The organism is Providencia sp. PROV201 (assembly GCF_028479545.1).
Lineage (GTDB): Bacteria > Pseudomonadota > Gammaproteobacteria > Enterobacterales > Enterobacteriaceae > Providencia > Providencia huaxiensis.
On record NZ_JAMPNW010000010.1, the window covers coordinates 1 to 57,671 of the forward strand.

At 42.7% G+C, this 57,671-nt stretch carries 57 protein-coding genes and 2 tRNA genes (1 of these 59 running past the window's edge); 19 read left to right on the plus strand and 40 right to left on the minus strand.

Translation table 11 applies throughout. From position 1 onward, the window contains the following. Nucleotides 1-149 precede the first annotated feature (149 nt). Together PR809_RS09975 and btsR are read left to right on the plus strand one after the other, a co-directional pair. Nucleotides 150-1,835: a sensor histidine kinase gene (locus PR809_RS09975; protein ID WP_102138263.1), complete on the plus strand. Its 1,686-nt coding sequence runs from the start codon at nt 150-152 to the stop codon at nt 1,833-1,835. Between the two features lie 19 nt (nt 1,836-1,854). Then, nucleotides 1,855-2,571: a two-component system response regulator BtsR gene (gene btsR / locus PR809_RS09980; RefSeq protein ID WP_102138205.1), complete on the plus strand. Its 717-nt coding sequence runs from the start codon at nt 1,855-1,857 to the stop codon at nt 2,569-2,571. A 4-nt stretch (nt 2,572-2,575) separates the two neighbouring features. Here the strand turns inward: btsR and PR809_RS09985 are convergent, their stop codons facing one another. From PR809_RS09985 to rlmE, 18 genes are all read right to left on the minus strand, one after another. Then, complete coding sequence (locus PR809_RS09985; protein WP_102138206.1) at nt 2,576-2,905, minus strand: helix-turn-helix domain-containing protein; 330 nt, start codon at nt 2,903-2,905, stop codon at nt 2,576-2,578. Then, a complete protein-coding gene (locus PR809_RS09990) occupies nt 2,895-3,404 on the minus strand; it encodes a type II toxin-antitoxin system RelE/ParE family toxin (RefSeq protein WP_311136305.1) in 510 nt (169 codons plus the stop codon). The genes PR809_RS09985 and PR809_RS09990 overlap by 11 nt, the downstream gene beginning before the upstream one ends. Before the next feature lie 33 nt (nt 3,405-3,437). Continuing rightward, the gene (locus PR809_RS09995; RefSeq protein WP_102138207.1) at nt 3,438-5,378 is read right to left on the minus strand and encodes a DEAD/DEAH family ATP-dependent RNA helicase; all 1,941 of its coding nucleotides are present in this window, start codon (nt 5,376-5,378) and stop codon (nt 3,438-3,440) included. A gap of 170 nt (nt 5,379-5,548) precedes the next feature. Further along, nucleotides 5,549-6,466 (minus strand): lipoprotein NlpI, encoded by a 918-nt coding sequence (gene nlpI, locus PR809_RS10000; RefSeq protein WP_229597492.1) that lies wholly within the window; start codon nt 6,464-6,466, stop codon nt 5,549-5,551. 93 nt (nt 6,467-6,559) lie between these two features. Further along, a complete protein-coding gene (gene pnp, locus PR809_RS10005; protein ID WP_102138266.1) occupies nt 6,560-8,683 on the minus strand; it encodes a polyribonucleotide nucleotidyltransferase in 2,124 nt (707 codons plus the stop codon). Nucleotides 8,684-8,962: 279 nt separating this feature from the next. Further along, a complete protein-coding gene (gene rpsO / locus PR809_RS10010; protein ID WP_004905890.1) occupies nt 8,963-9,232 on the minus strand; it encodes a 30S ribosomal protein S15 in 270 nt (89 codons plus the stop codon). A 112-nt stretch (nt 9,233-9,344) separates the two neighbouring features. After that, a complete protein-coding gene (gene truB, locus PR809_RS10015) occupies nt 9,345-10,298 on the minus strand; it encodes a tRNA pseudouridine(55) synthase TruB (RefSeq protein WP_206276270.1) in 954 nt (317 codons plus the stop codon). Continuing rightward, nucleotides 10,298-10,708, minus strand: a complete 411-nt coding sequence (rbfA, locus tag PR809_RS10020) for a 30S ribosome-binding factor RbfA (RefSeq protein WP_004905894.1) — start codon at nt 10,706-10,708, stop codon at nt 10,298-10,300. Before rbfA ends, truB begins: the two co-directional genes overlap by 1 nt. An 86-nt stretch (nt 10,709-10,794) precedes the next feature. Continuing rightward, nucleotides 10,795-13,533 carry a translation initiation factor IF-2 gene (infB, locus tag PR809_RS10025; RefSeq protein WP_195697863.1) on the minus strand — a complete coding sequence of 913 codons (2,739 nt, stop codon included), beginning with the start codon at nt 13,531-13,533 and terminating at the stop codon, nt 10,795-10,797. Between the two features lie 23 nt (nt 13,534-13,556). Then, nucleotides 13,557-15,065, minus strand: a complete 1,509-nt coding sequence (gene nusA / locus PR809_RS10030) for a transcription termination factor NusA (RefSeq protein ID WP_004905898.1) — start codon at nt 15,063-15,065, stop codon at nt 13,557-13,559. Between the two features lie 23 nt (nt 15,066-15,088). Beyond that, nucleotides 15,089-15,541 (minus strand): ribosome maturation factor RimP, encoded by a 453-nt coding sequence (gene rimP / locus PR809_RS10035; RefSeq protein ID WP_036958775.1) that lies wholly within the window; start codon nt 15,539-15,541, stop codon nt 15,089-15,091. A 252-nt stretch (nt 15,542-15,793) separates the two neighbouring features. Beyond that, nucleotides 15,794-15,870 (minus strand) — tRNA-Met (locus PR809_RS10040). Between the two features lie 59 nt (nt 15,871-15,929). Further along, a tRNA-Leu gene (locus tag PR809_RS10045) sits at nt 15,930-16,019 on the minus strand. 115 nt (nt 16,020-16,134) lie between these two features. After that, nucleotides 16,135-16,479, minus strand: a complete 345-nt coding sequence (gene secG, locus PR809_RS10050) for a preprotein translocase subunit SecG (RefSeq protein WP_004905902.1) — start codon at nt 16,477-16,479, stop codon at nt 16,135-16,137. Nucleotides 16,480-16,699: 220 nt separating this feature from the next. Next, a complete protein-coding gene (gene glmM, locus PR809_RS10055) occupies nt 16,700-18,037 on the minus strand; it encodes a phosphoglucosamine mutase (protein WP_166264004.1) in 1,338 nt (445 codons plus the stop codon). 4 nt (nt 18,038-18,041) lie between these two features. Further along, nucleotides 18,042-18,878 carry a dihydropteroate synthase gene (folP, locus tag PR809_RS10060; RefSeq protein WP_102138211.1) on the minus strand — a complete coding sequence of 279 codons (837 nt, stop codon included), beginning with the start codon at nt 18,876-18,878 and terminating at the stop codon, nt 18,042-18,044. A gap of 66 nt (nt 18,879-18,944) precedes the next feature. Further along, nucleotides 18,945-20,951 (minus strand): ATP-dependent zinc metalloprotease FtsH, encoded by a 2,007-nt coding sequence (gene ftsH / locus PR809_RS10065; RefSeq protein WP_102138212.1) that lies wholly within the window; start codon nt 20,949-20,951, stop codon nt 18,945-18,947. Nucleotides 20,952-21,008: 57 nt separating this feature from the next. After that, complete coding sequence (gene rlmE / locus PR809_RS10070; protein WP_102138213.1) at nt 21,009-21,638, minus strand: 23S rRNA (uridine(2552)-2'-O)-methyltransferase RlmE; 630 nt, start codon at nt 21,636-21,638, stop codon at nt 21,009-21,011. 135 nt (nt 21,639-21,773) lie between these two features. Here rlmE and yhbY point away from each other — a divergent pair, with 135 nt between their 5' ends. Continuing rightward, the gene (yhbY, locus tag PR809_RS10075) at nt 21,774-22,067 is read left to right on the plus strand and encodes a ribosome assembly RNA-binding protein YhbY (RefSeq protein ID WP_004905914.1); all 294 of its coding nucleotides are present in this window, start codon (nt 21,774-21,776) and stop codon (nt 22,065-22,067) included. Nucleotides 22,068-22,185: 118 nt separating this feature from the next. Here the strand turns inward: yhbY and greA are convergent, their stop codons facing one another. Next, nucleotides 22,186-22,662: a transcription elongation factor GreA gene (gene greA, locus PR809_RS10080; protein WP_004905916.1), complete on the minus strand. Its 477-nt coding sequence runs from the start codon at nt 22,660-22,662 to the stop codon at nt 22,186-22,188. Nucleotides 22,663-22,906: 244 nt separating this feature from the next. On the opposite strand from greA, the gene dacB reads away from it, so the two are divergent. Continuing rightward, nucleotides 22,907-24,355: a serine-type D-Ala-D-Ala carboxypeptidase gene (dacB, locus tag PR809_RS10085; protein ID WP_102138214.1), complete on the plus strand. Its 1,449-nt coding sequence runs from the start codon at nt 22,907-22,909 to the stop codon at nt 24,353-24,355. Between the two features lie 76 nt (nt 24,356-24,431). Here the strand turns inward: dacB and cgtA are convergent, their stop codons facing one another. From cgtA to rplU, 3 genes are all read right to left on the minus strand, one after another. Beyond that, nucleotides 24,432-25,607, minus strand: coding sequence for an Obg family GTPase CgtA (cgtA, locus tag PR809_RS10090; protein ID WP_102138215.1), 1,176 nt, complete (start codon nt 25,605-25,607; stop codon nt 24,432-24,434). 165 nt (nt 25,608-25,772) lie between these two features. After that, nucleotides 25,773-26,030, minus strand: coding sequence for a 50S ribosomal protein L27 (rpmA, locus tag PR809_RS10095; RefSeq protein WP_004905922.1), 258 nt, complete (start codon nt 26,028-26,030; stop codon nt 25,773-25,775). A 19-nt stretch (nt 26,031-26,049) separates the two neighbouring features. Then, nucleotides 26,050-26,358 carry a 50S ribosomal protein L21 gene (gene rplU, locus PR809_RS10100; RefSeq protein ID WP_102138216.1) on the minus strand — a complete coding sequence of 103 codons (309 nt, stop codon included), beginning with the start codon at nt 26,356-26,358 and terminating at the stop codon, nt 26,050-26,052. Nucleotides 26,359-26,692: 334 nt separating this feature from the next. Here rplU and ispB point away from each other — a divergent pair, with 334 nt between their 5' ends. Further along, a complete protein-coding gene (ispB, locus tag PR809_RS10105) occupies nt 26,693-27,664 on the plus strand; it encodes an octaprenyl diphosphate synthase (RefSeq protein WP_102138217.1) in 972 nt (323 codons plus the stop codon). A gap of 40 nt (nt 27,665-27,704) precedes the next feature. On the opposite strand, the gene PR809_RS10110 is transcribed toward ispB, so the two are convergent. Next, complete coding sequence (locus tag PR809_RS10110; protein ID WP_102138218.1) at nt 27,705-28,067, minus strand: DNA-binding protein; 363 nt, start codon at nt 28,065-28,067, stop codon at nt 27,705-27,707. A gap of 133 nt (nt 28,068-28,200) precedes the next feature. Next, nucleotides 28,201-28,548, minus strand: coding sequence for a DNA-binding protein (locus tag PR809_RS10115; RefSeq protein ID WP_166263998.1), 348 nt, complete (start codon nt 28,546-28,548; stop codon nt 28,201-28,203). Nucleotides 28,549-29,064: 516 nt separating this feature from the next. Here PR809_RS10115 and PR809_RS10120 point away from each other — a divergent pair. Then, complete coding sequence (locus PR809_RS10120; RefSeq protein ID WP_102138220.1) at nt 29,065-29,337, plus strand: helix-turn-helix domain-containing protein; 273 nt, start codon at nt 29,065-29,067, stop codon at nt 29,335-29,337. Nucleotides 29,338-29,475: 138 nt separating this feature from the next. On the opposite strand, the gene mdh is transcribed toward PR809_RS10120, so the two are convergent. Next, complete coding sequence (gene mdh / locus PR809_RS10125; protein WP_004905937.1) at nt 29,476-30,414, minus strand: malate dehydrogenase; 939 nt, start codon at nt 30,412-30,414, stop codon at nt 29,476-29,478. Between the two features lie 493 nt (nt 30,415-30,907). On the opposite strand from mdh, the gene argR reads away from it, so the two are divergent. Both argR and PR809_RS10135 read left to right on the plus strand, forming a co-directional pair. Continuing rightward, a complete protein-coding gene (gene argR / locus PR809_RS10130) occupies nt 30,908-31,378 on the plus strand; it encodes a transcriptional regulator ArgR (protein ID WP_004907450.1) in 471 nt (156 codons plus the stop codon). An 86-nt stretch (nt 31,379-31,464) separates the two neighbouring features. Beyond that, nucleotides 31,465-31,887 carry a DUF6122 family protein gene (locus tag PR809_RS10135; RefSeq protein ID WP_102138221.1) on the plus strand — a complete coding sequence of 141 codons (423 nt, stop codon included), beginning with the start codon at nt 31,465-31,467 and terminating at the stop codon, nt 31,885-31,887. Nucleotides 31,888-31,924: 37 nt separating this feature from the next. Here PR809_RS10135 and mpl read toward each other — a convergent pair whose 3' ends face one another. After that, nucleotides 31,925-33,307 (minus strand): UDP-N-acetylmuramate:L-alanyl-gamma-D-glutamyl-meso-diaminopimelate ligase, encoded by a 1,383-nt coding sequence (mpl, locus tag PR809_RS10140; RefSeq protein WP_102138222.1) that lies wholly within the window; start codon nt 33,305-33,307, stop codon nt 31,925-31,927. Between the two features lie 163 nt (nt 33,308-33,470). Here mpl and fbp point away from each other — a divergent pair, with 163 nt between their 5' ends. Next, nucleotides 33,471-34,478, plus strand: a complete 1,008-nt coding sequence (fbp, locus tag PR809_RS10145) for a class 1 fructose-bisphosphatase (RefSeq protein ID WP_102138223.1) — start codon at nt 33,471-33,473, stop codon at nt 34,476-34,478. A gap of 187 nt (nt 34,479-34,665) precedes the next feature. Next, nucleotides 34,666-35,196, plus strand: a complete 531-nt coding sequence (ppa, locus tag PR809_RS10150) for an inorganic diphosphatase (protein WP_102138224.1) — start codon at nt 34,666-34,668, stop codon at nt 35,194-35,196. 147 nt (nt 35,197-35,343) lie between these two features. Here ppa and PR809_RS10155 read toward each other — a convergent pair whose 3' ends face one another. Genes PR809_RS10155 through tamA form a run of 3 tightly spaced genes read right to left on the minus strand, consistent with a single transcriptional unit; the run spans nt 35,344 to nt 41,210 of the window. Then, nucleotides 35,344-35,691 carry a gamma-glutamylcyclotransferase family protein gene (locus PR809_RS10155; RefSeq protein WP_102138225.1) on the minus strand — a complete coding sequence of 116 codons (348 nt, stop codon included), beginning with the start codon at nt 35,689-35,691 and terminating at the stop codon, nt 35,344-35,346. A gap of 3 nt (nt 35,692-35,694) precedes the next feature. Beyond that, nucleotides 35,695-39,471, minus strand: coding sequence for an autotransporter assembly complex protein TamB (tamB, locus tag PR809_RS10160; RefSeq protein ID WP_206276820.1), 3,777 nt, complete (start codon nt 39,469-39,471; stop codon nt 35,695-35,697). Continuing rightward, nucleotides 39,468-41,210, minus strand: coding sequence for an autotransporter assembly complex protein TamA (gene tamA, locus PR809_RS10165; protein WP_102138227.1), 1,743 nt, complete (start codon nt 41,208-41,210; stop codon nt 39,468-39,470). Before tamA ends, tamB begins: the two co-directional genes overlap by 4 nt. A 133-nt stretch (nt 41,211-41,343) precedes the next feature. Here tamA and msrA point away from each other — a divergent pair, with 133 nt between their 5' ends. Further along, entirely contained in the window at nt 41,344-41,985 is a 642-nt protein-coding gene (gene msrA / locus PR809_RS10170; RefSeq protein ID WP_195697868.1) for a peptide-methionine (S)-S-oxide reductase MsrA, read from the plus strand. A gap of 253 nt (nt 41,986-42,238) precedes the next feature. Then, the gene (locus tag PR809_RS10175; protein ID WP_272524521.1) at nt 42,239-43,606 is read left to right on the plus strand and encodes a hemolysin family protein; all 1,368 of its coding nucleotides are present in this window, start codon (nt 42,239-42,241) and stop codon (nt 43,604-43,606) included. 75 nt (nt 43,607-43,681) lie between these two features. Here the strand turns inward: PR809_RS10175 and PR809_RS10180 are convergent, their stop codons facing one another. Further along, on the minus strand, nt 43,682-43,888 hold the full coding sequence (locus PR809_RS10180; RefSeq protein WP_004905964.1) for a DUF1107 domain-containing protein: 207 nt from the start codon (nt 43,886-43,888) through the stop codon (nt 43,682-43,684). A 290-nt stretch (nt 43,889-44,178) separates the two neighbouring features. On the opposite strand from PR809_RS10180, the gene PR809_RS10185 reads away from it, so the two are divergent. Further along, a complete protein-coding gene (locus tag PR809_RS10185; RefSeq protein WP_166263986.1) occupies nt 44,179-44,736 on the plus strand; it encodes a YtfJ family protein in 558 nt (185 codons plus the stop codon). A 219-nt stretch (nt 44,737-44,955) separates the two neighbouring features. On the opposite strand, the gene qseC is transcribed toward PR809_RS10185, so the two are convergent. Continuing rightward, entirely contained in the window at nt 44,956-46,317 is a 1,362-nt protein-coding gene (qseC, locus tag PR809_RS10190; protein WP_206276821.1) for a quorum sensing histidine kinase QseC, read from the minus strand. Next, complete coding sequence (gene qseB / locus PR809_RS10195) at nt 46,317-46,979, minus strand: quorum sensing response regulator transcription factor QseB (RefSeq protein WP_206276819.1); 663 nt, start codon at nt 46,977-46,979, stop codon at nt 46,317-46,319. The genes qseC and qseB overlap by 1 nt, the downstream gene beginning before the upstream one ends. Nucleotides 46,980-47,156: 177 nt before the next feature. On the opposite strand from qseB, the gene PR809_RS10200 reads away from it, so the two are divergent. The 4 genes from PR809_RS10200 (at nt 47,157) to mqo (ending at nt 50,473) form a co-directional block, all read left to right on the plus strand. Then, nucleotides 47,157-47,561: a YgiW/YdeI family stress tolerance OB fold protein gene (locus tag PR809_RS10200; RefSeq protein ID WP_102138268.1), complete on the plus strand. Its 405-nt coding sequence runs from the start codon at nt 47,157-47,159 to the stop codon at nt 47,559-47,561. 115 nt (nt 47,562-47,676) lie between these two features. Continuing rightward, nucleotides 47,677-48,267, plus strand: a complete 591-nt coding sequence (nudK, locus tag PR809_RS10205; RefSeq protein WP_102138232.1) for a GDP-mannose pyrophosphatase NudK — start codon at nt 47,677-47,679, stop codon at nt 48,265-48,267. 314 nt (nt 48,268-48,581) lie between these two features. Continuing rightward, the gene (locus PR809_RS10210) at nt 48,582-48,971 is read left to right on the plus strand and encodes a cupin domain-containing protein (RefSeq protein ID WP_166263980.1); all 390 of its coding nucleotides are present in this window, start codon (nt 48,582-48,584) and stop codon (nt 48,969-48,971) included. 8 nt (nt 48,972-48,979) lie between these two features. Next, nucleotides 48,980-50,473, plus strand: a complete 1,494-nt coding sequence (gene mqo / locus PR809_RS10215; protein WP_102138234.1) for a malate dehydrogenase (quinone) — start codon at nt 48,980-48,982, stop codon at nt 50,471-50,473. 44 nt (nt 50,474-50,517) lie between these two features. On the opposite strand, the gene cysQ is transcribed toward mqo, so the two are convergent. Next, on the minus strand, nt 50,518-51,258 hold the full coding sequence (cysQ, locus tag PR809_RS10220; protein WP_102138235.1) for a 3'(2'),5'-bisphosphate nucleotidase CysQ: 741 nt from the start codon (nt 51,256-51,258) through the stop codon (nt 50,518-50,520). Between the two features lie 124 nt (nt 51,259-51,382). Continuing rightward, nucleotides 51,383-52,003: a peptidylprolyl isomerase gene (locus tag PR809_RS10225; RefSeq protein WP_004907421.1), complete on the minus strand. Its 621-nt coding sequence runs from the start codon at nt 52,001-52,003 to the stop codon at nt 51,383-51,385. A 218-nt stretch (nt 52,004-52,221) separates the two neighbouring features. Between PR809_RS10225 and PR809_RS10230 the strand changes: the two genes are divergently transcribed. Both PR809_RS10230 and PR809_RS10235 read left to right on the plus strand, forming a co-directional pair. Then, on the plus strand, nt 52,222-52,824 hold the full coding sequence (locus tag PR809_RS10230) for a LysM-like peptidoglycan-binding domain-containing protein (protein WP_166263978.1): 603 nt from the start codon (nt 52,222-52,224) through the stop codon (nt 52,822-52,824). A gap of 132 nt (nt 52,825-52,956) precedes the next feature. Beyond that, complete coding sequence (locus tag PR809_RS10235) at nt 52,957-53,706, plus strand: CDP-diacylglycerol diphosphatase (protein ID WP_206276166.1); 750 nt, start codon at nt 52,957-52,959, stop codon at nt 53,704-53,706. A gap of 90 nt (nt 53,707-53,796) precedes the next feature. Here PR809_RS10235 and rplI read toward each other — a convergent pair whose 3' ends face one another. The 6 genes from rplI to rnr all read right to left on the minus strand — a co-directional run. Next, complete coding sequence (rplI, locus tag PR809_RS10240; RefSeq protein WP_102138238.1) at nt 53,797-54,246, minus strand: 50S ribosomal protein L9; 450 nt, start codon at nt 54,244-54,246, stop codon at nt 53,797-53,799. 38 nt (nt 54,247-54,284) lie between these two features. Beyond that, nucleotides 54,285-54,512 (minus strand): 30S ribosomal protein S18, encoded by a 228-nt coding sequence (gene rpsR / locus PR809_RS10245; protein ID WP_000135199.1) that lies wholly within the window; start codon nt 54,510-54,512, stop codon nt 54,285-54,287. Between the two features lie 4 nt (nt 54,513-54,516). Then, the gene (gene priB, locus PR809_RS10250; protein ID WP_102138239.1) at nt 54,517-54,834 is read right to left on the minus strand and encodes a primosomal replication protein N; all 318 of its coding nucleotides are present in this window, start codon (nt 54,832-54,834) and stop codon (nt 54,517-54,519) included. 8 nt (nt 54,835-54,842) lie between these two features. Continuing rightward, nucleotides 54,843-55,238 (minus strand): 30S ribosomal protein S6, encoded by a 396-nt coding sequence (gene rpsF, locus PR809_RS10255; protein WP_004905988.1) that lies wholly within the window; start codon nt 55,236-55,238, stop codon nt 54,843-54,845. Between the two features lie 154 nt (nt 55,239-55,392). Then, a complete protein-coding gene (rlmB, locus tag PR809_RS10260; protein WP_102138240.1) occupies nt 55,393-56,142 on the minus strand; it encodes a 23S rRNA (guanosine(2251)-2'-O)-methyltransferase RlmB in 750 nt (249 codons plus the stop codon). A gap of 88 nt (nt 56,143-56,230) precedes the next feature. Continuing rightward, nucleotides 56,231-57,671, minus strand: partial view of a ribonuclease R gene (gene rnr, locus PR809_RS10265; RefSeq protein WP_102138241.1) — the 3' portion only. 1,022 nt of this gene lie beyond the right edge of the window; 1,441 of the gene's 2,463 nt are visible here — the last part of the coding sequence; the start codon falls outside the window, past its right edge; it ends in the stop codon at nt 56,231-56,233.

Genomic DNA, 57,671 nt, shown 5'->3' on the forward strand with positions numbered 1-57,671 from the left:
TCCCAGAATGTGAAATGTGACGAGCCATGCTCTAAATAGTTCGCATTGTGGGTAGGCGACAAGAGAAGATAGCTTGGGGAGCATACACAAGTATGTGACCCAAGGAGCTGAACGCAGTCAACACCCCCAGAATGTGAAATATGACGAGCATGTACGAATTTGACTTAATATTACTCCTCCTCCAGCAAATGTGCGTCTACTTAGTGATCGCATGGGTCCTCAGTCGCACCCCGCTGGTTATCCCCTTACTTAAAGTTACCATCCGCTTACCTCACAAGGTAATGTGCTACCTAATTTTTTCAGTATTTTGCATTATCGGTACTTATTTTGGTTTGCATATCAATGATTCTATTGCGAATACTCGCGCCATTGGTGCCGTACTTGGTGGCTTATTAGGTGGCCCTGCGGTAGGCTTTGCCGTCGGTTTTACTGGCGGATTACATCGTTACTCATTGGGTGGCATGAGCGCCTTTGCCTGTATGGTCTCAACGATTGTTGAAGGGTTGATTGGTGGGCTAGTTCATCGTCACTTTATGAAACGTGGCGAAATTAATAAAATTTTTAACCCTGTGATCGCCAGCTGTGTCACTTTTATTGCTGAAATCATACAGATGCTAATTATTTTGTTGTTAGCAAAACCTTTCGATGAAGCCCTCGAACTCGTTAAAAATATCGCGGCACCGATGGTTATCGCGAACACGATTGGCGCAGCCATGTTTATTCGTATTTTACTCGACCGCCGCGCTATTGTTGAAAAATACACCACTGCATTCTCTGCTCAGGCGCTAAAAATCGCCTTAACTACTGAAGGAATTCTGCGTAAAGGCTTCAATGCTGACAACAGTATGAAAGTCGCTAAGATTATTTATCAAGAATTAGAAATTGGTGCCGTTGCTATTACTGATCGTGAAAAAATACTCGCATTTATTGGTATTGGTGCTGATCACCATCGGCCCGGAACACCGATCTCATCCATTCAATCAAGACAAGCCATTGAAAATAATGAAGTTGTATATGCTGACGGTAATGAAACCCCGTATAAATGTTCATTAAGCCCTACCTGCAAGCTCGGTTCTGCATTAGTGATCCCATTACGTGGGGAAAACGAAAAGGTCATTGGCACAATAAAACTGTATGAAGCGAAAAATAGCCTGTTTAGTTCCATAAACCGGACCCTAGGTGAAGGGATCGCTAGCTTATTTTCTGCACAAATTTTAGCGGGCCAATATGAGCGCAATAAACAATCACTTTTACAGTCAGAAGTGAAGTTACTTCATGCGCAAGTGAACCCTCACTTTTTGTTCAATGTGCTCAACACGCTGCAAGCTGTGATCCGCAAAGATAGCCAGCAAGCAGGCCAGCTTGTGCAGTATATTTCGACATTTTTTCGCAATAATTTAAAACGGCCTGAACAAAATGCCACGCTTGGTGAAGAAATTGAACATATCAACGCCTATTTGCAGATAGAGAAAGCCCGTTTTCAAGAAAACTTACAGATCCATATCGAAATTCCTGAGGAAGTTAAACAGGTTGAACTTCCTGCATTTACCTTGCAACCCCTTGTTGAAAATGCAATTAAACACGGTACCTCACAGTTATTAGAGACTGGATATATTACAATACGCAGTTATATCGGTAGCAAGCACGTCTATATTGAAATAGAAGATAACGCGGGGCTCTACCAACCAGCGAAGCAAAGTGATGGCTTAGGGATGGGCTTAGTCGATAAACGCTTACGTTTAAAATATGGCGAACAATATGGTATCAGTGTAGAACATGAGCCGGAAAAATTCACTCGAATGAAAATTCGCCTGCCTTATTTGGCTACAACATAATAATGATAAAATTACCTCTATGAATGTATTGATTGTTGATGACGAACCTCTGGCACGTGAAAACGTGCGTTGCCTACTCGAAGAGCACGATGATATTGAAATTATTGGTGAATGCGCCAATGCGATTGAAGCAATTGGAATGATCCACAAAAAAAAGCCTGATGTGGTTTTTCTGGATATTCAAATGCCACGCTTAACAGGCCTTGAAATGGTGCGCATGTTAGACCCAGAAGACCGCCCCTATATTGTGTTTCTTACCGCTTTTAATGAATTTGCCATTCAGGCTTTTGAAGAACATGCATTTGATTACTTGTTAAAGCCGCTTGAAACGGAGCGACTGGAAAAAACCTTGAATCGCTTACGTCAAGGTAAGCAAAAGCAGAACCTTGAACTTCTAGCCAATAACGAACCGCTAAAATTTATTCCATGCACAGGTCACAGCCGCATTTACTTAATGAAGCTTGATGAGGTGCTATATGCCACTTCGCGTATGAGTGGTGTGTATGTGATGAGCACGCAAGGGCAAGAAGGCTTTACTGAGCTCACCTTGCGCACATTAGAAATGCGCACACCATTAGTGCGCTGCCATCGCCAATATTTGGTCAATATGACTCAGCTAAATGAAATTCTGTTTGGTGATAGTGGGCAAGCAGAGTTAGTACTTAGTTCCGGTGAACATATACCTGTCAGCCGTCGTTACCTCAAACCACTGAAAGAGGCACTGGGCTTGGTTTGAATTACTAAATAATTAAAATCTCAGGCCCTCGTTGCTCTATAAGATGTAACATGCGAAGAGCTGGGCCGCTGGGTTTTTTTTCTTCTCTTTCCCACTTAGAAACGCTTTCCTTAGACATACCTAAAACTAAAGCTAATGTTGCTTGCGACATTCCATATTGAGCACGGAGTTGCTTTATTTGTGCACCACTCATCATAGGTATAACTTTTATTTTTTTATTTATATTTCGAGCTCTAACTTTCCTTTCTAAATCATTAACTAAACTTTCTGGTGCCGCATCAACATTATGTAATTCTTTAGCTAGCTCAAGCATGTTTTCTAATTTATTGCTCATCAGTAAGTTCCTCCAAAATATTACACAAAACTAAATCAGCAATTTTATCATCCGTATAGCTAAGAAAAAGTCGAGATAGGCCCTTATATGCATCTAACTCATCTTCTGCAATTTCCTTTGCTCCTTTGGAACTTATATTACTTTTATCCCACCCATCAGCAAAAAAGAGATGGTGGCTTGCTTTAAAGAAGATAATAACTCTGATCCCACCACTTTTCCCTTTCCCATTAATCGCGATCCTTTTTTTAATTACACCGCTCCCTAAGTCTGCCTCATAAAACCCCTGTAAAACTTCATTTGCAGCCTTAAGTAACTGTTTATCTTTTATATTGATTTTTTTAGTGCTTCGCTTAAATGATGAAATTTTATAGAACGCCACAACTACTCTCCATGTAGTACTCATTACTATAGTAGCAAGTGCTATTTTTGAAGGCAATCTGTATCGTTCATTTTTAAGGCAACAAAAAAACCCGCATTTCCAAGAAATACGGGTTTTCATTTATTAGGAATTAAATTCCCTAAAACCTAGCAATTACGCGTTATGGCTGCTGCTACGACGACGAGGTGCCGCATTGGTGCCATCTTGGCGTGGAGCAGAGTTACCACGGTCACGGTTACCACCGCCACGGCGCTCACCACCGCCACGACGTTCGCCACCGCGCTCACCACCACGGTCATTACGACGACCTGCCCCGAAACCACCTTCGCTACCGCCTTCACGACGTGGACCACCACGACGCTCACCGCCACCGCGACGTTCGAACGGTTGTGCATCACCGATCAGCTGCATTTGAGTAGGTTTATTCAAAATACGTGCGCGACTTAAATGTGTTAACACGTCAGTTGGCATGCCTTTTGGTAATTCAATTGTCGAGTGAGTTCCGTACAATTTGATATTACCGATATAACGGCTGCTGATATCCGCTTCGTTAGCAATCGCCCCAACAATGTGACGAACTTCCACACCATCATCACGGCCAACTTCAATACGGTACATTTCCATGTCACCCACATCACGACGCTCACGACGACCGCCACGCTCACCGCGCTCAGCACGGTCAAAACCATTGCCGTTGCTGTTACGGTCACGACGATCACCACCACGACGGTCATCACGGTCATTAAATTCACGACGTGGACGACGTGGCGCATCAGGTGGCAGGATCAGTGCACGCTCACCTTGAGCCATTTTTAATAATGCCGCTGCCAATGTTTCCATGTCGACATCTTCTGATGGAGACATTTTCGCTAACAGTGAACGATATTGGTCTAAATCGCTGCTTTCTAATTGCTGTTGAATTTTCTCAGCAAATTTCGCCTGACGACGTTGGCTCAACAGATCTGCATCTGGTAATTCAACTTCAGGGATAGTCAGTTTCATCGTGCGTTCAACATTACGCAGCAGACGACGTTCACGGTTCTCAACGAACAGTAACGCACGACCTGCACGGCCTGCACGACCTGTACGACCAATACGGTGAACGTAAGACTCAGCATCCATTGGGATGTCATAGTTAACAACTAAACTAATACGCTCAACGTCCAGACCACGTGCTGCAACGTCAGTTGCGATCAAGATATCTAAACGACCATCTTTTAAGCGCTCTAAAGTTTGCTCACGCAGTGCTTGGTTCATGTCACCATTAAGTGCAGCACTGTTGTAGCCATTGCGTTCTAACGCTTCAGCCACTTCTAATGTCGCATTTTTGGTACGCACGAAAATAATCGCTGCATCGAAGTCTTCCGCTTCTAAGAAACGTACTAATGCTTCATTTTTACGCATGCCATACACTGTCCAATAGCTCTGAGCAATGTCTGGACGAGTGGTAATGCTAGCCTGAATACGAATTTCTTTCGGGTCTTTCATAAAACGACGTGTAATACGACGAATTGGCTCAGGCATTGTTGCAGAGAACAGCGCAGTTTGGTGCTCAGCTGGAATTTGGCTCATGATGTTTTCAACATCTTCAATGAAGCCCATACGCAGCATTTCATCAGCTTCGTCTAAGACTAAGCCTTTTAATTTAGAAAGATCTAACGTGCCACGTTTTAAGTGATCAAGAAGGCGACCCGGTGTACCCACAACAATTTGTGGTCCTTGGCGCAGTGCACGTAATTGTACGTCATAACGTTGACCACCATACAGGGCAACAACGTTAACGCGGTTCATATGTTTAGAGAAATCGCTCATTGCTTCCGCCACTTGAACAGCCAACTCACGAGTTGGAGCAAGTACTAAAATTTGCGGAGCTTTTAAATCTGGGTCGATGTTATGCAGTAATGGCAAACTAAATGCAGCCGTTTTGCCGCTACCCGTTTGTGCCATACCTAAAACATCATTGCCATCCATTAACAATGGAATACATTGTTGCTGGATTGGAGATGGTTTTTCATATCCCAGGTCATTCAGTGCTGTCAAAATAGATGCTGATAAACCTAACTCAGCAAAAGAAATATCGGTCTCAGTAGTCATGTAAAGGTGCCTCATACTTAATGGCAGCCAGTTTACATAACCATGGGAAAATCATTTCGGTCATTTTCATTTAAAATGTGAACTGGCTCAAATTGTGTTTATTAAACGAACAAATAGGCCGTCACCCCGAGGGATGATGACTTAAAAAAATATCGTGAAATGTTCGTCAGCTATTGCTGGCCCGATTCTAAAAGGTCGTCTTGTTCTTGGCCTAACAGCGCCAATTCCAACAATGCATAGCGGTGTTCAACAAAGCTGTGAGCGTTGTTAGCCACCGTCAGTTTGAATAACGCAACTGCGCTATTCTTATCCCCCAGACTTAGGTAATGTTTACCTAAATAGAAGTTAGTTTCACTGAGATGCTCAGCGAGCGAAGTGTTATCCGTAGATGTTTCTTTCAAACGCTCCATCAATGTCGTTTCATTGATGTTGCCAAGATAGAATTCTACGATATTCCAGCCCCATTGCCCTTTCTCCGCTTGGTTGTAGCGGGCGGCAAGATTATCTTGCGCCATACGCGGGTCTATGTCTTTCTCTACGAGATAAAGCCACAGAGTACGAAAAGGATCATTTGGATCTATCTGATAATACGCCAGCAGATCATCCTGCGCTAGTTTGTATCGTTCACCGTAATATAATGCGATGCCACGATTCATTCGCGCGAAATTGTAAGTTGGATCAAGCTCTAAAACAGAATCAAACGCTTCATAGGCAGCATCATAATTCCCTGCCTGCGTAAAATATATCCCTAAAAAATTAAAAACTTCAGGAATATCAGGACGAATGGCTAACGCAGTTGAAAAATCATTACGCGCCAGCGCCCTTAAACCGAGACTATCATACAACACACCGCGCTCATATAAAAGCTGTGCGTATTCATCATCGGTTAAAGACCGGCTCGCAAGGATTTGTTCCATACGAGCCAGTATCACTTCTTGTTGCAATGAAGGTTGAAGTGGAACGGCAAATACCTCGTTCTTTCGCCAATCTTTGCTACTACATCCAATAATAACAAAAAAGATAAGCGCCAAGAGCACACGCGGTAACGTGCGATAATCTCTCACCCGAAGACAGATACTGTTCAACATACTCCGCCCTTACATTACCACGCTTTACAAATTATGGTTTCAGCAAACTTAGGCTGATAGCGCCCTAACTTAATAGAGCGCTGTTAGGCCAGCTTACTCTGCTGAGTCCTGCGGTTGCGCTGCTTGTTCTTCAGTTGCTACCGCTTCTTTCATGCTAAGACGGATACGCCCTTGACGGTCGATTTCCAATACTTTAACAGGAACTTCTTGACCCATTTGCAGGTAATCAGTCACTTTCTCAACACGTTTGTCCGCGATTTGAGAAATATGAACCAGACCTTCTTTACCGCCACCGATAGCAACAAATGCACCAAAGTCGACGATGCGAGTTACTTTACCTGGGTAAATGCGGCCCACTTCAACTTCTGCAGTAATGTCTTCGATACGACGAATAGCTTCTTTCGCTTTTATGCCATCCGTTGCTGCAATCTTCACAGTACCGTCATCTTCGATTTCGATTGTTGTGCCTGTCTCTTCCGTTAACGCACGGATCACAGAACCACCTTTACCGATGACATCTTTGATTTTGTCTGGGTTGATGCGGATAGTGTAAATACGTGGAGCAAATTCAGAGATTTCTTCACGTGGACCATTGATTGCTTGTTCCATCGTACCAAGAATGTGCAAACGCGCACCTTTTGCTTGGTTTAATGCAACTTGCATGATCTCACTAGTGATACCTTCGATTTTGATGTCCATTTGCAGTGCGCTGATACCTTCACGGCTACCAGCTACTTTAAAGTCCATATCACCTAAGTGGTCTTCATCACCTAAGATATCGGACAGAACAACGAAGTCGTTGCCTTCTTTTACCAGACCCATGGCAATACCAGCAACCGCTGCTTTAATTGGTACACCAGCATCCATCAGAGCCAGAGACGCACCACAAACAGACGCCATTGAAGACGAGCCGTTAGATTCAGTAATCTCAGACACCACACGTACGGTGTATGGGAAATCTGCGTGGTCAGGCATAACAGCTAACACACCGCGTTTCGCTAAACGGCCATGGCCAATTTCACGACGTTTTGGTGAACCGACCATGCCGGTTTCACCGACAGAATATGGAGGGAAGTTGTAGTGGAACAAGAAACGGTCAGTGTACTCGCCCATTAATTGGTCGATAACCTGTGCATCACGCTCTGTACCTAATGTTGCAGTCACTAACGCCTGAGTTTCACCACGAGTGAACAACGCAGAACCGTGAGTACGTGGCAGAACACCAGTACGTACATCCAGTGCACGGACCATATCTTTTTCGCGGCCATCGATACGTGGCTCACCACGAATAACACGGCTACGAACCACTTGTTTTTCTAAGTTAGCTAAAATATCACCCACTTCAGAAACATCAACGTTTTCATCTTCTGCAACTAATACCGCAGTGACTTCTTCTTTGATTAAGTCAACTTGTGCGTAACGTTCTTGTTTCTCGGTAATGCGGTATGCATCACCCATGCGGCTTTCTGCTAATGCAGCAACACGGTCGTTCAGAGCTTGGTTAACTGGCTCTGGCTGCCAATCCCATTTCTCTTTACCGGCTTCTTTCACTAATTCATTGATATTCTGAATAACAACTTGTTGTTGATCGTGGCCGAATACCACCGCACCTAACATTTGTTCTTCACTTAATAAATCAGCTTCAGATTCAACCATTAATACCGCGTTATCAGTACCTGCAACCACTAAGTCTAAACGGCTATTTTTCAGCTCGTCCGCTGTTGGGTTCAGAACATATTGGTCGTTGATAAAACCAACACGAGCCGCACCGATTGGGCCATTGAATGGAACACCAGACAGCGCTAATACCGCAGATGCACCGATCATCGCAACGATATCTGGGTTAACTTGTGGGTTAACAGAGACAACGGTCGCAATGATTTGAATTTCGTTGTAAAAACCTTCTGGGAACAGAGGACGCAGAGGACGGTCAATCAAACGTGCGATTAACGTTTCGCCTTCACCAGGACGACCTTCACGACGGAAGAAACTTCCCGGGATACGGCCCGCTGCATATGTACGTTCTTGATAGTTAACCGTTAAAGGGAAGAAGTCTTGGCCTTCTTTCACTTTCTTCTGTGCAACTGCAGTTACAAATACTGCAGTGTCATCCATGTTAACCATAACAGCAGCAGATGCTTGGCGTGCAATCATACCTGTTTCAATCGAAACAGTATGTTGACCATATTGGAATTTACGAACAATAGGATTTAACACTATATTACCCTTTTTGTAAGGCACCTTGAGATTCTCAGGGTGCATTGGCTTACTCTTCCTACTACAGCCTCGCGACTAATGAGAATACTGATATTCCCGTGATCAATTCTCTCATTAGCCGCGCGAATCGGATGTAGCGAAGAGGCATTAATAAAACTGCTTACTACGACTTATAGCTTAGCATTTAAGTTAAGTATAATTCGAGTATTACTTCAACTTTCAAAATAACTTTTAGAAGAAAAGGGGCCATTTGGCCCCTTTCCCCTGAAACTGACAAGATTAACGACGCAGACCTAAACGCTCGATAAGAGCAGTGTAGCGCGCGATATCTTTACCTTTCAAGTAAGCTTGTAAGCGACGACGCTGAGCAACCATACGCAGCAGACCACGACGGCTGTGGTGATCTTTTTTGTGCTCTGCAAAGTGGCTTTGCAGGTGGTTGATTTGTGCAGTCAGCAGAGCGATTTGAACTTCGCTTGAACCAGTGTCATTTTCACCGCGGCCGAACTCAGCAACGATTTTAGCTTTCGCTTCATTACTTAGAGACATAATAAACTCCAAAATGATTAATGTAAGTGATGAGAGCCAATCTCTAATTTAGCATCTCAAGATTAAGCGCCGCTATTCTACGCTGCTTAAGGCAGCAAAGCAATAAGCGCCACTATGCGGACGGTTCATTTTCCACGACCAAACGCTTCGGTGCAAGTCGGCCATCTTCGCTGATAAGAGCAATACCGATAAACCGTTGCGCTTCACCGCAGGTGACACGTACCATACAACCCTCTTCAAGGGTTTGGACTGCGGCTCTCACAGGTTGACCCTGTTTGAAATAAGCCGCTGTTTCTTCTGTAATATTTACTGCTGGAAAATGAACAACTGCGGTATCCATTGGCAATAATAAAGAGTCAAGCAAGGACTCAAAAGAACCTTCACCCGCATCGACTTTTGCCCGTAAAGCGGCTAGTTGCTCCAATGTTACCATTCGCTCATAAGGATAGTTAGCCACTTGCACTCGACGCAGGTAAATGACATGCGCACCACAGCCTAACATCTCACCTAAATCATCGATAATTGTACGAATATAGGTGCCTTTAGAACAGTGTATTTCCAGTTCTAATTCGTTATTTTCTAAACGAATAAACTGTAATTCATACACTGTAATTGGACGAGCTTCACGTTCAACGGTAATACCTTTACGCGCATATTCATACAATGGACGACCTTGGTGTTTCAACGCTGAATACATTGAAGGAACTTGTAATGTATCACCACGGAAAAATTCTAAAGCATCATCCAGTTGCTGCTGTGTAAACTCTACGTTACGCTCACTAATAATTTCGCCATGTGAATCTGACGTATCAGTACGCAGCCCAAGACGAGCAATGACGCGATAACGTTTATCTGAATCGAGTAAAAACTGGGAAAATTTCGTCGCTTCGCCGAGACAAACAGGCAACATTCCTGTTGCTAGAGGGTCAAGTGCCCCCGTGTGCCCAGCTTTATTGGCATTAAAAAAGCGCCGCACTTTCTGCAGCGCATCATTTGAAGAAATATCCGTGGGTTTATCCAGCAGCACTACACCGTCAATATTACGGCCGCTACGACGACGCCCCATTATTTTTCCTCTTTATCACTAACATCCGCACGACGTTTTTCATCATCGCGGATCACATTTGACACTAAATTAGACATCCGCATACCGTCAACAAGTGAATTATCATATTCAAATGTTAACTCAGGAATAATACGCAAGCGCATTGCTTTCCCAATTAATGAACGTATAAAACCAGACGCTTCATTTAATGCTTTAATGCCATCTGCAACCATTTCTTCTTCGCTTTTATCATTAGCGATATTGAAGAAAGTCACAAAAACTTTACCGTATGCAAGGTCGCGAGATAACTCGACACCTGAAACAGTAGCCATACCAATACGCGGATCTTTGATCTCGCGCTGTAAAATGATCGCAATTTCTTTTTGCATCTCTTGTGCTACGCGTTGTGCACGACTGAATTCTTTTGCCATCGTTATATCTCCTGACAATAAAGGGGGCAAGCGCCCCCTCATTCATACTGGTTTGTCACCACGACATTTCGTGGGTACTCACAAAATTAACCGTCGATAGAACGTTTAACTTCAATGATTTCGAAGACTTCGATCATATCGCCGACACGGACATCATTGTAGTTCTTAACGCCGATACCACATTCCATGCCGTTACGAACTTCACTGACGTCATCTTTAAAGCGACGCAGTGATTCTAACTCGCCTTCATAGATAACGACGTTATCACGCAGGACACGGATTGGGTTGTTACGTTTAATGGTACCTTCAGTAACCATACAACCAGCAACAGCGCCGAATTTCGGTGATTTAAACACATCACGAACTTCTGCAAGACCAATAATTTGCTGCTTGTATTCAGGCGCTAACATACCGCTCATCGCTTGTTTGATTTCATCAATTAAGCTATAGATAACAGAGTAGTAGCGTAAGTCAACGCTTTCACTTTCAATCACACGACGCGCAGAAGCATCTGCACGTACGTTGAAGCCTAAAATGATAGCATTCGATGCCGCTGCTAATGTAGCGTCAGTTTCAGTGATACCACCAACACCAGAACCGATGATTTTAATTTTAACTTCATCAGTCGACAGCTTCATTAGAGAGTCAGTAATCGCTTCACAAGTACCTTGAACGTCGGTTTTCAGAACGATATTCAGCTCAGAAACTTTACCTTCTTCCATGTTAGCAAACATGTTTTCCAGTTTAGATTTCTGCTGACGAGCGAGTTTAACATCACGGAATTTACCTTGACGATACAGGGCAACTTCACGTGCTTTTTTCTCGTCACGTACAACTGTCGCTTCATCACCTGCAGAAGGTACGCTAGACAGACCTAAAATCTCGACTGGCATTGAAGGACCTGCAGACTGAACATCTTTACCTAATTCGTTACGCATCGCACGAATACGGCCATATTCGAAACCACACAGGACGATGTCGCCTTTGTTCAGTGTACCTTCTTGAACTAAGATTGTCGCAACTGGGCCACGACCTTTGTCCAGATAAGATTCAACGACCACACCACTCGCCATACCGGTATAAACAGCTTTAAGTTCTAATACTTCAGCTTGCAGCAACAGCGCATCAAGTAAATCGTCAATACCTGTACCCACTTTCGCAGATACACCGATAAATTGAGTGTCACCGCCCCACTCTTCAGAAATAACACCGTACTGAGACAGTTCATTTCTTACACGGTCAATGTCAGCTTCTGGCTTATCAATTTTGTTCACTGCAACTACGATTGGCACACCCGCCGCTTTTGCGTGCTGGATAGCTTCGATTGTTTGTGGCATTACACCATCGTCCGCAGCAACAACCAGTACAACGATATCTGTTGCCTGAGCACCACGAGCACGCATAGAAGTAAACGCGGCGTGACCTGGGGTATCTAAGAAGGTAATCATACCTTTGTCAGTTTGGACGTGGTATGCACCAATGTGCTGAGTAATACCACCCGCTTCGCCTGACGCCACTTTCGTTGAACGGATGTAGTCAAGTAAAGAAGTTTTACCGTGGTCAACGTGACCCATGATAGTAACAACTGGTGCACGTGGCTCTTGCATTGCAGAGCCTGTGTCACGGTCATTCATTACTGACTCTTCTAATTCGTTTTCACGACGCAGAATAACTTTGTGGCCCATTTCTTCTGCAACTAACTGTGCAGTTTCTTGGTCAATCACTTGGTTGATAGTCGCCATTGCGCCCATCTTCATCATCGTTTTGATGACTTGAGAACCTTTTACTGCCATTTTATTAGCAAGTTCACCAACAGTGATCGTTTCACCAATCACAACATCACGGTTAACCGCAGCTGCAGGCTTAGTAAAGCTTTGTTGTAAAGAACTACCTTTACGTTGTTTACCTTTACTGCGACCTGAACGGCCTGCGGCGCGTTCTTCTTCGCGATCTGCTTTTTCAGAAAGTTTATTACCTTTCTTTTGGCGAGGTGCTTTTGCAGTACGATTACGTGAACGACGGCCTTCTTCTTTCTCATCACTTTCATCTTCAGCCGCACGAGCGTGCGTCGAAGTTGTCGTGTGATAATCGCTGTCTTCTTCAGTTTTCGTTTCAGCAGTCCACTTTTCACCGTTTTCTTCTGCCATTTTGCGAGCTTCTTCAGCTACACGGCGTGCTTCTGCTTCAACTTTGCGCTGAGTTTCTTCTTCAGCTTTACGTTTTAGCTCCGCAGCTTCAGCTTCACGGCGTTGTTTGTCGGCATTACTTTCTACAGCTTTGCCTGTCTTTTGTTGATTTTCGCTTGGTTTCACTTTTTCTCTTTCCGCTGCTTCGCGCGTAGCTTTATCTGCTGCTTCACGTTTTGCTTTCTCTTGGGCTTCACGTTTTGCCTTTTCTTCCGCTTCACGTTTAGCGGTTTCTTCTGCTAATCGTTTTGCTTCTGCTTGACGTTGTGCCAGTTCTTCAGCTTCGCGCTGTGCCTGCTCTTCCGCTTCACGCTGCGCCTGCTCTTCCGCTTTTGCTTCTTCAGCATCACGGTTCACATAAGTGCGTTTTTTGCGGACTTCGACATTTACCGATTTGCTTTTGCCACCGGTGACGGGGACACTCAGCGTACTACGAGTTTTGCGCTGTAGTGTCATTTTGCTTGGCTGACCCGTTGCCCCGCCTTGTTCACGGTTTAAATGGCTCAGTAAAGCTTCTTTTTCTGACTGGCTAACAGAGTCATTCTCACCTTTTTTGATCCCTGCTTCAGCAAATTGCTGTACCAGGCGATCAACTGTGGTTTGAATTTCCGTTGCCAATGTTTTTACAGTTTCTGTCATGCCGTTCCTTCCTGCTACAGTGTTTACGCATCGTTACCGAACCAGCAAATATTACGTGCGGCCATGATGAGCGTACCTGCTTTCTCATCATCCAGACCTTCAATATCAATCAGGTCGTCGATGCCCTGCTCAGCAAGATCTTCCAGTGTACAGATTCCACGAGTAGCCAAATTATAGGCAAGAGTACGATCCATACCTTCAAGATTCAATAAATCTTCTGCTGGCTGATTATCACCTAGGCTCTCTTTTTGAGCCAATTCTATTGTGGTGAGGGCCGCTTTCGCTCTTTCACGTAGAACTTCAACAGTCTCTTCGTCAAGACCATCAATTTCCAGAAGTTCATTAATAGGCACGTAAGCCAGTTCTTCTAACGTCGAGAAGCCTTCTTCAACAAGTGCAGTGGCAAACTCTTCATCAATATCAAGATGCTTGGTGAATGTATCAATAGAAGCATGTGCTTCTGCCTGATGTTTTGCATTGAGCTCTTCTGCGGTCATGACATTTAATTCCCATTTGTCATCACCACGGTGTTTTTTCAGTAATTGAGCTGCCAGACGCACGTTTTGACCGTTACGCCCAATGGCTTGTGCCAAATTACTACTTTCTACGGCAACATCCATCGTACATTTGTCTTCATCGACGACAATAGATGCAACATCAGCCGGAGCCATAGCATTAATAACGAACTGAGCTGGGTTATCATCCCATAACACAATATCAATTCTTTCGCCGCCTAGTTCACTAGAAACGGCTTGAACACGTGCACCACGCATACCAACACAAGCACCAACTGGGTCGATACGCTTGTCATTAGTTTTAACTGCGATTTTTGCACGAGAACCTGGATCACGGGCAGCGGCTTTGATTTCAATAATTTCTTCGCCGATTTCTGGCACTTCAATGCGGAATAATTCAATCAACATTTCAGGGCGAGAACGCGTAACAAAAAGCTGTGCGCCGCGTGCTTCAGGACGAACATCATACAGGACTCCGCGGATACGGTCACCTGGACGGAAATTTTCACGTGGCAACATATCTTCACGCAGAATAACGGCTTCAGCGTTATTGCCTAAATCTAACGTGATATTTTCACGATTAACTTTTTTTACCTGAGCAGTGATGATTTCACCTTGTTGCTCACGGAATTGGTCAACAACCATCGCACGTTCTGCTTCACGAACTTTCTGTACGATAACTTGTTTAGCTGTTTGAGTGGTAATACGGTCAAATACAACAGACTCGATTTGGTCTTCGACGTACTCTCCAAGCTGTAGCGCTGGATCTTCGTATTGAGCCGCTTCCAACGTAATCTCACGTGTTGGCATTGTGACTTCTTCCACAATTAACCAACGACGGAACGTGTCGAAATCACCTGATTTACGGTCAATTTCCACACGGACATCAATTTCTTGCTCGTATTTCTTTTTAGTCGCCGTCGCTAATGCAGTTTCCAGAGCCTCGAAGATTTTTTCACGAGGGAGGGATTTTTCGTTAGAAACCGCTTCTACAACAGCCAGAATTTCTTTATTCATCCTAGTTGCCTCATTGAACTTTATTAAAAGTGGGGTACCAAGTTAGCTTTCTGGATGTTGCCGAGGGCGAACACCTCATCCTTACCATCTACAGTAACCGTAATCATTTCACCGTCTATGGCCTTAATAATTCCTTGCCACTTACGGCGGTTCTGCATTGCTATACGCAAAGTCAATGCCACCTCTTCCCCCATAAAACGCTCGTAATGCGCAATGGTGAATAATGGACGCTCAAGCCCTGGTGACGATATTTCCAGGTTATAAATGACAGAAATTGGATCTTCAACGTCCAATACTGCACTGACCTGATGGCTGACATCAGCACAATCATCAACAGTGATGCCTTCTTCACTATCAATGAAGACACGCAGTGTTGATGTACGGCCACGGACAAACTCTAAGCCTACAAATTCAAAGCCTAGCGCCTCCACAGGTGCTGAGATCATCTCTGTTAATTTCTGTTCTAATGTGGACAAGCCCACCCCCAGACATAAAAAAAGGGCTATAAAAGCCCAGTTAATTCGATTGTCAAATAACAAAAAACCCCGAAATTCGGGGCTTTATGCAACTGGACCCTGTAGTGCACGGGTTCACCATATTCTTATTATACCTGTAAAATCTAGAGAAATCGATGAGAAATTTTGAGAGCTGTTAGATAACTGCACTTGATTACTACACCGGATAACTACTATAGACTACGATACTGACAAGGTATGTTGAATAAGAAATGGTTGCGGGAGCCGGATTTGAACCGACGACCTTCGGGTTATGAGCCCGACGAGCTACCAAGCTGCTCCATCCCGCGTTCGAAAACGTGTTATATTCTACACGGATAACCTGTAAATCACAAGTTATCTAAAATAATGGTGCCGAGGACGGGACTTGAACCCGTACGCCCGTTTTGTAGGCACTACCACCTCAAGGTAGCGTGTATACCAATTTCACCACCTCGGCACTGAGGCGAGGTTATCAATACTTAATCAATAACCTCAAATTTTAACTTCTCACTCATCACTGAGTTTACTACTTAATGATGGCATTAGTTGCCTTCATTCGGAATCTTTCACACTTAACGAGGGATATCGCTCGTTGGTGTAGCTGGTGCTGCCGGAACGTCTGTTGGTTGCTCGACTTTAGTAGGTTCACTAATGTTTTCCCACTTACTACCACTACCAGTTCCGTACTTGTTGGCAGTCATATTGCCAAGTATTAAACTGATGATGAAAAACACAGCAGCCAAGATCCCAGTCATACGGGTCATGAAGTTACCTGAACCCGATGAACCAAACAGTGTTGCAGAAGCGCCCGCACCGAATGAAGCTCCCATGTCAGCACCTTTACCTTGCTGTAACATGATCAGACCAATAAGCCCGATAGCCGCTAGCAAGAATATAATTAAAAGAGCTACATACATTTGAGTTACCTATTCAGTTGCGGTGCATAGCGTAATGCTATGACCTTTATCACTGCACACCTACTCATTTCGACCGCGAAGAAACACTCTTACGGGATTGAGCAGGTGCGAATACTAACCAAAGCTGAGCAGACAAGCAAGTCTATTTTGACTCCATTTGATTATTTGCAGAAAAAAACAACAAATCATCAAAATATTGCTCAGCTTCACCAATAACAACTTAGCCAGCTGCTTTTACGGCATCAGCAATGCGGTTTGCCATTGCAGTCACATCAGCTTCGTTTTCACCTTCAACCATGACACGGATTAACGGTTCTGTTCCTGATTTTCTCAGTAACACACGGCCTTTTCCTGCCAATTGTTTTTCAACTTCTTCGTTCGCAGCAACTACCGCATCACTCTGTAGTGGATCGTGTTGGCCTTTGAAACGAACATTAACTAGCACTTGAGGCAATAATTTCATACCACTACATAAGTCGTGTAGGCTCATGTGGTTACGTACCATTGCACTTAATACTTGCAAGCCCGCTACAATCCCGTCACCGGTAGTCGTTTTATCTAATAAAATCACGTGACCTGAGTTTTCAGCCCCCATGCGCCAGCCTTTTTCCTGTAATTTTTCGAGCACATAGCGGTCGCCCACTTTTGCACGCTCAAAAGGGATCCCTAGCTGTTTTAGGGCGATTTCTAACCCCATGTTACTCATCAAGGTTCCGATAACGCCACCTTTAAGCTGACCTTGGCGTAGCGCTTCGCGAGCAATAATAAAGAGAATTTGGTCACCATCAACTTTTTCACCGAGGTGGTCGACCATAATAATACGGTCACCGTCACCATCAAATGCTAAACCGACGTGGGCTTTTTCTTCTAATACTTTTTGTTGTAGCTGACGAACATCCGTTGCACCACATTCTTCATTGATGTTGATCCCGTTCGGATCGCAACCAATAGTGATGACTTCAGCCCCTAATTCACGAAACACATTTGGTGCGATGTGATAAGTAGCCCCGTTAGCACAGTCAATGACGATTTTTAAGCTAGACAGGCTTTGTTCGCTTGGGAACGTTCCTTTACAGAACTCAATATAACGGCCTGCAGCATCGACTATGCGGTTTGCACGACCTAACTCTGCTGACTCAACGCAGGTAATCGGCTTTTCCATTTCAGCTTCAATGGCTTCTTCTACTTCATCAGGCAGCTTAGTTCCATCAATTGAGAAGAATTTGATCCCATTATCATAATAAGGGTTATGAGATGCGGAAATCACAATCCCCGCTTCTGCACGGAAAGTGCGTGTTAAATAAGCGACTGCAGGGGTTGGCATTGGGCCTGTGAAAGATGCAGATAGACCTGCAGCTGCTAAACCTGCTTCTAAAGAGGATTCCAACATATAGCCAGAAATGCGCGTATCTTTACCAATAATAATTTTACGTGAGCCATGACGTGCAAGGACTTTCCCTGCCGCCCAACCTAATTTTAAAACAAAATCAGGGGTAATTGGGCTATCGCCCACTTTGCCACGAATACCATCAGTACCAAAATATTTACGGTCGCTCATACGCTTATTTTTCCTTTTCTGACAGAGTCATCTGTACCACTTGCATCGCTTGCACGGTTTCTTTGACATCATGAACTCGAATGATGTGTGCCCCTTGCATCGCAGCAATCACTGCACAAGTTAGGCTGCCTGCGAGGCGTTCTTGTGGTGGAACATTCAATAATTGTCCAATCATAGATTTACGTGACATCCCTGCCAATAGCGGTAGTCCGAAATTATGAAATTGTTCTAAGTTTGCCAATAACTGGTAATTATGCGACAAGTTTTTGCCAAAGCCAAAGCCTGGATCAAGGATAATTTGCTGTCTATCAATCCCGGCCGTCACGCATCGGGTGATTTCAGCGTTAAGATAGTCTTTTACTTCACGCACCACGTTTTCATAATTCGGTGCTTCTTGCATCGTTCTTGGCTGACCTTGCATATGCATAATACACACGGGTAAACCTGTTTTCGCAGCGACTTCTAATGCATCCGGCTCATGAAGCGAGCGAATATCATTGATGATATGCATACCTGCATTTGCAGCTTCTGCCATAACTTGTGCTTTAGATGTATCGACTGAAACCCACACATCAAAACGTTGCGCTATCGCTTCAACCACAGGGATAACTCTATCAAGTTCCTCATTCACAGAGACTTCGGCAGCGCCAGGACGGGTTGATTCACCTCCGATATCAATGATAGCCGCACCGTGTTGAACCATTTTGGCCACATGTTCAAGCGCATCCTGATAACGATTATGAGTGCCACCATCTGAAAATGAATCAGGAGTAACATTCAAAATCCCCATCACCTTAGGTGTTGATAAGTCAAGGACACTGCCTCTCGCTTTGATCTGCATTGTTATTTTTCCTTAACGAAAAAAACCCCAGCGAACTGGGGTCTTCGTATTTTATTTCACGACCGCTTATTGTGGCTTGCTGTCGTTATTGTCTGATGGGTTTGATTCATCAGCATTATTACTATTATCTGTATGACTATTATCTGTCTTACTTGGTTCTTCAGTACTGTTTTTCGGTTCTTCAGATTGAGGTTTTTCAGCTGCGTTTGCTGCACCTTTACCAAATGTACCTGTCACATTACTGACTTTTTTGTCTTCATCCCAACCTGCAGGCTCACGAACTGGACGACGATTCATTAAATCATCAATCATTGGCATATCGATAGTTTCATATTTCAGCAATGCATCTTTCGTTGCATGCAGAATATCGATATTGTCTTCCAGTGTTTTGTAAGCCAGTTGGTAGCAATGGTCTAAAATTTTCTTAATTTCTTCATCAACAATACGTGCTGTTTCATCAGAAATTCCAGAACCATTACCTGAAGAACGACCTAAGAACGCAGGACCTTCTTCTTTCGAGTATTGCATTGGACCTAAACGGTCTGAGAAGCCCCATTGCGTTACCATGTTACGTGCAGTATTGGTTGCGAACTGAATATCGGAAGAAGCCCCTGTAGTGACTTTTTCACGACCATAAATCAACTCTTCCGCAATACGACCCGCATAAGCTGTCGCAATCATACCTTCGAGTTTCAAGCGGCTACGGCTAACTTCATCACCTTCAGGTAAGAAGAATGCCACCCCCAGCGCTTGGCCACGTGGAACAATTGTAACCTTGTGAACAGGGTCATGCTCTGGCATTAAATGACCGATAATCATATGACCACCTTCATGGTAAGCCGTTGATTCTTTTTGCTCTTCGGTCATCATCAGAGAACGACGCTCTGCACCCATCCAAATTTTGTCACGCGCTTTTTCGAATTCGACCATGGAAACGACACGCATATTTGCACGTGCTGCAAATAATGCGGCTTCGTTAACCAAGTTTGCCAATTCAGCACCCGAGAAACCCGGAGTTGCACGTGCAAGAATGAAAGTATCCACGCTTGGGTCGATAGGTACACGACGCATATGCACTTTCAGAATTTGTTCACGGCCACGAACGTCTGGTAAGCCAACGACTACCTGACGGTCAAAGCGACCTGGACGTAATAAGGCAGGGTCAAGTACGTCAGCACGGTTAGTTGCTGCGATAACAATAATACCCTCGTTACCTTCGAAACCGTCCATCTCAACCAGCATTTGGTTCAGTGTTTGCTCACGCTCATCGTGACCACCACCAAGACCTGCACCACGTTGACGACCTACCGCATCGATCTCATCAATAAAGATGATACAAGGCGCTGCTTTTTTCGCTTGTTCGAACATGTCACGAACACGAGAAGCACCCACCCCCACAAACATTTCCACAAAGTCAGAACCGGAAATGGTAAAGAATGGCACTTTTGCCTCACCAGCGATAGCTTTTGCCAGTAATGTTTTACCTGTTCCTGGAGGCCCTACCATCAGGACGCCTTTTGGAATTTTACCGCCAAGTTTTTGGAAACGAGCAGGTTCACGCAGAAACTCTACGATTTCGCCCACTTCTTCTTTGGCTTCATCACACCCAGCAACGTCTGCAAATGTTGTTTTGATCTGATCTTCTGTCAGCATGCGGGCTTTACTTTTGCCAAATGACATTGCCCCCTTGCCGCCACCGCCTTGCATCTGGCGCATGAAGAAAATCCAGACACCAATCAACAGAAGCATTGGGAACCAGGAAATAAAAATAGATGTCAGTAAGCTTGGTTCTTCTGGTGGTTCACCAACAACCGTCACATGCTTATTCAGCATAGTGTCTAACAGCTTCTCATCCTGCATAGGAAGATAAGTTGTATAGCGGCTATTATCAGCCTTTCTGACGTTCAGTTCACGACCGGTGATACGAACTTCACGTACCTGATCCTGGGCTAACTCATTGATAAACGTTGAATAATCAACTCTGCGACTATTCGAATCGCTTGGGCCAAAACTCTGGAACAAGGACATCAGAACAACTGCGATGACTAACCAGAGAATCAGGTTTTTCGCCATGTCACTCAAGGGATTAACCTCATATTACAACTGTGTTAACAAATAACGCTCAGGGTACTATAGTTTTAGCCCTGTCGCTACAATGTATACTTCACGCGATCGTGCCCGCGAAGATTCAGGTTTACGAACTTTTACTTTCGTAAACAGGGAGCGGATATCCCTAAGGTAATCGTCAAAGCCTTCTCCCTGAAACACTTTAACAATGAAACTTCCCCCAGGTGCCAATACAGAACGGCACATATCCAATGCTAATTCAACTAGATACATAGAGCGAGGAATATCAACCGCTGGTGTCCCACTCATATTTGGCGCCATGTCAGACATGACCACCTGTACTTTTTTGTCGCCAACGCGTTCTAACAAAGCGGCGAGAACGGCTTCGTCGCGAAAATCCCCTTGCAGGAAATCAACACCAACGATTGGGTCCATCGGCAATAAGTCACAAGCAATAACCCGCCCATTATGACCTATTTGGCTAACAACGTATTGCGACCAACCACCAGGGGCTGCTCCTAAATCAACAACGGTCATACCTGGTTTAAAAATTTTATCACCTTGCTGGATTTCCTCCAGCTTAAACCATGCACGTGAGCGCAGCCCTTTTTTTTGTGCTTGCTGAACATATTTATCACTAAAATGCTCTTGCAACCAGCGACTTGAGCTTGCCGAACGTTTTTTATTGGCCATTGTGCTTTCCAACTATACTAAAAGAACTTCACCTAACTTGCTGCTTCTTTACCATCAAAAAGATATAATTGATGGTGATAGATATCAGATGGCGGTAGAATAAGCCATTTTCAATACTAACCAAGCAAAAAATCAATGAATCTTAATAAAAAACAAATTCAGCACCTAAAAAGTCTCGCTCACCATTTAAACCCTGTTGTTATGATCGGCAACAATGGTTTAACCGAAGGTGTTTTAGCTGAGATTGAACTCTCATTAGCGCATCATGAGCTTATCAAAGTCAAGATCGCAGGCGAAGACCGTGATACTAAAAATTTGATCGCTGATGCGATTGTTCGCGAAACTGGTGCAGTAAATGTACAAATCATCGGTAAAATTCTTGTTATCTACCGTCCTTCGGCAGACCGCAAAATCATTTTACCTAAATAATCCCTCATCATTTATATAAAAATGCCATTGAAAGCATGTTTTATATGGTGAAAAAGGCCGCCTGCGGCCTTTTTCTTTAAATCAGGGAAATAATATAACCAATTCAGGCAAATAGGAATCAGATATACTCAACTTTAAGAATTTCGAACTCGACATCGCCACCTGGGGTTTTAATCGAGACCGCATCATCAACTTCTTTACCCACTAAGCCACGTGCTATCGGTGAGTTCACAGAAATCAGATTGATCTTAATATCGGCTTCGTCATCACCAACAATACGATACGTTAGCTCTTCGTCAGTATCAACATTCAATACTGTTACTGTTGCGCCAAAGATAACGCGACCGTTATTAACCATTTTAGTGACATCGATCACTTGAGCGTGAGAAAGTTTACCTTCAATTTCTTGAATACGGCCCTCACAGAAACCTTGTTGCTCACGTGCTGCATGATATTCTGCATTTTCTTTTAAGTCACCGTGCTCACGCGCTTCTGCAATAGATGCAATAATTTCTGGGCGACGGACAGATTTAAGGAATTCAAGCTCTTCTCTTAGCTTATCCGCACCAAGTACCGTCATCGGGATCTGTTTCATTAATAAATACCTCGGTTCAATCCTATCTAAAAACAAGTATCTTCCTGATTTTGTAACAACAGTACACCGAACACCTGCGTAAAACGAGGGTGTTCTAGTAAAAAAACGCAATCAGACTTATGTACTCATTTATCTTATCATAATGTACGCTATTTTAACTGAGACTTAATAACGGGTCACCGTTTACTTTCTTAGGCATTACACTTTAGTATGTATTATATGTCCACCCTAATGCGTGAAATATATGTCATTATTAACTTTAACCAGAAAATGGATAATCTCTTTAGGAATAACCTTAGCCAGTGCACAAGCTCTAGCTATTCCTATTGATGAGTACAAACAATATTTACCTGATGGCACTAACCTTGCTCTGGTCGCGCAAAAAGTGGGAAGTAGCACCCCATTAATTGATTATAATGCGCAGCAAATGGCATTACCTGCAAGTACGCAAAAGGTTGTGACCGCTCTTGCCGCCCTGTTACAACTGGGGCCAGACTACCGTTTTGTCACCAATTTTGAAACTGATGCAAAACTTAGCAACAACACATTGACTGGCGATTTAGTGATCCGTTTCAGTGGTGACCCAACACTAACCCGCCAACAAATTCGTAATATGGCTAATGCATTAAAGCAGCTTGGGATCCATAAAGTTGATGGCGATCTGGTTGTTGATATTTCTGCTTTTACTAGCCATGACAAAGCACCAGGTTGGGTTTGGAATGACATGACCCAATGTTTTAGTGCACCGCCTGCTGCTGCTATTATTGACCGTAACTGTTTTTCAGTTTCTCTTTACCCCGCTGAAAAAGCAGGAGATTATGCATTCATTAAGGCGGCTAGTTTTTACCCTGTCAATATGTTCAGCGAAGTCAAAACACTAGCTAAAGGCTCCCCAGAAGCACGCTATTGCGAGCTTGACGTCGTTCCTGGCGAACTGAACCGCTACACCCTAACAGGTTGCTTAACTCAACGCAGTGAGCCCTTGCCACTTGCCTTTGCGGTGCAAAATGGAGCGAGTTACTCAGGGGCGATTGTCAAAAATGAGTTAACCACCGCGGGTATTGAGCTTACTGGCCATGTGAAAAAACGCACATTTCCAGCACCTCAATCACAGGTGTTAGTCAAAACTGAATCTAAACCACTGCATGACTTGCTAAAAGTGATGCTAAAAAAATCCGATAATATGATAGCGGATACTGTTTTTCGTACTATCGGTCGGGAATATTATGGTGTTCCAGGAACTTGGCGTTCAGGATCCGATGCGGTAAGACAAGTGCTGAAGCAAAAAGCAGGGATCGACCTTGGCAATACCGTAATGGTTGATGGATCTGGTTTGTCCCGCCATAACTTGATCACCCCAGCAACGATGATGGAAGTTTTGCAGTTTATCGCAAAAAATGATCAACAACTCGATTTTATTTCTATGCTTCCACTTGCCGGCCATGATGGCACTTTGCGTTACCGTGGTGGTTTTGATGAGGCTGGTGTAAATGGTAAAGTTTCCGCCAAAACGGGAGCACTACAAGGGGTCTATAACCTCGCTGGTTTTATCACAACCGCCAGTGGCCAACGTGTGGCTTTTGTGCAATTTATCTCTGCTTATGCGGTACCACAAAACCAGCAGCGTACTCGTCGAGTACCATTAGTACGATTTGAAAGCCGTCTGTATAAAGATCTGTATCAGAAAAACTGATCATACGCGGTTTAGACATACGTGGGTTTAGAAATGTAAAAGGCGCTTTCGCGCCTTTTTACATTTTTAAGATAAACTATTTTTGATAAATGATTTCGACACCTTCGTCGTCATCTTCATCCCAATCGTCATCCCAGTCATCATCAAAATCTTCAGTACCTGAAAGTTGTTCTTTGTGGTAGTCATCCCACATGAATTCAACTTTCTCAGGTTGCTGTGTATCTTCAGTCGTTGCCATATCACGTGGTTGAGTATTCATAAATTCCATGATATCCCAACACAGTGCTTTCACACCTTCGTGGTTAACTGCGGAAATCATATAGAATTTATCTTCCCAGCCCATTGCTTTGGCAATTTCTGCTGCGCGCTGTGCTGATCCCTCTTCACCTAAGATATCAATCTTATTGAAGACTAGCCAACGTGGTTTTGCTGCCAGTTTTTCACTGTATTTTTCTAACTCACCAATGATGATCTTCGCATTTTCGACAGGATCAGACTCATCAATAGGGCAAATATCAACCAAGTGAAGCAAGACACGACAGCGCTCTAAGTGTTTCAGGAATTGGATCCCAAGACCTGCGCCTTCAGCCGCACCTTCGATCAACCCGGGTATATCCGCAACCACAAAGCTTTGTTCGTTATCCATACGCACCACACCCAAGCTTGGGACTAAAGTGGTAAAGGGATAATCTGCAACTTTTGGTTTGGCGGCTGATACTGAACGAATAAATGTTGATTTACCCGCATTTGGCATACCAAGCATGCCCACATCAGCTAACAGCATCAACTCTAACAGTATTTCGCGAGTTTCCCCTTTTGTCCCCATTGTACGTTGACGTGGAGCACGATTTACTGAAGATTTAAAACGGGTATTTCCAAGCCCATGGAAACCGCCTTTAGCGACCATATGACGTTGTTCGTGGCGCGTCATATCACAAAGTACTTCGTTAGTCCCTAAATCGCGTACACGCGTTCCTACGGGCACTTTAACTGTGATATCTTGACCACGTTTACCTGTACATTCGCGGCTTTGGCCATTCTGGCCGCGCTCTGCACGAAAGGATTTTTCAAAACGGTAATCGATTAACGTGTTGAGGTTTTCGTCTGCTTGTAAGTAAACGTCCCCACCATCGCCACCGTCACCACCGTCCGGTCCCCCTTTAGGGATGTATTTTTCACGGCGGAAGCTGACACAACCATTGCCACCATCTCCTGCCACGACCAATATTTTGGCTTCATCTACAAATTTCATAATTCTCTCTCCGCTTCTGAGCCGCATAACGCTGGATGGCTGTTCTACTCAGAGATGGTGTATCTTTAATTCGTGTGTAGTTCATTAAAGATCAAATATCTGAATATAAAAAGCCCCGCAAAAGGTTTTTGCAGGGCTTTAATTCTGAATTAAAGGTCAGAAAACTTATTCAGCTTCGATGCTGATAAATTTACGATTGTTTGGACCTTTAACTTCAAATTTAACTTTACCGTCCGCTAATGCGAACAGAGTGTGGTCACGGCCACAACCTACGTTGTTACCTGCGTGGAACTTAGTACCACGTTGACGAACGATGATGCTACCTGCTAATACAGCTTCACCACCAAAACGTTTAACACCTAAACGTTTTGCTTCTGAGTCACGACCGTTACGAGTCGAACCACCAGCCTTTTTGTGTGCCATTAATCTGCTCTCCTAAATCTTAAGCGATGACAGTGATCTTAACATCAGTGAACCACTGACGATGACCCTGTTGTTTACGGCTATGTTTACGACGACGGAACTTGACGATTTTAACTTTTTCGCCACGACCGTGTGCAACCACTTCCGCTTTCACTTTAACGCCTTCAACGATAGGAGCACCGATTTGGATCTCATCGCCATTAGCAACCATCAGAACTTGATCAAATTCAACAGTTTCACCTGTTGCGATGTCCAGCTTTTCTAGGCGGACAGTTTGACCTTCGCTAACTCGGTGTTGTTTACCACCACTTTGGAAAACCGCGTACATATTAACTCCGCTTTCCGCGCACCCGTTAAATATTTCAATTCCAGAGTACGCTATAAAATATTCACAATAGGGCGCGAATTCTACGCAAAAAAGCATCAGAACACAAGCCAATAATGCGGTTAGATGACAAAAAATACGACTTTTTTCTCAATAACCGTTTTTGAGCATTGATTTAGCGCCTATTCACTCAATTGTTACTTATTTAAACATTTTTTGCATCACACCTGATAATCTTATAATTAATAATGTTATGCTAGAAAGATAACTGTTCTATCGGTCTCCCATTTTTTTATTTCGGGAATGAACCAAAAACTAATAATATGAATAAATTACAATGAATTTAGAATCTATTATTGAACTGACAACTGAGGATATGTCAGCGGTAAACGAAGCCATCCTCAGTCAATTGAATTCAGATGTTGCACTAATTAACCAGCTTGGTTATTACATCGTCAGTGGTGGCGGTAAAAGGATCCGGCCGATGATCGCAGTGCTTGCAGGTCGATCTTTAGGCTACTCGGGTCATAAACATACCCAAGTTGCTGCGTTGATCGAGTTCATTCATACCGCAACGCTGCTACATGATGACGTCGTTGATGAGTCCGATATGCGTCGTGGAAAACAAACTGCAAATGCTGTTTTTGGTAATGCAGCGAGTGTCCTCGTGGGTGATTTTATTTACACTAGATCATTCCAGATGATGACGGATCTCGATTCAATGCGGGTGCTAAAACTGATGTCTGAAGCGACGAATGTGATCGCTGAAGGGGAAGTTTTACAGCTGATGAACTGCAATGATCCCAATATTACTGAAGAAAACTACATGCAAGTGATCTACAGTAAAACCGCACGTCTTTTTGAAGCAGCCGCTCACGCATCTGCTATTTTAGCTAATGCAACACCGGCACAAGAAAAAGCGCTACAAGATTATGGTCGCTATATTGGTACAGCTTTTCAGTTAATTGACGATCTTCTCGATTATGATGCAGACAACGCTCAATTAGGGAAAAATACGGGTGATGATTTAGATGAAGGTAAACCTACACTTCCCCTACTTCACGCAATGCAAAATGGTAATGAAGAAGAATCCGCGTTGATCCGCCAAGCGATTGAGCAAGGCAACGGGCGCCATCTGTTAGATACGGTTCTGGCAACCATGAAACGCTGTGGTTCCCTTGAATATACCTATGCAAGAGCCCAAGAAGAAGCACAAAAAGCGATTGATGCCTTGAATGTAATTGAAGATTCAATTTATAAAGATGCATTGATCGGCTTAGCTTATATCGCAATTCAACGCCACTCTTAGTCACTAGAAAAGACAAAGCAGATCAAGAAAAGGGGAAACGTTATTTTTCCCCTTTGTCTTCTTCATCGATTTGAGCAAGCAGTGACGACAAACCGTAACGCAGGATATATTTCACTATTTTATTGCGCTCAGACTCTGTCAGTTGGTAATACGCTTCCGACCAAATTTGCAATGCATCTGTTCTTTGGCTTTGGTAAGTTACCGAAGGCTCATGCAGGCTAAGTTGCCCTTGGATTTCCCCCGGTAAGCTTTCAAAATAATACTCAACAGCTTTACCCTGTACCCCTCTTTTACGGCGGTTTTTCCAGCCTTCTCGTCTTGCCATTAGGTTAATTCCCTGAGGAGATGTCGGGAGTCCTTCTAACCCAGCTAATTCTTTGGCAGTGAACCACAATTTTTTCATTTTTCACTTCACACTTGTATTATGAAACCTGCTTTTGCAGCTTTACTAAAATGTCATCTGTTAAAAAATTTTTTTTAATTCAATATAATATTATTTTTATATATTAATTATTTACATCTTAAGTAATTGTAAATTACTTATTATTAATTAAATTAATTAGCGCTAGTGCCCCTTCGCGCATAATAAATGTCAGGATAATGTCTCGTTCATCATTGGAAAGCTGGTTATAAGCTTCCTGCCAAATAAAGGCATTATCATTTCGTTTTACTTGATAAAGTGGTGAAGTTTCGTTAGCAAACTGGCTTTCAAAAATATCGATAGGTAAAGAACTTATATGGTATTCCAAGGCTTTGCCTTGAATACCTCGTCTTTTGCGACTTACCCAGTTTTCACGCCTTGCCATGGCATTAATGCCTTGAGTTGTCATGGGAAGCCCTTGTAACCCAACCAACTCTTTTGCCGTTAGCCATTCCTTGTACATGCTGACCCTCCTAGTCATGATGACAATTCGATTTCCAGTTGTTGAAAACTATCTCTATTTTCTCAAAACTTCATTAATCTATTCGTTTTATTTATACCTATAAATAATAATATACAAATCATATTTGTTATTAGAATTCTAATTTCTTTTAATAACAGACAATTAAATAATTTACTCGCTAATAATTTAACTAATTTTATTAACTAATCTAGATATATTATGAGTACAAGTAAAAAGTAGCATTAAATATGTCATTCCTCTCCCTAACTAGAAAGAGTTAGTTTTAATAACAAAGCTTTATCCTAATTCACAGTTCTTCATTCTGACTTTCCATTTAATTTCATAAAAACCACGACAGTTTCATAAAATGAATTTTTAAGAAAAAATCAGAAATTATTTTGGGAAATTTCTGTTATTTTATTTCCAATAACTAAACGGATGTACTGACTGTACCATAATTTTCTGTTACTCGTACCACTAACTCTACATGATTCTAAGTGAAAAAAGGACTAAAAAATGATTTTACGGAAATCGGACTGGCACCCTGCAGATATCATTGCTGCTTTACGTAAACGTGGGACAACCCTTGCCGCAATTTCACGCGAGGCAGGGCTAAGCTCTTCAACGTTAGCAAATGCGCTATCACGCCCTTGGCCTAAAGGGGAATGGATCATTGCAAATTTCTTAGCCATTCACCCAGCTGAGATTTGGCCAAGTCGTTATTACGACCCAATTACAGGGGATTTATTAGAAAGAAAAGTCAGAGAAAAGGCACCAGTGGAAGATTAAAAATTGTATGGGATATAGATATAAGGCTGTGAATAATCAATGTATTCACGGCCTTATCTTTTGATGGCAACCCAATAAAAAAGGTTGAGCTCTAAACGAAACTCAACCCTTTACAATTAGGAAAAGTGTTAACTGGCATTAGCCATTAATAAATTTTTCACCTAATTCGATATCTGCTTTTAATACATCTAGCATGTCTTTCAGTGCTTTCTCTTCAAATGCACTTAATTTACCGATTGGTAAATGTTTTTCGATACCGTTTTTGCCTAAAACAACGGGTTGTGCAAAGAAGCGAGCATGTTCACCATCACCTTCGGTGTAAACACATTCAACCACATTGCTTTCACCTTGCAGACCACGAATTAAAGATAAACCTAAACGTGCAGCTGCTTGGCCCATAGATAAAGTTGCAGACCCGCCACCCGCTTTCGCTTCAACGACTTCTGTACCTGCATTTTGAATACGCTTAGTTAACGCTGCAACTTCTTCGTCAGTGAAGCTAACACCTTCAATTTGAGATAACAGTGGCAGGATAGTCACACCAGAGTGGCCACCAATCACAGGCACTTCGAGGTCATTAACATTTTTGCCTTTTAGTTCAGCAACAAATGTATTAGAACGGATGATATCTAATGTCGTCACACCGAATAAACGGTTTTTATCGTAAACGCCTGCTTTTTTCAGGACTTCAGCAGCGATAGCAACAGTGGTATTCACTGGGTTAGTGATGATACCAATCAATGCTTTAGGGCAAGTTTCAGCAATTTGTTGGATCAGATTACGGACGATACCCGCATTGATGTTAAATAAGTCAGAACGGTCCATACCTGGTTTACGTGCAACACCCGCAGAAATAAGGACAATGTCAGCACCTTTTAATGCAGGTTTTGCATCTTCGCCAGCAAAGCCTGTCACTTTAACATCAGTAGGGATATGGCTTAAGTCAGCAGCAACACCTGGAGTGACTGGTGCGATGTCGTAGAGGGAGAGTTCTGAACCTGCTGGGAGCTGGTTTTTGAGAAGAAGGGCGAGAGCCTGACCGATACCACCTGCTGCACCTAGGACTGCAACTTTCATTCTGAAACTCCTTAATTTGTACTTTAAAAAGATATCACTTTATTTGTTATACACTTAACACATTACGTATAAAAAACAATTTGTTAACAGATAGAGAGAGAGTTTAACGCAAGAGAACTTGTTTATTAATTGCCAGTATTCTAAACAAATTCCTTATCTGTTAATGAGATAACGGGCACTTTTTTAACAAATAGTTTTTCTGGGTATTGCATTTCGCACAATAAGTTGTTTTCTGTGTATATTTTTCAATCAAAAACATTTTTATTAACAATAAATTTACAACGAATATCTGAAAAATTCATTGCTCTATTATGCTAATTTTTCATTTTCACAATTTACGATAAATTGATACTTCTAACTACCAACCTAAAACGAAATTGCTTAACTTTAAGTTATTCGCTGGTTATAAACTCATCATAACGCAATTTTGTTGCATAAAAATGCACTTTTACGGATAATACAGCTTAATTCAATGCAAAAGAATGGGTTGATTATGCGCACTCCGTCTAAACAAGAAGACTTGGTTAAGGCTTTTAAAGCCCTACTTAAAGAAGAAAAATTTAGCTCGCAAGCTGAAATTGTCACGGCTTTGCAAGAAGAAGGCTTCGAAAATATTAACCAATCAAAAATTTCCAGAATGCTAACCAAATTTGGTGCTGTTCGCACCCGTAATGCAAAAATGGAAATGGTATATTGCCTACCGACAGAGCCTGGTGTCCCTACCGCCACCAGCCCACTCAAAAACTTAGTTTTGGATATAGACTACAACCCTTCTGTTGTCGTGATCAGAACGAGTCCAGGTGCTGCACAGCTTATTGCACGTTTATTAGATTCATTAGGTAAAGCAGAAGGAATTTTAGGTAGTATTGCTGGTGATGATACTATCTTCTCAACGCCAGCCAACAATTTCACCACAAAAGAGTTGTATGAAGCGATTTTAGCGTTATTTGAACAAGAGCTTTAATCTATTGATATACATTAGAATAAGAGGGAAATTCGATTTCCCTCTTATTGTTTTTGTCTGTTTCTATTCGATTTTGAGACATCATTTTGTTATTTGATATTTTCCGCAACTTCATACACTACGGCTTTCACTTTCTGATGCCAATTGCCTTTGGTTACCTATTTTGGCGAAAAAATTGGAAACTCGCTGCCCTGATCATGATAGCCACGATGGCTATCGATTTAGATCATCTGCTAGCTGACCCTATTTTTGACCCAGAACGCTGTGGTATTGGGTTCCACCCACTTCATTCCTTTTGGGCTGCGGTTGTTTATGTGGTGTTACTATTCATGCCATCATGGAAACTCAAAGCGATTGCGGTTGGCTGCTTGTTCCACCTTTTCACAGATTCGCTAGATTGCTATATGGGAAGTTTAAAAAAAGAGATGAATAGCCCAATAACATTAAGTCTCGTCATAGAACAGTGCCCATTGAGTATGCCAAACATAAAAAAAACCCAGCAATCATAAGGATCACTGGGGTTATCAAATAGCTAGCTAAGAGAATTTAATCATCTTGCTCTGTTTCTGCTTTCGCCTTCAAAGCTGCGAGCAATTTGCCATGAATGCCGCTAAAGCCACCATTGCTCATCACCAAAATATGGTCACCCGGTTGTGCGGTTTCAATAATCATATTGGTGAATGCCTCAATATCTGCACTCCAACGGGCGGGTTGAACACATTTTTCAGCAATATCCGTCACCATCCAAGGGATATTGGCCGGTTGGAACAGAAACACTTCATCTGCACGGCCTAGCGCAGGCGCAATATCATTTTTATTGACCCCCATTTTCATGGTATTCGAACGAGGCTCGAGCACTGCAAGAATACGTGAAGTTCCGCCAACTTTGCTGCGAAGTGCTTCTAACGTTGCCAAAATAGCCGTTGGGTGATGTGCGAAGTCATCGTAAACACTAACGCCATTTTCAACACCACGTAACTCAAGGCGACGGCGTGCATTGATAAAGCCATTCAAGGCAAGGCAAGCTTCTTTTACTGGGACTCCTACATGGTGAGCCGCAGCAATCGCCATCAATGCATTTTGGATATTGTGGTTACCCACTTGTGACCAAGCGACTTCACCCACTTTTTCTTGTTGGTAGTACACGGCAAAGTGGCTGCCATCGTGGCTTAGCTTCTCTGCTTGCCATCCACCATGCTCCCCACCCACCAGCTCTTGTTCACTCCAGCAGCCCATTCCAATCACTTGTTTTAAATGATTATCGTTGTCTGGTGTGAAAATTTTGCCACTCGCTGGCACAATGCGTACAAGGTGATGGAACTGTTTTTGAATCGCTTCGAGGTTTTCAAAGATATCCGCATGGTCGAATTCAAGGTTGTTCAATACCAAGGTTTTCGGGCTGTAATGAACAAATTTAGAACGTTTATCGAAAAATGCACAGTCATATTCATCCGCCTCGATAACAAAAAACGGACTTTCGCCAATCTTAGCGGAGACATCAAAGTTACCCGGAACACCACCGATAAGAAAACCGGGCTTGTAACCACACTCTTCTAAGATCCACGCAAGCATCCCCGCGGTAGTCGTTTTACCATGGGTTCCCGCCACGGCCAGTACCCAACGTTCGGGTAACACATGGTCATGAAGCCACTGTGGGCCAGATGTATACGGCAAACCTCTTTCTAACACAGCTTCGACACAAGGGTTACCGCGCGTCATTGCATTACCGATCACTACCATATCCGGTATTGGGTCAAGCTGAGCCGGATCAAACCCCTGAATGAGTTCAATCCCTTGATTTTCAAGTAATGTGCTCATCGGTGGATACACATTGTCATCCGAACCCGTCACTTTATGCCCTAAAGAACGAGCCAATATTGCTAAGCTTCCCATAAAGGTACCGCATATACCTAAAATATGTATGTGCATTCTTTTTCATCCAATTAGCATGAGGTTGGTCACTATTCTACCCATCAAAAACAGGTTTATAAATGCATTAACCTATTAATCTTTTTTTTATTTAGTTAAACTCTCCCCGCGCGAGGGTAAATGCCCCGCAAAACCTCTGTCAATTTTATTCAGGACCTTCGTCATGAAAACATTAGGCGAATTCATCGTCGAAAAGCAACAAGATTTTCCTCATGCAACAGGTGAGCTGACTTCTTTATTATCAGCTATCAAACTGGGCGCTAAAATTATCCATCGTGATATTAATAAAGCTGGACTTGTCGATATTCTTGGCACTAACGGTGTTTCGAATATTCAAGGTGAAGTTCAGATGAAGCTTGACCTGTATGCTAACGAAAAACTGAAAGCGGCTTTAAAAGCACGCGGAGAAGTCGCCGGTATCGCCTCTGAAGAAGAAGACGAAATTGTCATTTTCGAAGGAGACCGTGCAGAAAACGCAAAATATGTTGTTTTAATGGACCCACTTGATGGTTCTTCGAACATCGATGTAAACGTTTCCGTTGGAACAATTTTCTCAATCTATCATCGTATCACGCCAATTGGCCAACCGGTTACAGAAGCTGATTTCCTGCAACCTGGTAACCGCCAAGTGGCTGCGGGCTACGTGGTTTATGGTTCATCAACGATGTTAGTTTACACCACGGGTGTTGGTGTACACGCGTTTACTTACGACCCATCATTGGGCGTTTTCTGCTTATCTCATGAAAAAGTGATGTTCCCATCAGAAGGGAAAATGTACTCCATCAACGAAGGAAACTATATCAGGTTCCCGATGGGCGTTAAAAAGTACATTAAATATTGCCAAGAAGAAGATAAAGCAACAAATCGCCCGTATACCACTCGTTATATCGGTTCTTTGGTTGCAGATTTCCATCGTAACTTGCTCAAAGGGGGAATTTATATTTACCCGAGTACAGCAAGCCATCCAAATGGAAAATTGCGCCTTCTGTACGAATGCAACCCAATTGCATTTTTAGCAGAACAAGCCGGTGGTAAAGCTAGCGATGGGGCTAATCGCATCTTAGATATTATTCCTAGCGAATTACACCAACGTGCACCGTTTTTTGTCGGAACGGAGTCGATGGTAGAGAAAGCCGAATCATTTATGCGTGAATTCCCTGACTCGGAATAACCCAATTTATTAATTATAAGGCGGGGTTTCCCGCCTTTTTTGTTCCTTTTTTTCACCAACTAGTGAGTTTTGCCCCCTTTTACGGCTATAATGTCCCCCACGCTATCTACTCTATTATTTGATTTGCCTAAAAGCGGCAACAAATTAAAATGAGTAAATTCATTATTCACACAAAGGATACATTTAAATGGGCCTGAACAATGTACCGGCAGGTAAAGATCTGCCAGAAGATATCTATGTTATCATCGAAATCCCAGCGAACGCAGATCCTATCAAATATGAAGTTGATAAAGACTCTGGTGCGCTGTTTGTAGACCGTTTCATGTCAACAGCGATGTTCTATCCATGCAACTATGGTTACATCAACAACACCCTGTCTTTAGATGGCGACCCAGTTGACGTATTAGTTCCAACTCCATACCCATTACAACCAGGCTCAGTCATCCGTTGCCGCCCTGTTGGCGTCCTGAAAATGACTGACGAGTCTGGTGAAGATGCAAAATTAGTTGCTGTTCCGCACACTAAATTAAGCAAAGAATACGATCACATCAAAGATGTGAACGACCTGCCAGAATTACTGCGTGCTCAAATTACTCATTTCTTTGAACATTACAAAGATTTAGAAAAAGGTAAATGGGTTAAAGTTGATGGTTGGGAAGATGCAGCATCTGCAAAAGCAGAGATCATCGAATCTTTCGAACGCGCTGCCAAAAAATAATATCCCTTTAAGGGCATAATGAAAGCGCTGGTTAATATCAGCGCTTTTTTATGGGCTCTAACATGTTGATTAGGCCATAAAGTAAAAACGCCAGCTATCATTGCTGGCGTTTTATATTTTTACAACTCGATAGCGACTATTAAATCGTTATACTTCTTCATCACGTTTCAGCCAGTCGCCACTTTTTATTTGACGTAGACCATCAACCGAATGTTTATACAGATAAATCCAAGCGTTGCCATACGGCGTTGGGATAAGCTCTCGTACATAGTCTTGAGAATTTTTCTTTAGCTCATCTAATTCAGTCAAAATTGACGGGTTGATTCGATAAACTTCGCACTCTATCACCCCATCCCCTTTGACAACCGCTGGATAATATCCAAGATCATACAGTTCATAGCCTTCTAGCTTATGCTCACCGAGTAGCTGAGCATAAGTCATCCAATGATGATTTCCTTGCTTTTGTCTTAAGCTACCATAAACAATTACACGCATAATCTAAAACTCAAATTGGTAAAGGAGATCCAATGCCTGATTAACACCAGACACAGCTTCTAAATACAGTTTTGGCATCAACCGATAACGTAAGGTTAACGTCGCCAATGAGTCAAAGATACCAACTCCATACTTCACTTGTAAATCATTAGTGATCTTACCACTTACAACGACTTGGGAACCATCCCCCACACCTTGGGTATCGACGGCTAAATCAGAGACTCCAAATGTCTCACCAATTTTACCCACGAGTTGCCCACTTTGTGCTACACCTAAGCCGATTAACATAGATGTCATTTGTGAACCATTTGCGTCCCCACTATCTAAGCCCTCTCCTCTTAATAAGTAAGAAAGTGCTTCTTGTTGTGTTTTCGCAGGTTCAGAGAATATTTCTACTTTCGGTTTATCTGCAAGCCCAGTGACCTTCACCCCTGCAATCACGCCATCTGCCGTGTTGTCTGGGTTACGTATCGCTTCTAAGTTTAAGAATGGTTGGTCCGCAGGGCCTGAGAACTGAATTTGCCCCTTACGTACAATCAAATCTTGCCCATAAGCACGGAAACGACCAGCTGGAATATCCACCTGACCATTGATGTGCAAGCCATGGATATTTTGAACCACTTTCAATAAACCCGTCAGGCGCGCTTTTAAGCCAAACGCATCCAATCGAACATCGTTACCAATTTTAATATCCAAATTGGTCTGAATAGGAATGGATGGCGCTTTTTGTTCAATTGGCTGTAAGTTGCTATCTAACATCACCACATCTGAAGATGCGCTTACCGCCGACTCAGGGAGCTCTTGAACAGTAATTCGAGCCCATGGAATATTGACCGTACCATTTAACGTGAGTACCGAAGGTGATGCATCAAATACAATATCCGGTTGAACATCAATTTGGATCATCGGAGGTAAAGAAACACGGAGGTTATTACCTCGCGCCATGATTTTTGCACGCCATGCATCAATATTGCGCCAATCTGCGTCACCATCAATGTTCAGATAGCCCTCTGGCGTGTTTATCTGACCATTCATGACTGAGCTCGTGCCGTTGAAATTAACACCTAAATGACCACTTTTGATATCAAACGGGATCATTGCAGATTTCACTTCTAAACTCGAAAGCGCTAAATTCCCATTTAATAATGGGTTATTGGCTGACCCGCCTAAACGTAGATTTCCACTTAAACGGCCATTCGCCACTTCCTTCTGGCCCAGTAACGGCTTGATTAAATCTAATGTCACCGAATTAATTTCAACATTACCCGACAACAAGCGACGTTTTTCAATATCAGACACTTGGATGTTACCGCGCATCTGTCCGTTATTAGCTAACCCAAATAACCAGCTAAGATCTGCCTTACCATTTTTCAACCCAGCACTTAACGTTAAGGTATCAAAAGCAATCGGTAAACGGGTTCCATCCACAAACTGAACTGCTTTGACATCATTTCCTCGCAAGTCCAGCTTCACTTGTGGCATGCTGCCATCCGCTTGCCAAATGGCATTGGCTTTACCCGTAAATACGCCACTGACTCGAGTATCTTGTGGCATAAAGGGTTTGATCATGGCGAGATCAAAACGTTCTAATACGATATCTGCGCTACCACTTTTACCCGCTTTAATCGGTTTTGGTACACACAAACGGGCGTTCGGGTTAACCCAACAATGCCGTCCAATGGTCACTTCTTGGGTTTGGTTGGCATAATCGAGTGACATTGCTTGGTTTAAGCGCCATTCACCCACCACCGTATCAAATAAGGTGTTAGATAAATTCCCTTTCCACACTTCAGTCTGCCGGTCAAAACTGCCTGCTAATGCTAATTGACCAGAAACCGGCTCACCTTTCATATTCAATTTTAACGTATGCTGTTTTTCACTGCCTTTCGCATCTAAAGTTAGGTTACTGACGACAAGGTCGCCTTGTTTTAATTGACGCAGAACAACGGATAGATCCCCTTTAATTTGCTCGCCTGTTGCCACATTTCCTTTGATAACAACATTCTCGATAGCAAGGTCGTCCTGCCACTTCACACCGCGTGCGGTGAGGTCAACAAGCGCTTCTGGCGTCTCTAAATTACCCCGTAATTTCACATCACCAGCAATCACACCACCTAAGCCAGGTAGCAAACCATTGAGTGCAGGGGCATTAATTTTGGCATCAAGGTTCCATTTATCAGCAAGGGAGCCTTTTACGTCGACATTATTTTTACCCAGTGCCAAATTGAAGTTTGGAATATCCCATTGGCCTGCTGCGTTACCTTTGGCTTTTCCGCGTGCTTTCAAGAGATTATTTTTGACATTACCATCCAAAATAATTTCAGGGATATCTAACTGCCAGCTACCACCGTATAAACTTCCGCGAGTGGCAATCTTGCCATCCACTTTAGCAGGCCATTCAGGGTACTGTTTGGCAGTATTAATCCCCGACAAGGTCAATACCGCATTCCAACTAATCGCCTTACTCCAGTCCGCAACACCTGTAATATCCGCATTACCCTGTAAAGCAGCTAAACGTAAACGAGTTAAATTAATTTGCTCTTCATTACCTTTCGCATCTAATAGCAAGGTCGAAGGGGGCAAATCCTGCCCAGTGATAGCTGAGCGTACAGACATGTCATAAGCCGATGGCCGGCCATTTAAACGCAACCGTGTTCCATCGAGTTGGTATTGCGCTTCCCCCACTAACGGCCACGTTAGCTTATCACTTTCTAATGTCAGCAAAATAGGCAGGTCTGCTTGTGACAAATCTGTTTCTGCATCTAATTTCGCATTAATTGGCCCGTGTAAGTTCAATGCCAATTTTAGCTCATCAACCAAACCGCCTTTTAAGGAGAGGTCTATTTTTTGCCCGTCTAAATCCTCTAAACGGCTTTCACCCACGACCGACAATGAGACTGGCCATTTATCTTGCAATGTTGCTGTGCCAGATAACGCAACATTCCCTTGCGGTGCATCGACTTTTAACTGTTTAACTAAAACTTGTTGCCCTTCATTCGAAAGACTCAAGTGTAATTGGTTAATTTTAAGTTCAGTCGCTCCCGTTAATTGAAAATTCGAAGCATTAATGCCATCAACATTTAAATCAACAGGTAAAATAACCTCTGGTAATTCAGCGAGTAACGGCTTAGAAAATAGCGTTTTTAATTCATCCGCTAATGATTTTTGGTCATTTATCGGCGTTGGGTCTGGTTGTTTCTCTTCAACGGCTGCATCTGATTTGGTTTCAGGTAAATTAATGGCCAAATCAATGATATCGGTTGGAATGATAGTGATCGCTTTCCCTTCCCACGTGACCCCTGTGGTAAATTTGGCTAAATCGATGTCCATGCCATCCACATTAACGTGCGTTGAAACCAAAGCCAATTGATTCAAACGAATGGTTAAAGGTGCCTTGAGTTCAGTCAAAGGTTCAGATGGTGGCGTTTCTTCTGAAGGGGGAAACTGTGAGGTATCAACATTGACAGTGACATTTTCCGTACCTAAGTTGTCGACACATAGCTCACGGCTTGTTAAACAACCTAGACGTACGGCTAAATTTAGTTTTCCTGCATTAACATCAACACCTGGCATTTGATATTTAACGCCACTTAACGTTAAGTTACTAATATCCCCGTCAATTTTATCAATGGTTAATTCAGGAACAAAGCGTGTCGCTGTATTTAATGCAAAGTGAAGACCAGACTGTGTTCCAATCACCCAACTGAGTGCAGCAATAATCAAAACAAGAATTAATAAAATGGAAAGACTTGTCCATTTTAGCCACTTCAACCACCTCATAACTCAGTCCCCAAGCCGATATAAAACTGTATTTTGTTGTTATCTGGATCACCGATAGGTTTTGCTAAGTCTAATTTTATTGGCCCAACCGGTGAGACCCAGCGGATACCGACTCCCGCACCCGTTTTAAAATCACTATTTTTAAAGTTATCAACGGCTTCACCACTATCAATAAAGGTTGCTCCCCACCAATTCCCTGTAAAGTTATATTGGTATTCTACAGAGCCTACGGCCAATTTTGATGCCCCTGTCAGCTTACCTTTACTATTTTCTGGCGAGATCTTTTGGTAACCATACCCACGCACACTGCCGTCACCCCCTGCAAAGAAACGCAAGTCCGGTGGAACTTTGTCGAAGTCGTTCGTTTCAATCCAACCGATATTTCCACGAACAACAAAGCGATGACCTTCCCATGGCGTTCTGATCCATACGTTTTTGGCTTGCAGCACCGCAAAATCGATGTCTGAACCCCAAATTTTATTTGAGTAATCAATAGAGTAACGTTGGCTATCTCCCCATGTTGGCATCACACCGCCGCGTTGGCGAATACGGCTCACATAGGCCCCGGGATATAACAACATCGTCGTATTCGTCACGTTGGCTTGGGTAAAGTTACTCAGCATCCAACGCATGTTCACGCCATATTGCCAACCGGATGAATAATCCCAATTACGAGACACATTCAAGGTTGTTGTATTCGCTTGGGTATCATTTAAATCTGTACGTTTAAAGCCCCCTTGAACCGCATAATATTGCTCAAGCGGGTTAGCTTTTAGTGGAATTTTATAGCTCGCATCAATTAATTGTTCTGGTTGTGACAAACTAATACTGGACGTTAAACTTTGCCCACGAGAGTTGATCCACGGCTTATTCCATGTGGCTTTAACGCGAGGGCCCACATCTGTTGCATACCCCCCACCGAGCTCAATAAAATTTTTGGCTCTAGGGGTCATTACCGCTTCCATCGGTAACTCATAGGAGTTTTCTTTTCGAGCACTCACGATGCGTGGCGTCACAATCGCAGAAGTGAACCAACCTGTTTCTGCTAACCGACGATTAAATTCAGCGAGTTGTTCTGATGTGTAGTATTCCCCTTTTTTGAAAGGAGCAAGGTTGTTCAGGTAATCTTCACGAATTTGTGAACCTGAATAAGAAATAGCACCAAACCGATAGCGTTCACCACTGTTAAAATCAAAATCCCAATAAGCCGCATGGTGATCAAGAGAAATACCCAGTTGGCTTTTCTCCATCATCGCATCAAAATAACCTTTACGAACGGCTAAACTGCTAAAGCGCCCTTTAAATTCTTCGTATTCGCCATCATTTTGGATAGTATCAAGCTTTGGCGTATATTGTTTGAGCATCTTTTCATAGTCTGGATCCGTTTTTGCTCCACCTTGTAACTCAACATTCACCCCTTTTAATAAAATAGGTTCTCCAGGAGTGACCTTGGCGGTTAAAACGGAACGAGCAGGCGGGGTTTTTTCTTCATAGCTAAATTCAACCGTGGGTTGGTAGTAACCTAAAGGCTTTAAACCTTCTTTAATTGCTTTCTCAACACGGGCTCGAAAACGACCATTTGGCACAACCTCATCTTGCGATATATTAGACAGCTGTACGCGAACGTTTTGATTAAGTTGTCCTTCAAGGCCTTCAATATTAAGGCGAAGATTAGCTGCGTGTACCACTGGCACTGCCGCAGTTAGGCAGAGAAAACAAATTAGAGGGTATTTCGACACGCCTACTCCTAAGGTGATTGTTCGATTGACTAAATACTTCATATCAATTTATTTTGAGTAAAATTCGCCATAGACACAAGTTTTTATCCCTATTTTTAGATTATTTGTGTGGTCAATACATATAGGAATCATTATGCCTTTTAATAAATTTCACTCTGCAAGTATTGCACAACCTCTGCCCGGCAGAGCAACTGCTATGACTTACTCACCATATCATGCGCTTAACCATCATTCGATTGAGATTATTCCTAAGAATATGGAAATTGCTTATTTTGCCATGGGCTGTTTTTGGGGAGTTGAACGACTATTTTGGCAGCAAGCTGGGGTTTATTCAACTTCTGCTGGGTATTGTGGTGGTGTGACCCCTAACCCAACCTACGAAGAGGTTTGCTCAGGACGCACTGGCCACGCAGAAGCGGTTCGTGTTGTTTTTGACCCACAAATTATCAGTTACTCTCAACTATTGACATTATTTTGGGAAAACCATGACCCTGCACAAGGCATGCGCCAAGGGAATGACATGGGAAGCCAATATCGCTCCGCCATTTATACTGTGTCAGATGAGCAAGACCAGCAAGCAATGGAAACACTGCAAGCTTACCAAAATGCAATGAAAGCGCAGCATGACTCTCGTGCAATCACGACCGAAATAGCGCCTTTAGACACGTTTTATTTCGCAGAAGATTACCACCAGCAGTACTTATACAAAAACCCGAATGGATATTGTGGATTAGGAGGGATTGGTATCTGTTTACCGCCTTCGTTAAACAAATAAATCAATAACTTAATACAGTGAGTTCATCTTCCCAACCATTCAAGTTGCTTTCCAATATGACTTAAAGCAGCTTGAATGACGATGAATATCTAGGCAGATAAATCACCTCAGTGCTATACTCATGCAACATATCAACAATTTGCGCATATTGCGCAACATATATTTGCATACTCAATATATTTAAATACGCGAGACTATGCCTTCAGAGATTTTTGAATTTTATGGGTTCTTCCTTTGATTGGCTGGATAACTTATGCTCAACAGTTTATTAATTGTTCTATTATTATGCGCAATCAGCGCATTCTTTTCTTTGTCAGAAATTTCTCTGGCGGCTTCCCGCCGTATTAAACTTAAGCTCATGGCCGATGAAGGCAACATTAACGCGGCTCGCGTGCTTAAATTACAAGAAATGCCGGGAATGTTTTTTACCGTCGTTCAAATTGGTTTAAATGCCGTTGCTATCCTTGCAGGTATTGTGGGGGAATCGGCTTTCTCCCCGGCTCTGTACGATATCTTTATTCAGTTTTTATCCCCTAGCTGGGCTCAACAAGTTTCATCAATCCTGTCATTCACCATTGTGACAAGTTTGTTTATTTTAGTGGCTGATTTAACACCAAAACGTATCGGTATGGTAAAACCTGAAGCCATTGCTATTCGTATCGTGAATCCGATGCGCTTCTGTTTAGTGATACTGGGTCCATTAGTCTGGTTTTTTAATGGCCTTGCGAACCTGTTTTTTAAATTATTCAAATTACCTACGTCACGTAATGAAGACATTACTTCTGATGATATCTTTGCGGTGGTTGAAGCAGGGGCGGTTGCGGGTGTGTTACGTAAACAAGAACATGAATTAATTGAGAATGTCTTCGAGCTAGAATCACGTACTGTGCCATCAGCGATGACTCCGCGTGAAAGTATCATTTATTTTGACAAAGACGAGTCAGAAGAAAGCATCAAACATAAAATTTCAACTCAGCCACATTCTAAGTTCTTGGTCTGTGCAGGGGATATTGACCATATTATCGGTTATGTTGATTCAAAAGAATTACTTAACCGTGTACTCAATGGGCAAAGTTTAAGCTTAAAAGAAGGCGCTCACATTAGAAATACGCTAATGATCCCTGACACCCTATCACTATCAGATACCTTAGAAGCCTTTAAAGCAAATGCGGTCGATTTTGCTGTTATTCTCAACGAATATGCATTGGTCATGGGTATCATTACCATCAATGATGTAATGATCACTTTAATGGGTGATTTAATTGGCCCAGGGCAAGAAGAGCAAATCGTGGTCCGTGATGAGAATTCTTGGTTAGTTGAAGGCGGAACGCCAATCGAAGATGTGATGCGCATTTTGGATATTGATGATTTCCCTGACTTTAGCAACTATGAAACCATCGCAGGGTTTATGATGTACCGGTTAAGAAGAATGCCAAAGCGCACAGATTATGTGAAATATGCGGGCTATAAATTTGAAGTTGTCGATATCGATAATTACAAAATAGACCAACTACTCGTAACTCGCCTTACTACGGTGCCATCACCAGTGGTTGTACAGCCCGGAAAAAATACTATTGAAACGGCTGACGCAAAACAACAAACAAAAGGTACTGAACATTAGTGCTTGATAGCGAAGCCGTTTCTTTCAATACGCCACCCGTGTGGCGCGTTGTTAACCAAAACCTTCTTGATTAACCTACCCCAGTTCTGCCTGCAATAATGAAACCTGTTTATTGACCTCACTCATCACATTGTAATGGCGCTTATCACTGATTTTAGGTGGTAGAATTTTCCCATAATTAAACTCAAATGCCCCAAAATCCTTAATATAGAGCCTGCCACGGAATAGCGTTTTGACGTAAAGAGCAATCTTCGATGGGTTATAACGGTTAAAAATTTTCATTAGAACTTTGCCTCCCCTTTGTTCTTACGATATTCAATAACTCATACCGTTCAATAATCATAGACCAGAAATTTTCACTTTGGTTCTAAAATTGCAGTTTTATTCAATTTACTGACATAACATGACACTGTAAATTAACTGTTAAAACCCCATAAACTTTGCTTTTATTCTAAATTTTAAAAAAATGTTAAATTACCCCTTGTAACTCATCCGATGAGCTATGCTATAAATAGTAGTCATCCAACAAACCACTAGGCTCACATGGCAAAATCATCAATCAAGGAGCTTTTATGATAAGAAATTATTTACTTTTAATATGCTTGCTTGGGGTATCAGCAGTAGCTTCTGCAGCAAATATTCAATTAAACCAATCTGTTCCTGCTATTTCCGTCACCGATAAAGGTGAGCTTGTGATGAATAATGAAGGGAAGTTGGATTATCAACCGTGGAAAAGCCAACAACTCGTTGGAAAGGTGCGTACTATCCAGCACATTGCAGGCCGCTCTTCAGCAAAAGAGCTCAATGCCCCCTTAGTTGAAGCTATCAAGCAAGCCAAATTCCCTCATAATACCTATCAGACAACGACAATCATTAATACCGATGATGCAATTTTTGGTACTGGTGTCTTTGTTAAAAATAGCGTTGAAGATAGCAAAAAAGAGTTTCCTTACTCACAATTTATTGTTGATAGTGAGGGGACAGTAAAGAACGCATGGGGCTTGAAACCAGAAAGCTCGGCAATCATCGTATTGGATAATCAAGGGAAAGTGTTGTTCTTCAAAGATGGTGAATTAAATACCCAAGAAATTCAAAAAGTCATTAGTTTGTTAATGTCATCGCTAAACTAATAAGGGCAAACTTTTACTACTATCAAACTTTTACTACTATGTAGTGCGCGTATATGTAGTGTGCGTATATGTAGTGTGCGTAATTTCGCACACTACACCTACAATTCAGCCTATCGCCCTTGAGCCCAAAATAGTGAGTTATGCTAAAATGCCCTTACATTAAATATGCATAATTATGATTATTATTTTAATAAACAATCATGACTAATGTGCTCATTATCACGTTTTAGTTTCATTCCAATAGACCTTGGCACAAAAACCGCCATTAGCGCCATGAGTAAAAATCACCTGCAAATGATGTAATTGTGCAACCCGCTTAACAATGGAGAGCCCTAAGCCACTCCCTGTCTTCTCTTGCCCCGGAGGACGATAAAAACGCTCACCTAGCCGCTGTAAAACCTCAGGTGTCACACCATCACCATCATCTTGAATTTCAAGGTGATCAGCATACAAAATAATCTCCACTCGCCCAGCTTTTTTCCCATAACGTATAGCATTATTGAGTAAATTTCTCAGTAACGCATTGAGTAGTAATGGTTGGCCTTGAAAATCAGGGGGGCTAGCAACTCGAGTGTTTATTAGGGTTGTTTGCTGCTCTTGCGCTTCAGGTTCCACATCTTTTATCGCCGATTCAATTAATGCAGGCCAAGATACAACTGTAATATCATCAAGTTGAGTGGATGATTCTAACCGAGACAACATCAGTAGTTGGTCAACAAGCCTTGTCGCCCTATCAATACCTTCCGATAAATTCGCTACTGCATGGTTACGGATATCGGCATTATTCCCCGCAATTTGTACCACTTCCGCCTGCACCCTTAATGCTGCAAGTGGACTACGTAGTTCATGAGCCGCATCGGAGGTAAATTGTCGTTCACGGGCAAACATTTCATTAATACGACCAAACAACACATTCATGGAGTCAATAATAGGTCTGACTTCACTGGGAATACGCGCCACTTGCACTGGAGTTATTTCATCGGGTTTTCGGTGATACAACTGCTTTGCTACGTCCTTCAATGGGCGTAAAGCGCGTGTCAGTAGCCATAAAAATAGTAATAACATGATTGGCAAAGCAATCAACCAAGGCATAAATTGTGCCACCATAATATCGGTTGCCATTTCTTGCCGGTATTCCCACTCCTGCCCTACCGCGATAACGTATTGACCATCTTGAGATTTTAGCCATACAAAACGCCAAGGGTCGTCACTTCCTTGGATCATCCCATCCGTAAAACCTTCTCGTTTAAATCGATAGACAATATCTCTACCGTTATCACCGTCGTTTAAAACCATTTTGCCATCGGGTGTAAAGATAGCAAATGCCAGTGCATCGTCATCCTGATGGCCACGGTTCTTTCGTAATAATTTTTTGGTTTTAGTCAGTGAAGGCCGGCTCAATTCAAAGTCGGATGGTAAAACTGATAACCGTTTAGCAAACGCCATTTGCTGGGTATCAAACAGTTCATTAATCGTTTTATAGCTTTGATACCATGCTAGCGAACTTGCGATCCCCCATGTCAGCAACGCTAACAGGAGCAGCATTAACGTGAGTTTCAGCCTAAGACTAAATGTCTTCATCATTTATCATCACCTAATCGATAGCCTACACCATGAATAGTTCGAATAAATTTATTACCTAATTTGCGTCGTAAATGGTGGATATGTACCTCAACCGAGTTACTAGAAACCTCTTCATCCCAGTTATATAATTTTTCTTCAATTAAAGGACGAGAAAAAACTTTATTTGGGTTATGCATAAATAAAGAGAGTAAGGCAAACTCTTTCCCCTTTAGTTGTACAGGCTCACCTTGCTGTGTCACCGTCATTGCAACCGGATCCATTTCGACATCACCATGTGTGAGTTTAGAAGACAGTTGCCCACTTCGGCGGCGGATCAACGCTTGCAAACGCGCCATGACTTCCATTAAAGCGAAAGGTTTACACAGATAATCATCAGCCCCTTGTTGAAGCCCTTGAACACGTTGATCTAATGCATCACGCGCCGTCAAAATCAAGACAGGCTCATCGCGTCCTTCTTTGCGCCAATGTTTTAAAATATCCATGCCATCAATATTAGGTAACGAAAGATCGAGTACAACAGCATCATAAGGTGCATCAAATAAAGCCAGCTGTCCTTGTTTACCATCCATAAACCAGTCAACCGTAAACCCTAGTTGCGTTAAACCCACTTTTAAACCATCACCAATTAGCCTGTCATCTTCAACTAAAAGAATTCGCATAATATCCCCCACATCAGAATATTATTATATTTATCCTATCAGCCTTAAGATGACTAGCTATTATTAATAAAATTAAAAATATAATTCGTTAGTTAAGTTTCTTAAGATCTTGTTAAGATTTACTTGGTTTAATACCCTCCATACAAACAAATTCATGTCCATTTGGAGATATTGATGATGAAAAAATTACCTGTAATCGCTTTAGTCGCTGCACTCGCAAGTGCACCTGTTTTCGCTGCAAATGGTGGTTTTGACGGCCCAGGCGCAGTCACAAATACAACAACTCAAACCTCTCAAGCGGGTGGTTTCATCGGCCCAAATAGTGGGGAAATGACAGTTGCGAAAGCGCTTGATATGTCAGATGACAGCTGGGTTATTTTACGTGGGAATATCGTCAAACAACTCGACCATAAACATTATGAATTCACCGATGGTACTGGCACTATTAATTTAGAAATCAGCGAAAAGCGTTGGAACGGTGTAAATGTAACACCAAAAGATAAAGTTGAAATTCGCGGTAAAATTGATAAAGACTGGAATTCAAGAGAAGTCGAAGTTAAGCAAATCCAAATTATTAAATAATTCACAACGTTTACAACGGGACCTACTTTAAAGTAGGTCCCATCTAAATCCTATTTCATACAAAAATTAACAGTGCTAAATTAACAAAATCATTTTTGTTTACTAAGGCTGCTTAATGACTGTAAAACGCCCTAAAATACGTAATATTCAAGAGAAACTACTTTCAGATAATTGGTATATTTTAAAAAAATATACTTATGAGTTACAGCGTCGAGATGGTAGTTGGCAACAACAAGAGCGCGAAGTCTACGATAGAGGCAATGGCGCCGTTATTTTGTTATATAACAAAATAAAGAATAGCATTATTTTAATTCGTCAATTTCGCATGCCAGTCTATGTGAATGGCTATTCTGATTTTCTGATTGAAGCCGCTGCTGGCTTACTCGAAAACGCCTCACCCGAAGCTCGAATTATTGCTGAAGCAGAAGAAGAAACGGGTTTTAAAGTCGATAAAATTCAGAAAGTCTTTGAAGCCTTTATGAGCCCTGGCTCAGTCACCGAAAAACTCCACTTTTACATCGCTGAATACAGTGATAATCATCGTCAAAATGCAGGCGGTGGGCTGAAAGAAGAAGGGGAAGATATTGAAGTATTAGAGTGGCCTTTCCCTAAAGCCATTGATGCGATAAAAACGGGAGAAATTGTTGATGGCAAAACCATCATGTTGATCCAGTACCTTGCCCTAAACGCTATTCTAAAAAGCTAATCCAACTCTTATAGCTCATAATGATAAAATAAAATCAGAATGAGCTTTCCTATTTTTTATCAATCATTAAACGAACGATGAAAATAAAAACAATCGTAAAAAGATAATCAACTTTTATTATTTTGTTCTTTAATTAAAAAATAAAACCATAATTCCAATATAAAACATATTTCGCTTTGACCTATTCACTAAAAAACCTTAAATTTAAATAATATTAATTTTATTTATCATCATTTTAAGAGTCTTATTTTTGCATCCAATGAATATCAAATAATTGTTATATATTACAGTCAGTGATTAAGGAGCTAAATAAAATGATACGCTGCGTTCGTATGTGGACAGGAGAAGATGGAAATTCTCTATTTGAAGAAGGCACTCTTGAGCTTAATAATATAGCAGGAGGCGATAGCCAAACCCCTACCATTGCAGTCAATGAGCTTACCTTTCGTGAAACAGTTTCTGGCGGCTCTTTTGATTGGCATCAAGACCCCGTCCCTCGTTATGTCATTACCCTTTCAGGCACTTTAGAATTCGAAACCAAAGATGGCTCGAAATTTATCATCAACCCAGGTGATATTTTACTTGCGCAAGATAATACGGGAACTGGCCATAAATGGCGGCTTATTGGTGATGAGCCTTGGCGTCGTGCTTATGTTGTCTACCAAGAAGGCACCGACCTTTGCTTCATTCCAACACAAAAATAGAGGCCATCATGAATAAACCGATTGCTGAGAATGTCGATATTGCCCTCATTGGCGCAGGGATCATGAGTGCAACACTTGGTACATTTCTCAAAGAACTTGAGCCGTCACTGACGATCGCCGTTTTTGAAAGGCTAAACGACTGTGCTCAAGAAAGTTCCCACCCGTGGAATAATGCGGGAACAGGGCATGCTGCTAACTGTGAAATGAACTACACGCCACCAAATCCAGATGGTACGGTGGATATCAGTAAAGCGCTTGAAGTTAATACCGAATTCGATCTCTCTCGTCAGCTCTGGTCTTACCTAGTCACTAAAGGAAAAATTAAAGATCCACGTGACTTTATTCACCCATGCCCACACATGAGCTTTGTTTGGGGTGAAGACAATGTAAAATTCTTAAAACAGCGCTACCAGCAGATGTCTGCTCACCACTGTTACCACAACATGGAATACAGTGATGATCCAAAACAGATCAACGAATGGGCACCACTGATCATGGAAGGCCGTGACCCGAAAGAAGCGATTGCGGTTACCCGTGTTAATACTGGTGCTGATGTTGATTACGGCGCACTAACGCATTTATTAATCGCGCAATTAAGCGAACAGTCCGGCTTTTCAATCCATTATAAGCATGAAGTCATTGATGTTAAAAAAACCACCGATGGCAGATGGAATATTGAAGTTAAAAACCTTGTGACCCATGAAAAAACGATCACTTCCGCGAAGTTTGTGTTCGTGGGTGCAGGCGGTCGAGCGATCGAGTTACTACAAAAATCGGGGATCCCTGAAGGAAAAGGGTATGGTGGGTTCCCTGTCAGTGGGATCTGGCTGCGTTGCGATAACGAAGAAATTGCCTCTCGCCACCATGCAAAAGTTTACGGTAAAGCCGACAAAGGCTCTCCACCAATGTCTGTTCCACACTTAGACACGCGCATTATTGGGGGTAAACGTTCTCTCTTATTCGGGCCTTATGCCGGTTTTTCGAGTAAATTCCTTAAACACGGCTCTTATTTAGACCTGTTTGAATCGGTGAAATTGAATAACCTTGAGCCAATGCTTGCGGTGGCGAAAGATAACTGGTCACTCGCTGAATACTTAGTAGGCCAAGTGCTGCAAACTTCTGCTCACCAATTCGCCATGTTGCAACAATTCTACCCAGAAGCACAGCATGAAGATTGGAAAGAGGTGGTTGCAGGGCAACGAGTACAAATTATTAAACCTGACCATGATAAAAAAGGGGTTTTAGAGTTTGGTACAGAACTGATTACCAGTGCAGATAAATCATTTACGGTATTGATGGGAGCATCTCCGGGGGCATCGACAGCGGCATTTATTGCACTAAATGTATTAAAAACCTGTTTTGATGAGCAACTCAAGGCCGATGGCTGGGAAACACGCTTAAAAGATATCATTCCAACCTATGGAATTGATTTAAAAACAGATGCAAAAGCCTGTTTAGATATTCGTACTGCGACAGCTAAAGTTCTAAAACTAGATAATTAGTGACTAATTAGGTTGGGAAATAACTTCCCAACCTTTATTGAGGTTTAGAATAAAATCACCCGAAAGCCAGGGTTCAAAAAAGACTCCCTAGGCGTGTAATCAAGCGTTTTTCCATTCCAATCAACAACTTTTGCCCCTGCAGCAATCGCAATCGCATGCCCAGCCGCAGTGTCCCAAATATTTGTAGGCCCAAAACGTGGATAAAGCTGCGCTTTTCCTTCTGCGACTAAACAAAACTTGAGTGAAGAACCAATTTCTACTGTCGTGTGTTCTCCCATTTGTTTTAAATAATCCATTAATTCATTATCTTGATGGGAACGGCTAATAACAATAACCGGTGGTTTAGCATCATTTACATGAATAAGTTGCTTATGACCACCTTCTTCCTTCCATGCCTGATTGCCTTCAGCGTAATACAACAACCCTTTGGCCGGGGCATATACCACCCCCATTGTTGGTACACCATTCTCGATAAGGGCAATATTAACCGTAAAATCCCCATTACGATTAATAAATTCTTTCGTTCCATCCAATGGGTCAATCAACCAATAACGTTGCCAATTCTGCCTAATTGGCCATTCTGGCGGGTCTTCTTCGGACAATTGGGGGATATCAGGGGCAATACGAGCAAGACCCGCTGTGATCACATTGTGGGCGGCAATATCAGCCTCGGTAACAGGCGAATTATCACTTTTGTGTTCAACCTGTAAAGGTTCTTGCGCATTATACGTTTCCATAACCGCATAACCCGCTTCTTGAGCTAATTCGCAAATTTGCTGTAGCATGTTATTCACCTCTCTGATGACCCTTTACAGCAAGAGTAGCAATTGTGTGAAATTAACGCCATAAAAAAAGCCCCAAAGTCCAAAGACAATGAAGCTTTTTAGCTGTGAGTTGAACTAACAGAAATTATAAAATTTCGAGTAATTCAACTTCAAATACTAATGTGCTGAATGGCGGGATTGATGCACCTGCACCACGCTCACCATAAGCTAATTGGTGAGGGATATATAATTCCCATTTAGAGCCGACTGGCATCAGGGTCAATGCTTCAATCCAACCTGGAATAACGCCGCTTACAGGAAACTCTGCTGGCTGCCCACGCTGTACTGAGCTATCAAACACAGAGCCATCAATTAAACGCCCTGTATAGTGAACACGTACGCGGTCTGAGCGAGATGGGATAGCACCATCACCTTGGTTAATCACTGAAAATTGTAAGCCAGACTCAGTCGTTGAAACACCATCACGTTTTTGGTTTTCATCTAGGAATTTTTGGCCTTCTTCCGCTAATGCTGCTTGGCGGGATACACGAACAGCGTCGGCACGCTCATGCACTTCACGCAATGCTTTGTGCAGAGTTTCAACAGGTACCGATGGCATATTGCCTTCTAAAGCGTCAACGAGGCCTGCTAAAATTGCATTTGGCACTAAACCTTCTAGCCCTGACTCTAATAATTGCTGCCCAACTTGTAGACCTATGCCATAACTCGCTTGAGCTTCTACCGAATCGAAATTTTGGTTTGCCATTAAAATACCCATATGATTTTGAGAAAATCCAAGAATAGCAGCCCCATCCTTATGGGTAAACCCAAACAATGGATCTAAAGAATAAAACTGATTGATTCTCCACAAATATATTCAGTGTTCTCTGAAAAATTCAGTCAAACGCTAAAAATGTCTAAAAAGGGTGCTAGTATGCGTATAAATACAGTCTAATTTACTCATTGCCTCATCAAGGAGGAGTGATGCTTAAACTTTCAAAATTTCATCGCTATGGCATTGCACTGCTCGCCCTAATTGTTGTGGTCGCTTTCTTTTGGCCTGCTAGCGATAAGTCCCCTAGCGATATTGTCCAAAACCAGCCTATTGTCATTCCTCCACCCACAGCTCCTGAGGTCATGCCTGAACCTACGGTTACACCACCAATACCTGAGCCAGTACCGGCACCTGAAGGTAATTCCCCACTTTTACCTACTGAGCCTGAAATTATCCCAGAGCCTATTGAGCCTGAGCCCAATGAGCCGCCTTCAACGGTGACTTCACCAGAGAATACGCCAGAGCCCAAAACTCCCCGCCCTTCAGCTAATGAATGGCAAAGCTACCAAGTACAAAAAGGGAAAACGCTTGCGCAACTGTTCCGCGATAATAACTTACAAGCCAATGACGCTTTTATTATGGCTCGCGTTGAAGGTGCCGAAAAACCACTGAGTAATTTGCGCCAAGGGCAAAAAATTCGTCTAAAAGCGAATAAAAAAGGTGAAATTCAATTATTAGAAACAACTGCATCTGATGGGAAAACGTATAGTTTCGCGCGATTAAGTGATGGCAGTTACTATCGGACTCCGTAGTACTTTTAGGGTAGCTTGTGTCAGAGCTACCCTAAAATTTTGTCTGGAACATCGCTATATGTATTGATTTTTACCTAGCAATAAATAACAAATATTGTCTTTCACTACAATGCTAGGTAACTGAAAATTATTATGCTAATAAAAAAATGGGTTAACGCTTTTTTAGGTACTGTTTTATTATTACTTGCGGCTATTATTGGTTATGTTTTATGGATTAAACTCAATTCAAATGCACTTTGGAACATTGTAAATGAGCAGTGTATTCCATTGCAGCAATCTGCCCTATCTTGTCTAAAAATCGATAGTGATCAACAGTATGTGCTGTTCAAAGATAAAAAAGGGCCATTGCATAACTTAGTCATTCCTACCGATAAAATCACAGGTATTGAATCCGCACGGTTACTTGAGCGAAATACACCAGACTATTTTGCTATCGCCTGGCAAGAAAGAGAAAGTGTGTCGTCACAAGCGAAAATCTCAATTTCTGATGATTTGCTCGCTGTTGCAGTGAATTCCCAATATGGCCGCTCCCAAGACCAACTGCATATTCATATCGCATGTTTGAAACCTGAAGTTAGTCAACAACTTAATCAAGTTTCATCGGAGATCACAACCGACTGGGCTAAGTTATCAACTGAACTTGTCGGCCATCACTATTTAGCCAAAAAACTCCAAAAAGCCCCTGCCAAATTCGATAATGCATTTAATCAACTCAATGAATACGTTGTAAAACATCATGATGAAATGGGCAATTATGGCCTAGCGATGGTGCAGCTGAAAGACGGTTCAAAGGTGTTGCTCGCAAACCGTTTTAGTATATGGGATTTGAATTTAGGTTCAGCGGGGGAATTACTCGACTACCAATGCTTGGCAAATCAATAAACTAAATACCAGAAAGCAAAAAACACCGGACTTAGCCGGTGTTTTTTATTGCACCACGGATCGCTCAGTGGTGCATACCATCATTATTGATTACTCAGCAACGATGATAACGTTCAGCTCTGCGAAAACATCGCTGTGTAACTGGAAGTGAACTTCGTGGTCACCAGTAGTACGCAGAACGCCGTTTGGCAGGCGAACTTCGCTTTTCGCAACTTGAACGCCAGCCGCAGTGATTGCGTCAGCGATGTCACGAGTACCGATTGAACCGAACAGTTTACCTTCGTCACCAGCTTTAGAAGCTAAAGTTACAGAACCCAGAGCAGTAACAGCTGCTGCACGAGCCTGTGCTGCTGCCAGAACGTCAGCTAATTTAGCTTCCAGTTCAGCGCGGCGTGCTTCGAAGAATTCGATGTTTTTCTTAGTCGCAGGAACAGCTTTGCCCTGTGGAACTAAGAAGTTACGAGCATAGCCCGATTTAACGTTAACCTGATCACCCAGGCTACCTAGGTTAGCTACTTTATCAAGCAGAATAACTTGCATTACCTTATCCTCTATTAGTCGTTAATGGACTGTACCAATTACTGATGACGATCAGTATATGGTAACAGAGACAGGTAGCGAGCGCGCTTGATAGCACGAGCGAGCTGACGCTGATATTTTGCACGAGTACCAGTGATACGGCTTGGTACAATTTTACCACTTTCAGTGATGTAGTTTTTCAGCGTTGCGATATCTTTATAGTCGATCTCTTGAACGCCTTCCGCTGTGAAACGGCAGAACTTGCGACGACGGAAATAACGTGCCATATGGCTAGTCTCCAGAATCTATCAAATCAATCTGCTCGGCATGGAGGACTATCTTGCTGATCCCATTGCGCCCTTGATGGGTACTAATGAAACCGCTTACTGTAATCCAACTGCCGACCGTTATACTGTGAGTATGAGCTTGTAAGGTTTGTCCGCTGGCGATAATGGGCATTCTGCACCATGCTTGCCTTGACAACCCCGCTTCCTGTTGTTGTGAACGATGTTCTAAAACAAACTGGCAGTGAGGAATGCCTGACGGACTCACTTTTCGAATCAATGCTTTACAGACTGTGCCTGTCAGCACCAAACGATTAGTGGTCACCTGCGCAATTACTCTTCAGAATCCCCAGTTTCTTCTACTTCTTCATCCTGATATTCATCAGACATGTCACGGCCACGACGTTCGTCTTTAGCTTTGACCATTGGAGAAGCTTCTGTTACTGCGTGTTTTAAGCGCATAACCATGCTGCGGATAACGGCATCGTTGAAGCGGAAGTTAGTTTCCAGCTCATCAATCGCTTCCTGCGGTGCTTCTACGTTCAGAAGAACATAGTGTGCTTTGTGCAGTTTATTGATTGGGTAAGCCAGTTGACGGCGGCCCCAGTCTTCCAGACGGTGAATCTGACCTTGTGCGTTAGTGATAACAGCACTGTAACGCTCGATCATGCCCGGAACCTGTTCGCTTTGGTCAGGATGGACCATAAAAACGATTTCGTAATGACGCATTAGTAGTTGCTCCTTACGGATTATTAGCCTCCTGTCTGGGTTAACCGCGGCCCGCGGAGGCAAGGAACTTATTGAGTGCGGCTAAAAAATTGACGCGTAACTATACCCATCCCTGAGATAAAACTCAAGAGATGGATGTCGTTTATACTAAATATTATTTTTCTGCAGAAACGGGTAAGCGTTGACGCACCGCTTCAAATAAACAAACCCCTGTCGCCACTGACACATTCAATGATGACACCGAGCCTGCCATAGGAATACTGATTAACTCATCACAGTGTTCACGCGTTAAACGGCGCATGCCTTCGCCTTCAGCCCCCATCACTAGCGCTATCGGGCCCGTTAGTTTGCTTTGATATAGGTTATGGTCAGCTTCACCTGCCGTTCCCACAATCCATACATTATATTCTTGCAGCAAACGCAATGTCCTTGCCAGATTCGTCACACGAATAAGAGGAACATTTTCTGCCGCGCCACAAGCCACTTTTTTCGCGGTTGCATTGAGCTGAGCAGATTTATCTTTAGGAACAATCACAGCATGAACACCTGCCGCATCAGCACTACGTAAGCACGCACCTAAGTTATGTGGGTCTGTCACACCGTCCAATACCAATAAAAATGGCGATGGTGTACTTTCCAATAAATCAGGCAAGTCGCCTTCTTGATACTGTTTACCAGGTAGTACTTTCGCAATAATACCTTGGTGAACTGCGCCTTCGGTCTGGCTATCCATCCATTGGCGGTTCGCCACTTGAACGACAACCCCTAGTGCTTCAATTTCGTGCACCAGCGGCATTAAGCGGCGATCTTCACGACCTTTCAAAATATAGACTTCTTTAATGCGTTGCGGTGAACGCTCAAGTAAGGCTTTCACTGCGTGAATGCCATAAATCATTTCGCTCATAAATTTCTTATTTATTAATATAAATAGTAAAGTGGCGTATTAACGCCACTTTGGTTAATAACTATGGTTAATAACTACAGCAAAAACATTATCCCTCTTGTTTTTGGGATTTTTTTGCAACACGTTTAGCTTTTAATTTTGCTGTAATTTTTCGCGTTTTATCTGAAGGCTTTTTGCCTTTTCCTTTCGCCTCTGGTTTAGCCTCGGCTTTTTTTCCTTTTTTCTCGGAACGACGAAATGCAGAATCAGGCTCAAAGTTTTTATCTTTGCTCGCATCCGCTTTTCGACGAGCTGGACGTGCCGCATTTTTCACTTCTTGCTTCATTTTGTCCCGAGCGGTTTTGCCTGGGTTTTTCGCTTTACGGGTGGTTGAAATTAATGCGAAATCAATGGTGCGCTCATCCATATGCACCGCTTCAACGCGAATTTCAACTTCATCACCAAGGCGGTAAGTCGTACCTGATGATTCACCAATTAAACGCTGACCAACTGCATCGTAACGGTAATAGTCATTATCTAACGTTGAAATATGCACTAAACCATCAATAAATAAATCATTAAGGCGCACAAAGAAGCCAAAACCAGTCACACTGGTAATTAAACCTGTGAAGGTTTGGCCAACTTGGTCTTGCATAAAATCACATTTCAGCCAGTCCGCCACATCACGCGTCGCTTCATCAGCACGGCGTTCAGTCATTGAACAGTGCTCACCCAGCTGTAACATGCTGTCCATGTCTGAATGCCAACCACCGGTTTCTGTCCAGCGCTTATCTGAATGGCCATGCTCTTTAGCCAACAAATATTTTATTCCACGGTGTAACGTCAGGTCAGGGTAACGACGAATTGGCGATGTAAAGTGGGCATATGATTTCAAACCTAAACCAAAGTGACCGCGGTTTTCAGGATCATAAATCGCTTGTTTCATTGAACGTAAAATCATGGTTTGCAGTAATTCATGATCAGGGCGTTCAGCCACTTCATTCATGACTTGCGCATAATCTTTTGGTTCTGGCTTCATTCCGCCCGGCAGAGTCAACCCTAATTCGCTGAAAACAGAGCGTAAATTCATCACGCTTTCTTCTTTAGGACGGTCATGCACACGGTACAACGCAGGCTCTTCATTTTTCTCAACAAACCGAGCGGCTGCAATGTTAGCTAAAATCATGCATTCTTCAATCAATTTATGTGCATCATTTCGCTCTACAGGTTCGATACTTTCAATACGGCGTTCTGCGTTAAAAATGAATTTCGCTTCTTCAGATTCGAAGGAAATTGCACCGCGCTCAATACGTGCTGCATCAAGTGCTTTATATAGTTGATGCAAGTGCTCAATATGCGGCACTAACGCTTTATAGTGCTCACGCAGTTCTTCATCCCCTTCCAAGATTTTCCATACTTTTGTATAGGTTAACCTTGCATGAGAGCTCATAACCGCTTCATAGAACTTGTACGAAGAAAGCTTACCGGATGCTGACACCGTCATTTCACACACCATACACAGGCGGTCAACACCTGGGTTAAGTGAGCAC

What these genes read in the sequence shown, in the direction of transcription:
- ispB (WP_102138217.1), top strand. Translation starts at nt 26,693, where the DNA reads ATGAATTTAGAATCTATTATTGAACTGACAACTGAGGATATGTCAGCG.
- cysQ (WP_102138235.1), bottom strand. Translation starts at nt 51,258, where the DNA reads ATGCTACAGCAAATTTGCGAATTAGCTCAAGAAGCGGGTTATGCGGTT.
- PR809_RS10230 (WP_166263978.1), top strand. Translation starts at nt 52,222, where the DNA reads ATGCTTAAACTTTCAAAATTTCATCGCTATGGCATTGCACTGCTCGCC.
- fbp (WP_102138223.1), top strand. Translation starts at nt 33,471, where the DNA reads ATGAAAACATTAGGCGAATTCATCGTCGAAAAGCAACAAGATTTTCCT.
- rpsR (WP_000135199.1), bottom strand. Translation starts at nt 54,512, where the DNA reads ATGGCACGTTATTTCCGTCGTCGCAAGTTCTGCCGTTTCACAGCGGAA.
- dacB (WP_102138214.1), top strand. Translation starts at nt 22,907, where the DNA reads ATGTCATTATTAACTTTAACCAGAAAATGGATAATCTCTTTAGGAATA.
- PR809_RS10120 (WP_102138220.1), top strand. Translation starts at nt 29,065, where the DNA reads ATGATTTTACGGAAATCGGACTGGCACCCTGCAGATATCATTGCTGCT.
- tamB (WP_206276820.1), bottom strand. Translation starts at nt 39,471, where the DNA reads ATGAGGTGGTTGAAGTGGCTAAAATGGACAAGTCTTTCCATTTTATTA.
- PR809_RS10210 (WP_166263980.1), top strand. Translation starts at nt 48,582, where the DNA reads ATGATACGCTGCGTTCGTATGTGGACAGGAGAAGATGGAAATTCTCTA.
- btsR (WP_102138205.1), top strand. Translation starts at nt 1,855, where the DNA reads ATGAATGTATTGATTGTTGATGACGAACCTCTGGCACGTGAAAACGTG.
- glmM (WP_166264004.1), bottom strand. Translation starts at nt 18,037, where the DNA reads ATGAGCGACCGTAAATATTTTGGTACTGATGGTATTCGTGGCAAAGTG.
- PR809_RS09995 (WP_102138207.1), bottom strand. Translation starts at nt 5,378, where the DNA reads ATGACTACTGAGACCGATATTTCTTTTGCTGAGTTAGGTTTATCAGCA.
- PR809_RS10115 (WP_166263998.1), bottom strand. Translation starts at nt 28,548, where the DNA reads ATGTACAAGGAATGGCTAACGGCAAAAGAGTTGGTTGGGTTACAAGGG.
- rplI (WP_102138238.1), bottom strand. Translation starts at nt 54,246, where the DNA reads ATGCAAGTTATTCTGCTTGATAAAGTAGCTAACCTAGGTAGCCTGGGT.
- PR809_RS10185 (WP_166263986.1), top strand. Translation starts at nt 44,179, where the DNA reads ATGATAAGAAATTATTTACTTTTAATATGCTTGCTTGGGGTATCAGCA.
- cgtA (WP_102138215.1), bottom strand. Translation starts at nt 25,607, where the DNA reads ATGAAATTTGTAGATGAAGCCAAAATATTGGTCGTGGCAGGAGATGGT.
- PR809_RS10180 (WP_004905964.1), bottom strand. Translation starts at nt 43,888, where the DNA reads ATGAAAATTTTTAACCGTTATAACCCATCGAAGATTGCTCTTTACGTC.
- PR809_RS10235 (WP_206276166.1), top strand. Translation starts at nt 52,957, where the DNA reads ATGCTAATAAAAAAATGGGTTAACGCTTTTTTAGGTACTGTTTTATTA.
- greA (WP_004905916.1), bottom strand. Translation starts at nt 22,662, where the DNA reads ATGAAACAGATCCCGATGACGGTACTTGGTGCGGATAAGCTAAGAGAA.
- rpsF (WP_004905988.1), bottom strand. Translation starts at nt 55,238, where the DNA reads ATGCGTCATTACGAAATCGTTTTTATGGTCCATCCTGACCAAAGCGAA.
- PR809_RS09990 (WP_311136305.1), bottom strand. Translation starts at nt 3,404, where the DNA reads ATGAAAACCCGTATTTCTTGGAAATGCGGGTTTTTTTGTTGCCTTAAA.
- PR809_RS09985 (WP_102138206.1), bottom strand. Translation starts at nt 2,905, where the DNA reads ATGAGCAATAAATTAGAAAACATGCTTGAGCTAGCTAAAGAATTACAT.
- secG (WP_004905902.1), bottom strand. Translation starts at nt 16,479, where the DNA reads ATGTATGTAGCTCTTTTAATTATATTCTTGCTAGCGGCTATCGGGCTT.
- rplU (WP_102138216.1), bottom strand. Translation starts at nt 26,358, where the DNA reads ATGTACGCGGTTTTCCAAAGTGGTGGTAAACAACACCGAGTTAGCGAA.
- mqo (WP_102138234.1), top strand. Translation starts at nt 48,980, where the DNA reads ATGAATAAACCGATTGCTGAGAATGTCGATATTGCCCTCATTGGCGCA.
- nlpI (WP_229597492.1), bottom strand. Translation starts at nt 6,466, where the DNA reads ATGTTGAACAGTATCTGTCTTCGGGTGAGAGATTATCGCACGTTACCG.
- infB (WP_195697863.1), bottom strand. Translation starts at nt 13,533, where the DNA reads ATGACAGAAACTGTAAAAACATTGGCAACGGAAATTCAAACCACAGTT.
- qseC (WP_206276821.1), bottom strand. Translation starts at nt 46,317, where the DNA reads ATGAAGACATTTAGTCTTAGGCTGAAACTCACGTTAATGCTGCTCCTG.
- ppa (WP_102138224.1), top strand. Translation starts at nt 34,666, where the DNA reads ATGGGCCTGAACAATGTACCGGCAGGTAAAGATCTGCCAGAAGATATC.
- rlmE (WP_102138213.1), bottom strand. Translation starts at nt 21,638, where the DNA reads ATGGCCAATAAAAAACGTTCGGCAAGCTCAAGTCGCTGGTTGCAAGAG.
- rpsO (WP_004905890.1), bottom strand. Translation starts at nt 9,232, where the DNA reads ATGTCTCTAAGTAATGAAGCGAAAGCTAAAATCGTTGCTGAGTTCGGC.
- qseB (WP_206276819.1), bottom strand. Translation starts at nt 46,979, where the DNA reads ATGCGAATTCTTTTAGTTGAAGATGACAGGCTAATTGGTGATGGTTTA.
- rpmA (WP_004905922.1), bottom strand. Translation starts at nt 26,030, where the DNA reads ATGGCACACAAAAAGGCTGGTGGTTCGACTCGTAACGGTCGTGACTCA.
- nusA (WP_004905898.1), bottom strand. Translation starts at nt 15,065, where the DNA reads ATGAATAAAGAAATTCTGGCTGTTGTAGAAGCGGTTTCTAACGAAAAA.
- PR809_RS10175 (WP_272524521.1), top strand. Translation starts at nt 42,239, where the DNA reads ATGCTCAACAGTTTATTAATTGTTCTATTATTATGCGCAATCAGCGCA.
- msrA (WP_195697868.1), top strand. Translation starts at nt 41,344, where the DNA reads ATGCCTTTTAATAAATTTCACTCTGCAAGTATTGCACAACCTCTGCCC.
- PR809_RS10110 (WP_102138218.1), bottom strand. Translation starts at nt 28,067, where the DNA reads ATGAAAAAATTGTGGTTCACTGCCAAAGAATTAGCTGGGTTAGAAGGA.
- argR (WP_004907450.1), top strand. Translation starts at nt 30,908, where the DNA reads ATGCGCACTCCGTCTAAACAAGAAGACTTGGTTAAGGCTTTTAAAGCC.
- folP (WP_102138211.1), bottom strand. Translation starts at nt 18,878, where the DNA reads ATGCAGATCAAAGCGAGAGGCAGTGTCCTTGACTTATCAACACCTAAG.
- PR809_RS10225 (WP_004907421.1), bottom strand. Translation starts at nt 52,003, where the DNA reads ATGGCAAACCAAAATTTCGATTCGGTAGAAGCTCAAGCGAGTTATGGC.
- PR809_RS09975 (WP_102138263.1), top strand. Translation starts at nt 150, where the DNA reads ATGTACGAATTTGACTTAATATTACTCCTCCTCCAGCAAATGTGCGTC.
- mpl (WP_102138222.1), bottom strand. Translation starts at nt 33,307, where the DNA reads ATGCACATACATATTTTAGGTATATGCGGTACCTTTATGGGAAGCTTA.
- yhbY (WP_004905914.1), top strand. Translation starts at nt 21,774, where the DNA reads ATGAATCTTAATAAAAAACAAATTCAGCACCTAAAAAGTCTCGCTCAC.
- mdh (WP_004905937.1), bottom strand. Translation starts at nt 30,414, where the DNA reads ATGAAAGTTGCAGTCCTAGGTGCAGCAGGTGGTATCGGTCAGGCTCTC.
- PR809_RS10200 (WP_102138268.1), top strand. Translation starts at nt 47,157, where the DNA reads ATGAAAAAATTACCTGTAATCGCTTTAGTCGCTGCACTCGCAAGTGCA.
- ftsH (WP_102138212.1), bottom strand. Translation starts at nt 20,951, where the DNA reads ATGGCGAAAAACCTGATTCTCTGGTTAGTCATCGCAGTTGTTCTGATG.
- truB (WP_206276270.1), bottom strand. Translation starts at nt 10,298, where the DNA reads ATGGGGCGTCGTCGTAGCGGCCGTAATATTGACGGTGTAGTGCTGCTG.
- rlmB (WP_102138240.1), bottom strand. Translation starts at nt 56,142, where the DNA reads ATGAGCGAAATGATTTATGGCATTCACGCAGTGAAAGCCTTACTTGAG.
- PR809_RS10155 (WP_102138225.1), bottom strand. Translation starts at nt 35,691, where the DNA reads ATGCGTGTAATTGTTTATGGTAGCTTAAGACAAAAGCAAGGAAATCAT.
- nudK (WP_102138232.1), top strand. Translation starts at nt 47,677, where the DNA reads ATGACTGTAAAACGCCCTAAAATACGTAATATTCAAGAGAAACTACTT.
- rbfA (WP_004905894.1), bottom strand. Translation starts at nt 10,708, where the DNA reads ATGGCAAAAGAATTCAGTCGTGCACAACGCGTAGCACAAGAGATGCAA.